Origin of the sequence: Geodermatophilus obscurus (assembly GCF_900143215.1) — a bacterium.
GTDB classification, from domain to species: domain Bacteria; phylum Actinomycetota; class Actinomycetes; order Mycobacteriales; family Geodermatophilaceae; genus Geodermatophilus; species Geodermatophilus obscurus_A.
Genome location: NZ_FRDM01000020.1, coordinates 1 through 56,393, shown reverse-complemented (window position 1 = coordinate 56,393; position 56,393 = coordinate 1). Strand labels below are relative to the sequence as shown.

General features: G+C 75.4%; 54 protein-coding genes and 4 tRNA genes (1 of these 58 running past the window's edge). 32 read left to right on the top strand and 26 right to left on the bottom strand.

What is annotated here, in order from left to right; all coding sequences use genetic code 11:
- Together BUB17_RS17005 and BUB17_RS17000 are read right to left on the bottom strand one after the other, a co-directional pair.
- Positions 1-908 carry the 5' portion of a sugar phosphate isomerase/epimerase family protein gene (locus tag BUB17_RS17005; RefSeq protein WP_072919867.1) on the bottom strand. The gene continues 91 nt to the left of window position 1, outside the view, so the window shows 908 of its 999 coding nt (coding positions 1-908); the start codon lies at positions 906-908; the stop codon falls past the left edge of the window.
- An 18-nt stretch (positions 909-926) separates the two neighbouring features.
- Positions 927-2,126, bottom strand: a complete 1,200-nt coding sequence (locus BUB17_RS17000; protein WP_072919866.1) for a Gfo/Idh/MocA family protein — start codon at positions 2,124-2,126, stop codon at positions 927-929.
- Between the two features lie 143 nt (positions 2,127-2,269).
- On the opposite strand from BUB17_RS17000, the gene BUB17_RS16995 reads away from it, so the two are divergent.
- Positions 2,270-3,298 carry a LacI family DNA-binding transcriptional regulator gene (locus BUB17_RS16995; protein WP_244277308.1) on the top strand — a complete coding sequence of 343 codons (1,029 nt, stop codon included), beginning with the start codon at positions 2,270-2,272 and terminating at the stop codon, positions 3,296-3,298.
- A gap of 156 nt (positions 3,299-3,454) precedes the next feature.
- Entirely contained in the window at positions 3,455-5,728 is a 2,274-nt protein-coding gene (locus BUB17_RS16990) for a cytochrome P450/oxidoreductase (protein WP_072919865.1), read from the top strand.
- 70 nt (positions 5,729-5,798) lie between these two features.
- Here BUB17_RS16990 and BUB17_RS16985 read toward each other — a convergent pair whose 3' ends face one another.
- Complete coding sequence (locus BUB17_RS16985; RefSeq protein WP_072919864.1) at positions 5,799-6,806, bottom strand: LacI family DNA-binding transcriptional regulator; 1,008 nt, start codon at positions 6,804-6,806, stop codon at positions 5,799-5,801.
- Between the two features lie 111 nt (positions 6,807-6,917).
- Here BUB17_RS16985 and BUB17_RS16980 point away from each other — a divergent pair, with 111 nt between their 5' ends.
- Positions 6,918-7,928: a Gfo/Idh/MocA family oxidoreductase gene (locus BUB17_RS16980; RefSeq protein WP_072919863.1), complete on the top strand. Its 1,011-nt coding sequence runs from the start codon at positions 6,918-6,920 to the stop codon at positions 7,926-7,928.
- Entirely contained in the window at positions 7,925-8,704 is a 780-nt protein-coding gene (locus BUB17_RS16975) for a TIM barrel protein (RefSeq protein ID WP_141243058.1), read from the top strand. The genes BUB17_RS16980 and BUB17_RS16975 overlap by 4 nt, the downstream gene beginning before the upstream one ends.
- A 230-nt stretch (positions 8,705-8,934) precedes the next feature.
- Here the strand turns inward: BUB17_RS16975 and BUB17_RS16970 are convergent, their stop codons facing one another.
- From BUB17_RS16970 to iolC, 8 genes are all read right to left on the bottom strand, one after another.
- Positions 8,935-10,428: a CoA-acylating methylmalonate-semialdehyde dehydrogenase gene (locus BUB17_RS16970; protein ID WP_072919862.1), complete on the bottom strand. Its 1,494-nt coding sequence runs from the start codon at positions 10,426-10,428 to the stop codon at positions 8,935-8,937.
- 9 nt (positions 10,429-10,437) lie between these two features.
- On the bottom strand, positions 10,438-11,394 hold the full coding sequence (locus BUB17_RS16965; RefSeq protein WP_072919861.1) for a sugar phosphate isomerase/epimerase family protein: 957 nt from the start codon (positions 11,392-11,394) through the stop codon (positions 10,438-10,440).
- Positions 11,391-12,464 (bottom strand): Gfo/Idh/MocA family protein, encoded by a 1,074-nt coding sequence (locus BUB17_RS16960; RefSeq protein WP_072919860.1) that lies wholly within the window; start codon positions 12,462-12,464, stop codon positions 11,391-11,393. The genes BUB17_RS16965 and BUB17_RS16960 overlap by 4 nt, the downstream gene beginning before the upstream one ends.
- Positions 12,461-13,465 carry a TIM barrel protein gene (locus tag BUB17_RS16955; RefSeq protein ID WP_083606389.1) on the bottom strand — a complete coding sequence of 335 codons (1,005 nt, stop codon included), beginning with the start codon at positions 13,463-13,465 and terminating at the stop codon, positions 12,461-12,463. Before BUB17_RS16955 ends, BUB17_RS16960 begins: the two co-directional genes overlap by 4 nt.
- Before the next feature lie 40 nt (positions 13,466-13,505).
- Positions 13,506-15,440, bottom strand: a complete 1,935-nt coding sequence (gene iolD, locus BUB17_RS16950; RefSeq protein ID WP_072919859.1) for a 3D-(3,5/4)-trihydroxycyclohexane-1,2-dione acylhydrolase (decyclizing) — start codon at positions 15,438-15,440, stop codon at positions 13,506-13,508.
- Complete coding sequence (gene iolB / locus BUB17_RS16945) at positions 15,437-16,348, bottom strand: 5-deoxy-glucuronate isomerase (protein ID WP_072919858.1); 912 nt, start codon at positions 16,346-16,348, stop codon at positions 15,437-15,439. The genes iolD and iolB overlap by 4 nt, the downstream gene beginning before the upstream one ends.
- A 110-nt stretch (positions 16,349-16,458) precedes the next feature.
- Positions 16,459-17,397, bottom strand: coding sequence for a class I fructose-bisphosphate aldolase (locus tag BUB17_RS16940; protein WP_208983424.1), 939 nt, complete (start codon positions 17,395-17,397; stop codon positions 16,459-16,461).
- Positions 17,390-18,352: a 5-dehydro-2-deoxygluconokinase gene (gene iolC / locus BUB17_RS16935; RefSeq protein ID WP_208983423.1), complete on the bottom strand. Its 963-nt coding sequence runs from the start codon at positions 18,350-18,352 to the stop codon at positions 17,390-17,392. Before iolC ends, BUB17_RS16940 begins: the two co-directional genes overlap by 8 nt.
- Positions 18,353-18,567: 215 nt before the next feature.
- On the opposite strand from iolC, the gene BUB17_RS16930 reads away from it, so the two are divergent.
- Positions 18,568-19,296 (top strand): GntR family transcriptional regulator, encoded by a 729-nt coding sequence (locus BUB17_RS16930; RefSeq protein WP_072919857.1) that lies wholly within the window; start codon positions 18,568-18,570, stop codon positions 19,294-19,296.
- Between the two features lie 235 nt (positions 19,297-19,531).
- Positions 19,532-20,908 (top strand): M23 family metallopeptidase, encoded by a 1,377-nt coding sequence (locus BUB17_RS16925; RefSeq protein WP_072919856.1) that lies wholly within the window; start codon positions 19,532-19,534, stop codon positions 20,906-20,908.
- Positions 20,909-21,024: 116 nt separating this feature from the next.
- On the opposite strand, the gene BUB17_RS16920 is transcribed toward BUB17_RS16925, so the two are convergent.
- Both BUB17_RS16920 and BUB17_RS16915 read right to left on the bottom strand, forming a co-directional pair.
- On the bottom strand, positions 21,025-21,405 hold the full coding sequence (locus BUB17_RS16920; protein WP_072919855.1) for a hypothetical protein: 381 nt from the start codon (positions 21,403-21,405) through the stop codon (positions 21,025-21,027).
- Between the two features lie 95 nt (positions 21,406-21,500).
- Positions 21,501-22,019 carry a hypothetical protein gene (locus BUB17_RS16915; RefSeq protein WP_072919854.1) on the bottom strand — a complete coding sequence of 173 codons (519 nt, stop codon included), beginning with the start codon at positions 22,017-22,019 and terminating at the stop codon, positions 21,501-21,503.
- A gap of 56 nt (positions 22,020-22,075) precedes the next feature.
- On the opposite strand from BUB17_RS16915, the gene BUB17_RS28275 reads away from it, so the two are divergent.
- From BUB17_RS28275 to BUB17_RS16905, 3 genes are read left to right on the top strand one after another with little or no spacing between them, the layout of a single operon-like run.
- On the top strand, positions 22,076-22,942 hold the full coding sequence (locus BUB17_RS28275) for an MBL fold metallo-hydrolase (RefSeq protein ID WP_083606388.1): 867 nt from the start codon (positions 22,076-22,078) through the stop codon (positions 22,940-22,942).
- Complete coding sequence (locus BUB17_RS28270; RefSeq protein ID WP_280173888.1) at positions 22,939-23,064, top strand: hypothetical protein; 126 nt, start codon at positions 22,939-22,941, stop codon at positions 23,062-23,064. Before BUB17_RS28275 ends, BUB17_RS28270 begins: the two co-directional genes overlap by 4 nt.
- A complete protein-coding gene (locus tag BUB17_RS16905; RefSeq protein WP_072919853.1) occupies positions 23,061-24,647 on the top strand; it encodes a GMC family oxidoreductase in 1,587 nt (528 codons plus the stop codon). Before BUB17_RS28270 ends, BUB17_RS16905 begins: the two co-directional genes overlap by 4 nt.
- A 3-nt stretch (positions 24,648-24,650) precedes the next feature.
- On the opposite strand, the gene BUB17_RS16900 is transcribed toward BUB17_RS16905, so the two are convergent.
- Both BUB17_RS16900 and BUB17_RS16895 read right to left on the bottom strand, forming a co-directional pair.
- A complete protein-coding gene (locus BUB17_RS16900; RefSeq protein WP_072919890.1) occupies positions 24,651-26,693 on the bottom strand; it encodes a transglycosylase domain-containing protein in 2,043 nt (680 codons plus the stop codon).
- A 161-nt stretch (positions 26,694-26,854) separates the two neighbouring features.
- Positions 26,855-27,049 (bottom strand): hypothetical protein, encoded by a 195-nt coding sequence (locus tag BUB17_RS16895; protein ID WP_072919852.1) that lies wholly within the window; start codon positions 27,047-27,049, stop codon positions 26,855-26,857.
- 186 nt (positions 27,050-27,235) lie between these two features.
- Here BUB17_RS16895 and BUB17_RS16890 point away from each other — a divergent pair, with 186 nt between their 5' ends.
- The 4 genes from BUB17_RS16890 to BUB17_RS16875 all read left to right on the top strand — a co-directional run bounded on the left by BUB17_RS16890 (position 27,236) and on the right by BUB17_RS16875 (position 29,979).
- Positions 27,236-27,934 (top strand): phosphodiesterase, encoded by a 699-nt coding sequence (locus tag BUB17_RS16890; protein ID WP_072919851.1) that lies wholly within the window; start codon positions 27,236-27,238, stop codon positions 27,932-27,934.
- Between the two features lie 9 nt (positions 27,935-27,943).
- A complete protein-coding gene (locus BUB17_RS16885; protein WP_072919850.1) occupies positions 27,944-28,417 on the top strand; it encodes a helix-turn-helix domain-containing protein in 474 nt (157 codons plus the stop codon).
- A complete protein-coding gene (locus BUB17_RS16880) occupies positions 28,414-28,842 on the top strand; it encodes a VOC family protein (protein ID WP_072919849.1) in 429 nt (142 codons plus the stop codon). Before BUB17_RS16885 ends, BUB17_RS16880 begins: the two co-directional genes overlap by 4 nt.
- A 138-nt stretch (positions 28,843-28,980) precedes the next feature.
- The gene (locus tag BUB17_RS16875) at positions 28,981-29,979 is read left to right on the top strand and encodes a glycosyltransferase family protein (RefSeq protein ID WP_072919848.1); all 999 of its coding nucleotides are present in this window, start codon (positions 28,981-28,983) and stop codon (positions 29,977-29,979) included.
- Positions 29,980-29,985: 6 nt separating this feature from the next.
- Here the strand turns inward: BUB17_RS16875 and BUB17_RS16870 are convergent, their stop codons facing one another.
- The 4 genes from BUB17_RS16870 to BUB17_RS16855 form a co-directional block, all read right to left on the bottom strand.
- A complete protein-coding gene (locus tag BUB17_RS16870; RefSeq protein ID WP_244277306.1) occupies positions 29,986-30,468 on the bottom strand; it encodes a GNAT family N-acetyltransferase in 483 nt (160 codons plus the stop codon).
- A 47-nt stretch (positions 30,469-30,515) separates the two neighbouring features.
- Positions 30,516-30,589, bottom strand: a tRNA-Phe gene (locus BUB17_RS16865).
- 23 nt (positions 30,590-30,612) lie between these two features.
- Positions 30,613-30,686, bottom strand: a tRNA-Asp gene (locus BUB17_RS16860).
- Positions 30,687-30,700: 14 nt separating this feature from the next.
- Positions 30,701-30,773, bottom strand: a tRNA-Glu gene (locus BUB17_RS16855).
- A 158-nt stretch (positions 30,774-30,931) separates the two neighbouring features.
- On the opposite strand from BUB17_RS16855, the gene BUB17_RS26185 reads away from it, so the two are divergent.
- Positions 30,932-31,555, top strand: coding sequence for an AMIN-like domain-containing (lipo)protein (locus tag BUB17_RS26185; RefSeq protein WP_141243057.1), 624 nt, complete (start codon positions 30,932-30,934; stop codon positions 31,553-31,555).
- A 55-nt stretch (positions 31,556-31,610) separates the two neighbouring features.
- Here BUB17_RS26185 and BUB17_RS16845 read toward each other — a convergent pair whose 3' ends face one another.
- From BUB17_RS16845 to BUB17_RS16835, 3 genes are all read right to left on the bottom strand, one after another.
- The gene (locus tag BUB17_RS16845; protein ID WP_072919847.1) at positions 31,611-31,946 is read right to left on the bottom strand and encodes a hypothetical protein; all 336 of its coding nucleotides are present in this window, start codon (positions 31,944-31,946) and stop codon (positions 31,611-31,613) included.
- 23 nt (positions 31,947-31,969) lie between these two features.
- On the bottom strand, positions 31,970-33,496 hold the full coding sequence (locus BUB17_RS16840) for a metallophosphoesterase (RefSeq protein ID WP_072919846.1): 1,527 nt from the start codon (positions 33,494-33,496) through the stop codon (positions 31,970-31,972).
- A 68-nt stretch (positions 33,497-33,564) separates the two neighbouring features.
- Entirely contained in the window at positions 33,565-34,044 is a 480-nt protein-coding gene (locus BUB17_RS16835) for a GtrA family protein (protein WP_072919845.1), read from the bottom strand.
- Between the two features lie 212 nt (positions 34,045-34,256).
- On the opposite strand from BUB17_RS16835, the gene BUB17_RS16830 reads away from it, so the two are divergent.
- The 14 genes from BUB17_RS16830 (at position 34,257) to BUB17_RS16760 (ending at position 50,903) form a co-directional block, all read left to right on the top strand.
- Complete coding sequence (locus tag BUB17_RS16830) at positions 34,257-35,138, top strand: Rieske (2Fe-2S) protein (RefSeq protein ID WP_072919844.1); 882 nt, start codon at positions 34,257-34,259, stop codon at positions 35,136-35,138.
- A gap of 38 nt (positions 35,139-35,176) precedes the next feature.
- Positions 35,177-36,007, top strand: coding sequence for a hypothetical protein (locus BUB17_RS16825; RefSeq protein WP_141243056.1), 831 nt, complete (start codon positions 35,177-35,179; stop codon positions 36,005-36,007).
- Positions 36,008-36,346: 339 nt separating this feature from the next.
- A tRNA-Lys gene (locus BUB17_RS16820) sits at positions 36,347-36,419 on the top strand.
- Positions 36,420-36,693: 274 nt separating this feature from the next.
- Positions 36,694-36,924 carry a hypothetical protein gene (locus BUB17_RS26180; RefSeq protein WP_072919842.1) on the top strand — a complete coding sequence of 77 codons (231 nt, stop codon included), beginning with the start codon at positions 36,694-36,696 and terminating at the stop codon, positions 36,922-36,924.
- A gap of 78 nt (positions 36,925-37,002) precedes the next feature.
- Complete coding sequence (locus BUB17_RS16810; protein ID WP_072919841.1) at positions 37,003-37,800, top strand: hypothetical protein; 798 nt, start codon at positions 37,003-37,005, stop codon at positions 37,798-37,800.
- Between the two features lie 366 nt (positions 37,801-38,166).
- On the top strand, positions 38,167-39,717 hold the full coding sequence (locus BUB17_RS16805) for a multicopper oxidase family protein (RefSeq protein ID WP_083606393.1): 1,551 nt from the start codon (positions 38,167-38,169) through the stop codon (positions 39,715-39,717).
- A 450-nt stretch (positions 39,718-40,167) separates the two neighbouring features.
- Positions 40,168-41,490, top strand: a complete 1,323-nt coding sequence (locus tag BUB17_RS16800) for an MFS transporter (RefSeq protein WP_072919840.1) — start codon at positions 40,168-40,170, stop codon at positions 41,488-41,490.
- Between the two features lie 102 nt (positions 41,491-41,592).
- Positions 41,593-43,038 carry a glycosyltransferase family 2 protein gene (locus BUB17_RS16795; protein ID WP_072919839.1) on the top strand — a complete coding sequence of 482 codons (1,446 nt, stop codon included), beginning with the start codon at positions 41,593-41,595 and terminating at the stop codon, positions 43,036-43,038.
- Positions 43,035-45,218 (top strand): ATP-grasp domain-containing protein, encoded by a 2,184-nt coding sequence (locus BUB17_RS25555; protein ID WP_083606386.1) that lies wholly within the window; start codon positions 43,035-43,037, stop codon positions 45,216-45,218. Before BUB17_RS16795 ends, BUB17_RS25555 begins: the two co-directional genes overlap by 4 nt.
- Positions 45,215-46,363: a non-hydrolyzing UDP-N-acetylglucosamine 2-epimerase gene (wecB, locus tag BUB17_RS16780; RefSeq protein ID WP_072919885.1), complete on the top strand. Its 1,149-nt coding sequence runs from the start codon at positions 45,215-45,217 to the stop codon at positions 46,361-46,363. The genes BUB17_RS25555 and wecB overlap by 4 nt, the downstream gene beginning before the upstream one ends.
- 26 nt (positions 46,364-46,389) lie before the next feature.
- On the top strand, positions 46,390-47,073 hold the full coding sequence (locus BUB17_RS16775; RefSeq protein ID WP_244277304.1) for an HAD family hydrolase: 684 nt from the start codon (positions 46,390-46,392) through the stop codon (positions 47,071-47,073).
- 111 nt (positions 47,074-47,184) lie between these two features.
- Entirely contained in the window at positions 47,185-47,727 is a 543-nt protein-coding gene (locus BUB17_RS16770) for a hypothetical protein (RefSeq protein WP_141243054.1), read from the top strand.
- Between the two features lie 279 nt (positions 47,728-48,006).
- Complete coding sequence (locus BUB17_RS16765; protein ID WP_072919837.1) at positions 48,007-48,708, top strand: PIG-L deacetylase family protein; 702 nt, start codon at positions 48,007-48,009, stop codon at positions 48,706-48,708.
- A 140-nt stretch (positions 48,709-48,848) separates the two neighbouring features.
- Positions 48,849-50,903 (top strand): HNH endonuclease signature motif containing protein, encoded by a 2,055-nt coding sequence (locus BUB17_RS16760; RefSeq protein WP_141243053.1) that lies wholly within the window; start codon positions 48,849-48,851, stop codon positions 50,901-50,903.
- 43 nt (positions 50,904-50,946) lie between these two features.
- Here the strand turns inward: BUB17_RS16760 and BUB17_RS26920 are convergent, their stop codons facing one another.
- A complete protein-coding gene (locus BUB17_RS26920; RefSeq protein ID WP_175561392.1) occupies positions 50,947-51,102 on the bottom strand; it encodes a hypothetical protein in 156 nt (51 codons plus the stop codon).
- Between the two features lie 44 nt (positions 51,103-51,146).
- Between BUB17_RS26920 and BUB17_RS26915 the strand changes: the two genes are divergently transcribed.
- From BUB17_RS26915 to BUB17_RS16745, 3 genes are read left to right on the top strand one after another with little or no spacing between them, the layout of a single operon-like run.
- Positions 51,147-51,542 (top strand): hypothetical protein, encoded by a 396-nt coding sequence (locus BUB17_RS26915; protein ID WP_175561391.1) that lies wholly within the window; start codon positions 51,147-51,149, stop codon positions 51,540-51,542.
- Positions 51,472-53,073: a sensor histidine kinase gene (locus tag BUB17_RS16750; RefSeq protein WP_244277302.1), complete on the top strand. Its 1,602-nt coding sequence runs from the start codon at positions 51,472-51,474 to the stop codon at positions 53,071-53,073. The genes BUB17_RS26915 and BUB17_RS16750 overlap by 71 nt, the downstream gene beginning before the upstream one ends.
- A complete protein-coding gene (locus BUB17_RS16745) occupies positions 53,070-53,732 on the top strand; it encodes a response regulator transcription factor (protein WP_072919834.1) in 663 nt (220 codons plus the stop codon). The genes BUB17_RS16750 and BUB17_RS16745 overlap by 4 nt, the downstream gene beginning before the upstream one ends.
- A gap of 69 nt (positions 53,733-53,801) precedes the next feature.
- On the opposite strand, the gene BUB17_RS16740 is transcribed toward BUB17_RS16745, so the two are convergent.
- Both BUB17_RS16740 and BUB17_RS16735 read right to left on the bottom strand, forming a co-directional pair.
- Entirely contained in the window at positions 53,802-54,131 is a 330-nt protein-coding gene (locus tag BUB17_RS16740; RefSeq protein ID WP_072919833.1) for a hypothetical protein, read from the bottom strand.
- A gap of 91 nt (positions 54,132-54,222) precedes the next feature.
- Positions 54,223-55,458 carry an aminoglycoside phosphotransferase family protein gene (locus BUB17_RS16735; RefSeq protein ID WP_208983422.1) on the bottom strand — a complete coding sequence of 412 codons (1,236 nt, stop codon included), beginning with the start codon at positions 55,456-55,458 and terminating at the stop codon, positions 54,223-54,225.
- 162 nt (positions 55,459-55,620) lie between these two features.
- On the opposite strand from BUB17_RS16735, the gene BUB17_RS16730 reads away from it, so the two are divergent.
- Positions 55,621-55,890 carry a hypothetical protein gene (locus tag BUB17_RS16730; protein WP_072919832.1) on the top strand — a complete coding sequence of 90 codons (270 nt, stop codon included), beginning with the start codon at positions 55,621-55,623 and terminating at the stop codon, positions 55,888-55,890.
- Positions 55,891-55,979: 89 nt separating this feature from the next.
- Here the strand turns inward: BUB17_RS16730 and BUB17_RS16725 are convergent.
- On the bottom strand, positions 55,980-56,393 hold a 414-nt coding region (locus BUB17_RS16725; protein ID WP_141243051.1), incomplete at its 5' end, for a YsnF/AvaK domain-containing protein.

Genomic DNA, 56,393 nt, shown 5'->3' with positions numbered 1-56,393 from the left:
ACCGCCATGTCCGGGTCGACCTCGGCCAGCGCGCGGAGGAACCCGGTCCACCAGTCGACGTCGTGGCCGACGCCGACGGCGACGAACCGCCACGCCGGGTTCTCCGGCCACGCGTTGCACCAGGAGCCGTAGCCGGTGGGGACCCTGCCCGGGGCGTCGGCGGGCACCCGGGTGAACGAGGTGTCCAGCACGCCCCGGATGTCGACGCCGGGGAAGATGGCCGCGTCCTTGGCCGCGGCGTGGAACACCAGCGGGCCGAGGTCGCGGATGCAGGCGACGACGTCCATGCCCTGCCACATCAGGTGCGAGGGGTCCATCTCGGCGCCGATGTTCGTGGCGCCGATGGTGTCGACCAGCCGGCGCAGGGTCACCGGGGAGAACACCAGGTTGTGCGGGTGCATCTCGATGGCCACCCGGACGTCGTTGGCGCGGGCGAGGGCGTCGATCCCGGTCCAGAACTCCGCCGCGACGCCCCACTGGTAGTCCAGGACGTCCAGGTAGACGCCGTCCCAGGGGTTGACCACCCAGGACGGATACCTGGCGTCGGGGTCGGAGCCGGGCGTGCCCGACATGGTCACGACGTTCCGGACGCCGAGCAGCCCGGCCAGCTCGATGGTGCGGCGCAGGTCGTCGGCGTGCTTGGGGCCGACGCCGGGCAGCGGGTTGAGCGGGTTGCCGTTGCAGTTGAGCCCGGTCAGCTCCATCCCGCGGGGGGTGAAGGTCTCCAGGTAGTCGCGCCGGGCCTGCTCGGAGGCGAGCAGCAGGTCGACGTGGCAGTGCGGGGAGGGGATGAAGCCGCCGGTGTTGACCTCGACGGAGGTCAGGCCGTCGGCCTGCAGCACGTCGAGGGCCTGCTCCAGCGGTCGGTCGTGCAGGCAGGCGGTGTAGGCGCCCAGCTTCAGGGACATCGGGGATGGGCCTTCCGGTCAGTGGGTGGGGACGGCGGTGGGGACCTCGGTGGCCGCGCCGTCGGACTGCGCGGACTCCACGACGGCCTGGACGATCTGCATGGTGTGGAAGGCGTCCGCGAAAGTGGCGTTGCGCGGCAGCGGGTCGGGAGTGCCGACGATCTGGTCCAGGAAGGCGCGGCACTGGTAGACGAACATCTCGGCGTTGCCGCCGCCCACGCCCGGCGCCTCCATGGGGTAGCCGCCGGCGAAGTAGGGCATCTGCGGGCCGACGATGACCTGCCGGACGCCGCGGGTGCGGGCCTCGGTCTGACGGTCGTCGACGAGGTATTCCGAGGGCCGGTGCCAGTCGAAGGAGGCGCGTCCGTCCAGCCCGTACACGTCGAAGGCCAGCCCGTTGGGCATGCCGAAGGCGGTGCGTGACACCGAGAACGACGCGGACAGTCCGGACTCGAACCGGGCCGTGAACACGGCGGTGTCCTCGTTCTCGACCTCGCCCATCTCCTCGCTCACCGGGGCGGCATGGTGGCCGACCACGGCGCCGAGCGGCAGCGGCCGCTCGGCGATCTGGGTGGACAGCACCGCTCCGGACACCGACACGACCGGCCCGCAGAGGAACTGGCCGACATCGATGACGTGGGCCCCGATGTCGCCGAGGGCACCGCTGCCGGGTCCGCCCCTGTACCGCCAGGTGAGCGGGCCGCGCGGGTCGCAGGCGTAGTCGCACCAGTAGCGGCCGTCGAACAGGGTCAGCTCACCCAGCTCGCGGTTCTGCACGTGGTCGCGGATGGCGGCGATCGCCGGGGAGCGGCGGTAGGTGTAGCCGACGGCGGTCACCACGTCCGCGGACTGCTCGGCGGCGACCATCGCCTGCGCGTCCTCCATCGAGCCGGCCAGTGGCTTCTCGCAGAGCACGTGCTTGCCGGCGGCGATGGCCGCCTCGGCGATCGGCCGGTGCAGGGAGTTGCCGACGACGATGCTGATCACGTCGATCGAGGGGTCCTCGACGACCTCCTCCCAGCTGGACACCGCCTTCTCGAACCCGTAGCGGCGGGCCGCGTCCCGGGCGAGCTGCTCGTTGGCGTCGGCGATCGCGGCCAGCCGGACGGGTGGCAGGCCCTCACCGAAGACGGTGTTCACCTGGCGGTAGCCGGAGGCGTGGCTGCGGCCGGCCATCCCGGCCCCGATGACCGCCACGGACAGTGGCTGGAGTGACATGGCTGTTCCCCTCCGGCGGTGGGGCGGGCGCGATCCCGCCGACGTGGCACGCTGCGCGCTGGGCGAGTCGCCCGGACGGCCTTAAAGCGCTTTAATGATGGCGCAGATCACAGCAGGGGGCCGCGGTCGTGTCAAGGGAGGAGGTGGACGACCTGAGCGCGGAGGAGTCGGCGCGTCGTCCCCGGCTGCAGGACGTCGCGGCCGAGGCGGGGGTCTCCCCGGCGACGGTGTCGCTCGTGCTGCGCGGCGCCCCGGGGCCGAGCAGCGCCACCCGCGAGCGCGTGCTGGACGCGGCGGGCCGGCTGGGATACCGGCCCGACCGCGCGGCCAGCCTGCTGGCCCGCCGGCGCAGTCGGCTCATCGGCGTCCTGATGGACGTCCGCAGCACCTTCCACGCCCAGCTCGTCGAGGACGTCCACGAGGCGGCCGAGGAGCACGGGTACGACCTGGTGCTGAGCACCGTGACCCGCACCCGGGACGAGGGGCGGGCGGTCGAGACGCTGCTCGACTCGCGTTGCGAGGCGCTGGTCCTGCTGGGGCCGGACGCGCCCGTCGCCCGGCTGAGCGCGCTGGCTCGGCAGCTGCCGGTGATCGCCGTCGGACGCCCGGTGTCGGCCGACGGCGTCGACGTCGTCCGGGCCGCGGACGACGACGGCGTCGCGCTTGCCGTGGACCACCTCGTCGGCCTCGGACACCGCCGCATCGCCCACGTCGACGGCGGGCCCGGGGTCATCGCGGCCGGCCGGCGGCGCGGCTACCAGCGGGCCATGCGCCGGCACCGGCTCGCGTCGCGCGTGCAGGTCGTGGAAGGGGACCACGGCGAGGCGGCCGGAGCGCGGGCGGCGCGGACGCTGCTCGCGTCGGACGCGCCCCCGACCGCGGTCGTGGCCTACAACGACGCCTCCGCGGTAGGGCTGCTCGACGCGTTGCTGCGCCGCGGGGTGGACGTCCCGGGCCGGGTATCGGTGGTGGGCTACGACGACAGCCCCCTCTCGCGGCTGGCGCACGTCGACCTCACCACGGTCAGCCAGGAGTCCCGGCAGCTGGTGCGGCACGCGGTCGCCGCGGTGGTCGAACGGCTGGACGGTGGCCGCACCGAGCGTCGCGAGGTCGTCGTCCCCCCGCGGCTGGTCGTGCGGGGGACGACCGGTCCGCCGCCGGGAGGGGACTGAGTCCCGCATCGGCAGGATGGGCGATCTCCTGCGGGGGTGCCCCATCCGACGCCGTGTCCGGAGGAGTTTGTCCTGACAAGCGGTTGACAGTGGCCTGGGTCACCCGCGAGTCTTCAAGCGCTTCAAGCCGAGCCGCTCCCGACCGCGGAGACCCACATGGCCGAGACCGCCACCACCCCGCTCAGCACCGCGCTGGACTACGACCCGTTCCGGCCGGACTTCTACACGTCCCACCCGTTCGAGGTGTACCGCCGGCTGCGCGACGAGGCGCCCGTCGCCTACAACGAGCGGTGGGGCTGGTGGGTCCTGACCCGCTTCGAGGACGTGCGGGCGGCGGCGCTCGACGCGGACACGTTCCGCAGCTTCGAAGGCATGGACATCGACGACAGCCGCCTGGAGCAGGTGCCGCCCGGCTCGATCGGCAGCATGGACAACCCCCGGCACGACCAGGTCCGCTCGGTGGTGCAGCCCTACTTCGTGCCGCGCCGGATCGCCGAGCTCGAGGACGGCATCCGCGCCGTGGTGCGCGACCTGGTCGGCTCCTGGCGGGACCGCGGCGCGGGGGGCCGCGCAACGGTGGACATCGCCCAGGAGCTGGCCTGGCCGATGCCCTTCGACGTCTTCTTCCACCTCATGGGCCTGCCGAGCCGGCACGCCGAGGACCCCGTCGAGCAGGCGCGGCGCCAGCAGCTGGAGCACTGGACGCACGAGCTCAAGGACCGCGTGCCCGGCACCCCGCACCTGACCCCGGTGGCGAAGGCGGCCACCGCGGCCGTCCAGCAGTACTTCATCGACCTGCTCGAGGACCGCCGCCGCCGCGCCCGCGAGGACCTGGTCACCCGGTTCGTGCAGGCCGACATCGGCGGGGTGCCGTTCGTCGACGCGCAGGTGACGCCGGCCTCCGAGGTCAGCGGTCTGATGATGATCCTCTTCCTCGGCGGCGTGGAGTCCACCGCCGGGCTGACCGGCACGCTGTTCGAGCTGCTCGCCGAGAACCCCGACCAGCGGGCGCTGCTGCAGGCCGACCCGTCGCTCATCCCGGCCGCGGTCGAGGAGGCGATGCGCCTCATCACGCCCCTGCAGCTCACCGCCCGGACCACGTCGCGCGAGGTCACCCTGCACGGGGTCACCATCCCGAAGGGCGGCCGGGTCGTGCTGGTGATGGGGGCGGCCAACCGGGACGAGCGCCAGTTCCCCGACCCGGCCCGCTTCGACATCACCCGGCCCCGCGGTCGGCACCTGGGGTTCGGTGAGGGCGTGCACGGGTGCTTGGGCGCGCCGTTGGCCCGCCTGGAGGCGCGGATCGCCCTCGAGGAGGCCCTGCCCGTGCTGGGCGACTACGAGCTGGCCGGTCCGCCGACCTTCTACCCGAGCTCGCCGAACATGTACGTCTGGAAGAACCTGCCGATCACCTTCGGCCGCTCGAGCCGCCGGCCGCACGTCGAGGCCGTCTCCCACCGGACGACGACCGTCACCCTCGCCACCTCGGAGTTCGAGGCCGGGGCGACGGTGGTCGCCAAGCAGGAGGCGGCCGACGGCGTCGTCGCCCTGACCCTGCGGGAGGCCGGCGGCCGGCCGCTGCCCGCCTGGGAGCCGGGCGCGCACGTCGACCTGGTCCTGGACGGGGCGCCCACCCGGCAGTACTCGCTGTGCGGCGACCCGGCCGACCACTCCGCCTACCGGCTGGGCATCCTGCGTGACCCGGAGGGACGCGGCGGCTCCCTCTTCGTCCACGACCGGCTGCAGGAAGGGAACGCCGTCCGCATCCGCGGCCCGCGCAACAACTTCCCGCTGGTGGCCTCGCCGCGGTACCTGTTCATCGCCGGTGGCATCGGCATCACCCCGGTCCTGGCCATGATCCGGGCCGCGGAGGCGGCGGGCGCCGACTGGGAGCTGGTCTACGGCGGCCGGCGCCGCGCGTCGATGGCCTTCCTCGACGAGCTCGCGCAGTACGGCGACCGGGTCTCGGTCCGCCCCCAGGACGAGACCGGGCTGCTCGACCTCGACGCCCTGCTCGGCACCCCCCGGCCGGACACCCTCGTCTACTGCTGCGGCCCCGAGCCGCTGCTGGCGGCGGTCGAGCGGCGCTGTGCCGGCTGGCCGCGCGGGGCGCTGCACGTGGAGCGGTTCGCGCCCCGGCCGCAGACCGAGCCGGTGCGGACCGAGGCCTTCGAGATCGAGCTGGCGCAGAGCGAACTGACCCTCACCGTCCCGCCCGACCGGTCGATCCTGTCGGTCGTCGAGGAGGCAGGCATCGGCGTCCTGTCCTCGTGCGCGGAGGGCACCTGCGGCACTTGCGAGACCGCCGTCCTCGGCGGCGTGCCGGACCACCGGGACTCCGTCCTGAGCCCGGAGGAGAGGGAGGCCGACGACTGCATGATGATCTGCGTGTCCCGTGCCCGTACGGATCGGCTGGTGCTGGACCTCTGAAGAAGGATCCTCCTGCCCCCACCGTTCACGAGCTCGCGGCGGGACCCTGGAGGAGGGCCGTTCCACGACGTCACCGGGAGCGGGGTGGGGCGGTGGTGCTCCGGACGACGAGCCGGGGCGGGACCACCAGCTCGCGCTGCTCGACGGGGACCCCGTCCAGCCGGTCGAGGGCCCGCCGCACGGCCAGCGTGCTCAGCTGCCCGACGTCCTGGGCGACGGAGGTGAGGTCGACCGAGGAGAGCCGGGCGATCCGGCTGTCGTCGTAGCCGACCACGCTGACGTCCCCGGGCACCGTGCGCCCCGCTCGGCGGAGGACGTCGAGCAGGCCCAGGGCGCACCGGTCGTTGAAGACCGTGACCGCACCGGGCAGGGGGCCGGCCAGGAGGGCGCGTGCCGCGACGGCGCCGTCGTCCTCGGTGAGCCCGCCGGGCAGGACGCGCGGGGTGAGCCCGTGCCGACGCACCGCCTCGCGGTAGCCCCGCCGGCGCTCGGCGGCGCCCGGTGCCCGCCCGCCGTCGACGTGCACCACGTCGCGGTGGCCGAGCGCCACCAGGTGGTCCAGCGCCAGGTGCATGCCCTCGTCGTCGGCGGTCCGGACGACGTCGACCGCGGTGGACCGCACGGAGCGGGCGACGACCACGACCGGCAGGCGGGTGGCCAGGTGGGTGAGGTGTGCGGTGGGCGACGCTGGGCCGAGCAGCACCAGCGCCTCGCAGCGGTCCCCCAGCAGGCTGTCGACCGCCCGTTGCTCCCCGCGTCCCGGCGTGACGGCGCTCAGTGCCAGCTCGTACCCGACCTTCCCGGCGGCGTCGTAGAGCCAGGTCAGCAGGTCGCCGTGGAAGGCGTGCTGGACCCCGAACACGACGCCGATCAGCCGGCTGCGGGAGCTGCGCAGCAGGCGGGCGCGGGTGTCGGCGCGGTAGCCGATCTCGTCGGCGGCGCGTCGTACCCGCTCGCGGGTCGCGCTGCTGGCGCCGGGGGCGTCGCGTATCACGATCGAGACGAGCGCCGTGGAGACCCCGGCGCGGGCCGCGACGTCGGCCAGGGTCGGCCGCCGGTCGGAACTCGGCGAGGGCACGGGGGGAGCGTAGTCCGACAACCTAGAACGTTCTAGCTCAGTGCCCTTGACGGGGGAGGTGGTCGGCGTCACGCTGACGGTGGCCTAGAACGTTCTAGCAGAGGAGTCGGGATGGCGACTGGGACCGTGGGTGTGGCCCTGATCGGATCGGGGCGGATGGGGGCCTTCCACGCCGAGACGCTCGCCCGGCGACTGCCGCACGCGCGGCTGGCCGCCGTCGTCGACCCCGCACCGGGGGCCGCGGAACGGCTTGCCGGCACGCTCGGGGCGGACCGGGCGTACACCACCGTCGACCAGGCCTGGGACGACCTCGCTGTGCAGGCCGTAGTGATCGCGGCGCCGGCCCGGTCGCACGCCGACCTGGTCGTCGCCGCCGCGGGTGCGGGCCGGCACGTGTTCTGCGAGAAGCCGATGGCGGTCACGCTCCCGGAGGCCGACCGGGCCATCGACGCCGCCCGTTCCGCGGGCGTCGTCCTGCAGGTGGGCTTCAACCGCCGCTTCGCCGCGGACTGGCGGGCCGCCCGGGCCCTGCTCGACGCCGGGACGCTCGGCACCCCGCGCCTGCTGCGCTCGCTGACCCGTGACCCCGGCGGCTTCGACCCATCCCGCGTGCTGCCGGACACGATCTTCCTCGAGACGCTGATCCACGACTTCGACACGCTGCGCTTCCTCAACCCCGGCGCCGAGGCCGTCGAGGTCTCCGCCGTCGGCGACGCGCTGGTGGAGCCGGACTGGCGGGACAGCGGCCTGCTGGACACCGCGGTGGTCACGGTGCGGTTCGACAACGGCGCGATGGCGTTGGCCGAGGCCTGCTTCGAGGCCGCCTACGGCTACGACGTCCGTGGCGAGGTGCTCGGCTCCGGCGGCATGGCCACCATGGGCGACGGCCGCCGCAGCGGGATGGCCTTCTCCGGGCCGGCCGGGCGGCTCGTCGAGACGGTCCGCGGGGACCAGGAGCTGTTCCCCGAGGCCTACACCGCCGAGCTGGCCGCCTTCGTCGAGGCGGTCCGGGTGGGGCGCCCGGCCCCTGTGACCGGCGAGGACGCGCGCGCGGCGCTGGCCATCGCGCTGGCCGCGGCGGAGTCGGTGCGCACCGGCGGCCCGGTGCGGGTCGATAAGTGACGCCGTTCCGACTCGCCGCCTCCGCCGAGATGCTCTTCCGCGACCTGCCGTTCGCCGAGCGGGTGCGGCGCATAGCCGACCTCGGGTTCGAGGTGGAAATCTGGGACTGGACGGCGAAGGACGTCGACGAGCTCGTCGCGACCGGCGCGACGTTCTCCTCGATGACCGGGTACGTCACCGGCACGCTCGCGGACCCCGACGGCGCCGAGGAGCTGCTGCGGACCGCCGAGCAGTCCCTCGCCGTCGCCGAGCGGCTGGACTGCCCGCGGCTCAACGTGCACGGGACCGGGCTGGACGGCCGCGGGCTGCCGGTGGTGCCGACCGAGGTCGTCACCCCGGCGATGTGGCTCACCGCGGCCCGCACGCTCGAGCGGCTGGCGGCGCTGGGTGAGCGGGCCGGCCGGGTCTTCACGCTGGAGAACCTCAACACCGCCGTCGACCACCCGGGGACTCCGTTCGCCCCTGCAGCGGACACCATCGCGCTGGTCGAGGCCGTGGGCAGCCCGCACCTGCGGCTCAACCTGGACCTCTACCACGCGCAGATCGGCGAGGGGAACCTCGTCCAGCTGGTGGAGCGGGCGCTGCCGCTGGTGGGCGAGATCCAGGTGGCCGACGTCCCCGGCCGGTGCGAGCCGGGCACCGGGGAGATCCACCACCCGGCGATCGCCGCCGCGCTCGACCGGCTCGGTTACGCGGGGGTCGTCGCCCTGGAGGGCTGGGCCGCCGGAGACCCGGCCGTGGCCCTCGACCGGTTCCGCGCCGCGTTCACGCTCTGACGACCCGGCAGGTCCTCCCGACGATCATGGACCTGGGGAGGCGACAAGCCCGCGGGCGTGTCGCCACCGCGGCTCCGTGATCGTCGCGGGGTTCGGATGACGCGAGCAGGGTCCGGGCGGTTGCGGCACTGTGCGAGCACAGCGATCAGCCCCGCGGTGGAGCACCGCGGGGCTGATCCGCGTGCGGGGCCGGCGCCGGCGGAGACGGGTCTCGCCGGCGCCGGCCGGTCTCAGGCGTTCTGGGGGAAGCCGAGGTTCAGGCCGCCGTGGCTGGGGTCCAGCCAGCGACTGGTGATGACCTTGCCGCGGGTGAAGAAGTGCACACCCTCGGCGCCGTGGGCGTGGGAGTCGCCGAAGAGGCTGCTCTTCCACCCGCCGAAGGAGTAATAGGCCATCGGGACCGGGATGGGCACGTTGATGCCGATCATCCCGACCTGCACCTCGTGCTGGAAGCGCCGGGCGGCGCCGCCGTCGTTGGTGAAGATGGCGGTGCCGTTGCCGTACTCGTTGCGGTTGATCAGCTCGACGGCGTGCTCGTAGGTGTCCACCCGCAGCACCGAGAGCACCGGCCCGAAGATCTCGTCGGTGTACACGCTCATCGGCGGCTCGACGTGGTCGACGAGGGTCGGGCCGAGCCAGAAGCCGTCCTCGCTGCCGTCGGGGGTCACCTGGCGACCGTCCACGACCAGCTTCGCGCCCTCCTTCTCGCCGGCCTCGACGTAGGAGGCCACCCGGTCGCGGTGCCGCTTGCTGATCAGCGGGCCCATGTCGCTGCCCTTGCGGCCGTCGCCGGTGCGCAGGGTCGCGGTGCGCTCGGCGATGCGGGCGACCAGGTCGTCGCCGATCCCGCCGACGGCGACCACCGCACTGATCGCCATGCACCGCTCGCCGGCCGACCCGAACCCGGAGTTCACCGCCGCGTCGGCGGCCAGGTCGAGGTCGGCGTCGGGCAGCACGACCATGTGGTTCTTCGCCCCGCCCAGGGCCTGCACCCGCTTGCCGTTGCGGGTGCCGGTCTCGTAGACGTAGCGGGCGATCGCGGTGGAGCCGACGAAGGACACCGACCGGATCTCGGGGTGCTCCAGCAGCCGGTCGACGGCGACCTTGTCGCCCTGGACGACGTTGAACACGCCGTCGGGCAGGCCGGCCTCCTTCCACAGCTCGGCCATCCACAGCGCGGCCGAGGGGTCCTGCTCGCTGGGCTTGAGGACGACGGTGTTGCCGGTCGCGATCGCGATCGGGAAGAACCACATCGGCACCATCGCCGGGAAGTTGAACGGGCTGATGATCACCACCGGGCCGAGCGGCTGGCGGATCGAGTACACGTCGACGTTGGTCGATGCGTTCTCGGTGAAGCCGCCCCGCACCAGCGAGGGCACGCCGCAGGCGTACTCGACGACCTCCTGGCCGCGGGAGACCTCGCCGAGTGCGTCGTCGAGGACCTTGCCGTGCTCGGCGGTGATGATCGCGGCCAGCTCGGGCTTGCGGGTGTTGAGCAACTCGCGGAAGCGGAAGAGCACCGCCGTCCGCTTGGCCAGCGACGTGTCGCGCCAGCCCGGGAACGCCGCGGTGGCGGCGGCGACGGCCGCGTCGACCTCGGAGGCATCGGCGAGCGCCACCTCGCCGATGACCTCGCCGGTCGCCGAGTCGGTCACCTCTCCGGTGCGGCCGCTGGCGCCGTTCCGGCGGGCGCCGTCGATCCAGTGCGGGATGTGCGTGGGCATGGCTACCTCTCAGGGAGCGGTGTCGTCGGGGAGCGGGGTCTGCGGGAAGTTCGGCCGGTTCGTGCCGCCCTCGGGCCGGGCGGCGTCGGCGTCGGGGAGCGACCCGGCGGGGAAGTGCTTGGCGACCAGCCGGCGGATCCCGTCGAGCATGCGGATGCCGGACTCGCGGGCCTGGTCGTCCCAGCCGAAGACGCACGTGGTCAGCACACCGTCGAAGCCGATCCCGGCCAGCGCGGCGAAGGCCTCGTCGAAGTCGACGTCCCCGCGGCCGATCTCCGCGTGCTGGTGCACGCGGGTGCTGTTGCCGGGCGGGTTGGTGATGTAGCGCAGCCCGTCGGAGGCCCGGTGGTCCATCGAGTCGGCGACGTGCACGTGGGTGAGCAGCTCGCCGGCGTGCGCGATGATCCCGGCCGCGTCGTCGCCCTGGTGGAACGTGTGCGGCAGGCAGTACAGGAAGGAGACGCACGGCGAGTCGATGCCGCGCACCATGTCGACCGCCGGGTGGCCGAGCTCGATGAAGTCGTCCGGGTGCGGCTCGAGCGCCAGCTTCACGCCCTCGCGCTCGAGGACCGGCAGCAGCTCCTCCATCGACCGCCAGAACATCGCCTCGGCGAGCTCCGGGGCCTCGGGGCGTCCGTTGAACTCGGAGTTCATCGTATGCACGCCGAGCTCGACGGCGATCTCGATCGCCCGCTTCCAGTAGCGGACGGCGGCCTGCCGCTCGACCTCGCCGGGTCCCGACCAGCGCATGACCGGAAGCAGCGAGGTGACGCCCACGCCGGCGTCGGCGAGCTTCGACCGCAACGCGCGCACCGTGGCGGTGTCGACCCGGGGGTGCTTGAAGAACGGGACGAAGTCCTCCCGGGGCGAGAGCTCGATCCACTCGTAGCCCATGCCGGCCACCACGTCCGGCAGCTCCAGCAGCGGCGTCGTCCGCAGCATCTGCGGGTCCAGGGCGATCCTCACCGCGGCTCCAGCCGGATCTCGGTGCGCTGACCGGTGCGGAGCGCCTCGACGCCGGCCGCGCAGACGGCCTGGGCGGCGTAGCCGTCCCACGCGCCCGGCCCGTCGATCTCCCCGCGGCGGGCGGCGTCGATCCAGCGCTGCAGCTCGATGTCGTAGGCCCGCCCGAACCGCTGGCGGAAGTCCGGCGCGATGCCGCTGGACCGGGCCGCGCCGGTCGGCCCACCGGAGGTGCGGACCAGGCCGGCGTCGAGGCCGATCATCGCGCTGCCGTCCTCGCCGACGACCTCGGTGCGCACCTCGTAGCCGACCCCGGTGCTCACGAAGCACTCGACGTCGACCATCCGGCCGCCCGTGGTCTCGAAGACCACCAGCAGCGGGTCGGACTGGCCGGCGACCGCGTGCCGGGTCGCCCGCGGCCGCAGCACGGTGACCGCGGCGATCTCCTCGTCGAGGAGGAACCGGGTCACGTCGACCTCGTGGACCACCGAGTCGTTGACCATCATCTCGCTGGTGAAGTGCGGGGGGACGGCGGCGTTGCGGTGCGCGCAGTGCACGACCAGCGGCTCGCCGAGCCCGCCGGAGTCGATCAGCGCCTTGAGCTCGGCGTACTCGGGGTCGAAGCGGCGCATGAACCCCACGGTGACCAGACGGCGGCCGGTGCGGGCGGTGTACGCATCCTCGGCCCGCACGATCCCCAGGGAGCTGGCGGCGTCCATGGTCAGCGGCTTCTCGCACAGCACCGGCTTCCCCTGCTCGATGCAGGCGAGCACCTGCTCCTCGTGGAACCGGCCGGGCGTGGCGATCAGGACGGCGTCGACGTCGTCGTCGTTGATCGCGGCCAGCGGGTCGCCGATCACCCGGCAGCCGGGCACCGCGGCCGCCACCTGCTCGGCCTTCTCCGGGAAAGCGTCGCTGACCGCCACCACGGAGCCCCCCGAGATGCGGCTGTAGAGGCGCGACACGTGGTCGGCACCCATCATCCCGACGCCGAGGACGGCGACCCGCAGGTCGCGCGCCGGGATGTCGGCGAGGTCGGGAAGCGCCCCGGCGCGGGTCTCGGCGGTCGTCACGCCCGGGCCTCCGATCCGGTCGCCGCGGTGCTCGGCGCGCCGATCTGCAGCGACGGGTGGCCGCAGCTGCCGATGTAGCGGTGGGTGCGCTGCGCAATGGGGAACGGCTGGTCGGGTGGGCACGGGTACATGTCGTGCTCGACGATCGCGAACACGTCGAGGCCGTGCTCCTCGATCGCCTCGAACAGTGGCGGGTAGGCGGGCACGCCGTTCGGCGGCTCGACCATGGCGCCCATCCGCACGGCCTCGGGCCAGACGACGTCCTTCTCCAGCACCTCGTCGATGACCGCCGGGTCGACCTGCTTGAGGTGCAGGTAGCCGATCCGCTCCGGGTAGGTGCGGATCAGGTGCAGGTTGTCGCCCCGGTAGTAGCTGACGTGCCCGGTGTCCAGGCACAGCGGCACGAACGCCGGGTCGGTGTCGGCGAGGAAGCGCTCGATATCCTCCTGGTACCCGACGTGGCTCTCCGCGTGCGGGTGGTAGGCGATGGACAGGCCGTACTCCTCCTGCATCGCGCGGCCCAGCCGCTCGACGCCCGTGGTCTTGGCCTGCCAGGCCTCGGGGGTCAGCCGCCGGGGCTCGATGTCGGCCCCGGTCTTCTCGTCGCGGAACATCCCGGGGATGACGACGACGTGGGTGCCGCCCATCGCCGCGGTCAGCGCGGCGACGTCCTTCACCTGGCTCCACACCGCGTCCCAGGAGTCCGGCCGGTGCAGGTGCTCGAACACCGTCCCGGCCGAGACCCGCAGCCCGCGCGCGCCGAGCTCGTCGGACAGCCGCGCCGGGTCGGTGGGGAGGTAGCCGTAGGGGCCGAGCTCGATCCACTCGTACCCGCAGGTGCTCACCTCGTCGAGGAACCGCTGCCAGGGGACCTGCTGCGGGTCGTCGGGGAACCAGACGCCCCACGAGTCGGGTGCCGACCCCACCCGGATCCGGCTGCGGCCCCGGCCGTCGCCGGCGTTCTCCTGCGGTGCGGGGGCCAGCTGGTTGTCCGCGCTCATGCGGTCCTCCTCCTGGGACGGGTGGATCAGTGGGTGTGGGTCAGGCTTGGGGCGGGGCGAGGTAGGGGCGCTGGACGGCCTTCCAGCGGTCGTAGACCGCGCGGGCCCGCTGGGTGCTCGACAGCGTCGAGACCTCGCTGACCGGGACGTCCCACCAGGACTCGCTGGACGGCGCGTCGATCAGCGGGTCGGTTTCCACGTGCACGACCGTCGTCCGGTCGCCGGCCTTGGCCTTGCGCAGGGCTGCCTCGAAGCTGGGGCCGTCCTGCGCGACCAGGACGTCGACGCCGAGGCTCGCGGCGTTGGCGGCGAGGTCGACCGGCAGCACGTCGCCGTCGAGTCGGCCGGAGGACGAGCGGTACCGGTAGCGGGTGCCGAACCGCTGGGAGCCGAGGGACTCCGAGAGGGCGCCGATCGAGGCGAAGCCGTGGTTCTGCACCAGGACGACGATGATCTTGACGCCCTCCTGCACGGCGGTGACCAGCTCGGTCGGCATCATCAGGTAGGAGCCGTCACCGACCATGACGAAGACGTCGCGGTCCGGGCTGGCCATCCGGATCCCGATGCCGCCGGGGATCTCGTAGCCCATGGTCGAGTAGCCGTACTCGACGTGGTAGCCCTTGGGGTCGCGCACCCGCCACATCTTGTGCAGGTCGCCGGGCATCGACCCCGCGGCGCAGACCACGACGTCCCGCGGACCGGACACCTCGTTGACCAGTCCGATGACCTCGTTCTGGGTCAGCCGGCCGCCCTCGCCGGCGCTCGGGGTCTGCGGGTGGTAGGCGGCCTGCACGGTGGCCTCCCACTCCGCGGCGAGCTCCGCGGTGCGGGCGCGGTAGGAGTCGTCGACCGACCATCCGGCCAGCGCGTCGGACAGGGCGGTGAGGGTCTCGCGGGCGTCGGCCTGCACGGTGACGCCGGCGTGCTTGGCGGCGTCCATCGCGGCGACGTTGACGTTCACGAAGCGCACGCCGGGGTCGTTGAAGGCGGTGTGCGAGGCCGTGGTGAAGTCCTGGTACCGCGTGCCGATCCCGATGACGACGTCGGCCTCGCGGGCCAGGGCGTTGGCCGCCGTCGTGCCGGTGGAGCCGATCGCGCCCACCGACTGCGGGTGGTCGTAGGGGAGTGCGCCCTTGCCGGCCTGGGTCTGCCCGACCGGGATGCCGGTCGCGGAGGCGAACGCGTCCAGCGCCTCGGTGGCCTGCGAGTAGACGACCCCGCCGCCGGCCACGACCAGCGGCCGCCGGGCGGAGCGGATCACCTCCACCGCGCGGGCCAGCGCGGCCGCCTCGGGCAGCGGCCGGCCGACGTGCCAGGTGCGCTCGGCGAACAGCTCCACGGGCCAGTCGAACGCCTCGGCCTGCACGTCCTGCGGGAAGCACAGGGTGACCGCGCCGGTCTCGGCGGGGTCGGTGAGCACCCGCATGGCGCCGAGCAGGGCGCCGGGCAGCTGCTCGGGCCGCCAGATGCGGTCGAAGTAGCGCGACACCGGCCGGAAGGCGTCGTTGACGGTCACGTCGCCGCTGTCCGGACGCTCGAGCTCCTGCAGCAGCGGCCCGGCCGAGCGGGTGGCGAAGGTGTCGGCCGGCAGCAGCAGCACCGGCAGCCGGTTGATCGTGGCCAGCGCGGCGCCGGTGAGCGTGTTGGTCGAGCCCGGCCCGACGCTGGTCGAGATCGCCCAGGTCTGCAGCCGGTCCTTGGCGCGGGCGTAGGCGACCGCGGTGTGCACGACGGCCTGCTCGTTGCGGCCGAGCACGTAGGGCAGCGCGCCGGGGGTGTCGATCTCGGCCTGCAGCAGCGCCTGGCCGAGGCCGGCGACGTTGCCGTGGCCGAAGATGCCGAAGCAGCCGGCGAACAGCCGCTGCCGCTGCCCGTCGCGCTCGGTGTGCTGCTGCGCCAGGAAGCGGACGACGGCCTGGGCGACGGTCAGCCGCACGGTCTCGGGAGCGGCCGGCGGCGGGAGGGGCTGGCTCACTGTCGGAACTCTCCGTTCTGAGCGGTGCCGACGGGGGCGTGCAGGGGCAGCCGGGGGTCGACCGGCTCGTCGGCCCAGGTGCCGCGGATCCAGGCGTGGTCGGGGTCGTCGACGATCCGCCAGTCCCGTTCCGGACCGGGGCCGGCCATGACGTTGAGGTAGTAGAGGTCGTGCCCGGGAGCGGCGATGGACGGGCCGTGCCAGCCGTGGGGGACCAGGACGACGTCGCGGTCGCGGACCTCGGCGAGGACGTCGATGGGGCGGTCGGCGGTGCCGTAGACGCGGTGGTAGGCCAGGCCGGGCCGGCCCTCCGGTCCGGGGGCGACCTCGAAGTAGTAGACCTCCTCGAGCTCGCTCTCCACCTCGGAGGTCTCGTCGTGCTTGTGCGGCGGGTACGACGACCAGTTGCCGCCCGGGGTCAGGACCTCACAGGCGATGACGGCGTCGGCCTCGAAGACCCCCGCGGTCGCGAAGTTGTTCACCTGGCGGCTGCACCGTCCGGCACCCCGGAGTTCGACCGGGACGTCCGCGGCCGGGCCGTAGCGCACCGGCAGCCGCCGGCGGGCCCGGGCGCCGCACAGGGCGAACCGCCCGCCGCCCCGGCTGGAGAGCGTCGCCGTCGCTCCGAGGGGCAGGTAGGCGAAGTCGGTCGGGCCGGCGAAGACGCCGCTGCGACCGGCGAGGGTCAGCACGGCGCCCTCGCACTCGACGATCAGGCCGCCCTCCAGCGGGACGACGACGACCTCGTCCGGGCCGGTGTCGAGGGTGTGGGCGCCTCCGGCGGAGAGCTCGAGCACCCGCAGGCTGGTGTGTCCCCAGCCTGCGGACTCGGGCGTCACCTCGAGGGCGTAGGGCTCGGCCGCGGCGCTGCCGGCGGGCAGGTGCAGCGACTTGGTGGTCGCGGTCATCGGCTGCTCCTCGACTATGGGGAGGACGGCGGCCCTCATGCAGGCCCCCGGCCCCGTCCCGGGTCCCGCCCTGAGCTCGCGAAGGGTGGGGAGGACGGGGTCCTTCTACTTCAGTGGACGAGGCCGACCGCGGTGTCCACGGCCTTGGCGACGTCGTCATCCGGCGGGTAGAGCAGGGTGCGGCCGATGACCAGGCCGCGCACAGAGGGGAGGTCCAGGGCGTCGCGCCAGCTGGCGTAGGTCTCCTCGGGCCGGCGGGAGGGGTCCCCGCCGAGCAGCAGGGTGGGCAGGGTGGTGGCGTCCACCACGCGCGCCATCTCGGCGACCACCGGCAGCTTCAGCCAGGTGTAGGCGGAGGTGGCGCCGAGGCCCTGCGCGATGTGCACCGACTTGATGACCGCGTCCGGGCTGAGGTCGTTCGTGACCCGGCCGTCGACCCGCCGCGAGAGGAACGGCTCGAGCATCGCCACGACGCCGGCGCGGGCCAGTTCGGTGACCGCCCGGCCCGAGGTCTCCAGCATCCGCACCGTGCCGGGGTCGTCCAGGTCGATCCGGTTGAGCATCTTGGCCGCGTCGAAGCGAGCCTCGACGACGCCGGCGACGTCGTACCCGGTCATCCGGTCGTCGAGCTCGAAGCTGGCCCCGGCGAGGCCGCCGCGGTTCATCGACGCGACGACGACCTTGTCCTCGAGCGCACCGAGCAGCAGCAGGTCTTCGGCGATGTCAGCGGAGGCCAGCAGGCCGTCCACGCCCGGGCGGGCCAGCGCAGCCCGCAGCCGGTCGAGCATGTCGGTGCGGCTGTTCATCGCCGTCGGCCGTCCCTGGGCCGCCAGCGCGCCCCGGGCGGGGTGGTCGGCTGCGACGAGCATCAGCCGCCCGTCCTCGGGGAGGAAGGCCGGCCGCCGGCGGCGCGCGGCCAGCGCCCGTCGGATGGCCTGCGGGTCCCGGCTGCGCACCTCGGTGACCTCGGCGTACGTGGCGCACACCGGCCGGGGGGTGCCGGTGTCGGGGGTGGGGGCCTCGGCGGGGGACAGTGCGGTGTCAGACACGGGTGCTCTCCAGGGACGTGGCGACGTGCTGCTCGATCTCGGCGGCGGTCGGCATGGCCGTGGAGCACTCGAGTCGCGAGGCGACGATCGCGCCGGCGGCGTTGGCGTTGCGCAGCAGTTGCTCGAGGGGGAGCCCGGTGAGCAGACCGTGGGCGAGCGAGCCGCCGAAGGCGTCGCCCGCCCCGAGCCCGTTGACCACCTCGACCGGCGTGGGCGGGACGACGACCCGCTCGGTCCGCGTCTTGCCGAGCACCCCGCGTGGGCCCTGCTTGACGACGGCGAGCTGGATCCCGGCGTCCAGCAGCGCGTCCGCGGCGCGGTCGGGGTCGGTCTCGCCCACCGCCACCTCGCACTCCTCGCGGTTGCCCACGGCGACGGTCACGTGGGGTAGGGCAGCTCGCACCTGCGTGGTCGCTTCCTCGCGGGACGACCAGAACATCGGCCGGTAGTCCAGGTCGAGCACGGTGTGCCGTCGGCGTCCCCGGGCCTCCCACGCAGCGTGGTGGGCCGACCGGCTGGGCTCCTCCGACAGGCCGGTGACCGTGGCCCAGAACAGCCCGGCGTCCCGGATCGCGGCCGGGTCCAGGTCCTCGGGCCGTAGCTGGAGGTCCGGGGCGGTGGGGCGGCGGTAGAAGTACAGGGGGAAGTCGTCAGGCGGGAAGATCTCGCAGAAGGTGACCGGCGTGGGGTGGGCCGGGTCGACGACCACGAGCCCGTCGTCGACGCCGAGGTCGCGCAGCGTACGCCGGACGAACCGGCCGAACGGGTCGTCCCCGACTCCGGTGACCAGTGCGGTCGAGTGGCCGAGCCGCGCGGCGGCGACCGCCACGTTCGCCGCGCTGCCACCGAGGAACTTGCCGAACGTCTCGACGTCCTCCAGCCCGACGCCGACCTGCAGGGGATAGAGGTCCACCCCGCTGCGTCCCATCACCAGCACGTCGAGGGCGTGTGCCACGGCTCTCCCGTCCCCTGGGTCGTCATCTCCGGCTCCCGACGACTGTGCTCCGGGACACACTTCCGTGTCAATACTTTGTAAAGACATTAGTGCATGGTGACGTGATGATGTCGGGTCACCCTCGACGGGATGAGGACATGACGGCACGACGAGGTGGGACCATGGCCGGGACGCAGGCTGGGCTCCGTGCGGCGCCCGCTCCCCAGGAGGCTCCCGTGCCCACCTTCGACATCGACCGATCCAGCCCGACCCCGCTGTACTTCCAGCTCGCCCAGGCGATCGAGGGGGCCATCGCGGGCGGCGCGCTGCCGTCCGGCTCCAAGCTCGAGAACGAGGTGCTGCTCGCCCAGCGCTACGGCCTGTCCCGGCCGACCGTCCGACGAGCGGTGCAGGAGCTGGTCGACAAGGGGCTGTTGGTCCGGAAGCGCGGCGTGGGCACCCAGGTGATCCAGCCGCACGTGCGTCGTTCGGTGGAGCTCACCAGCCTGTACGACGACCTCGCCCGGGCCGGCGAGGCACCGACCACCGAGGTCCTCTCGCTGGAACGGGTGCCGGCACCCGCGGACGTGGCCGAGGAACTCGACCTGCCCGAGGGGGACGAGATCGTCGTCGTCCGCCGGCTGCGGCGTTCACACGGCGAACCTCTGGCGCTCATGACCAACCACCTCCCGGGCCGGTTCCGCCCGACCGTGGAGGAGCTCTCCGAGCGGGGCCTCTACCAGTACCTGCGGACCCATGGCGTGCACCTGCGTGTCGCGCACCAGCGCATCGGCGCACGGCTGGCCCGGGCCGAGGAGGCCCGGCTGCTCGACGAGCCTCCGCGCTCGGCGCTGCTCACGATGCAGCGCACCGCCTTCGACGACCAGGGCATGGCCGTCGAGTACGGGCGCCATCTCTACCGGGCTTCGCGGTACGACTTCGAGACGACGCTCGTCGGCCGCTGAGTCCGTCCCGTCCGGCGCACGTCCATCGGGCTGCGTCGCCAGTGGGCGGTGTCACCGGAAAGGTCGCGGCCAGCCCTCAAGGTCACCCGTGCGGGTGACGAGAAGAGAAGGGACAGGAGTGGGGCGAGTGCCCCGTGTGCACGGCGAGACAGTCGTGCCGCGTGGGAACTTCCGAGCCTGGCGTGACCCTGTCACGCTGCGTCAGCCCCCCGCACCCACTTCCCCAGGGAGCGACATGCTGCAGAGCCGTCGTCGCCGGCGCACGACCGGGACCGCCGCGATCCCGGCGCACCGCTCGCGGACGCGCCCCGGCGTGGTGCGCAGCCTGCTGGCCGGCGTCGTCGCCGGGACGGTGGTGCTGACCGGGGCGGCTCCGGCGAGCGCCGCTCCCGAGCCGCCGCCCAACCCCACCGACGAGCAGATCGGGCAGGCGCAGTCGGCGCAGGACGCCGCCGCCGCCGAGGTCGGCCGGATCGCCGCCCTGGTCGCCCAGGCCGAGTCCCAGCTCGAGGGCTACGCCGTCCAGGCCGAGGCCGCCGGCGCGGCCTACCTCGCCGCGGAGGAGGCCCTCCTCCAGGCGCAGGCCGAGGCCGAGCGGACGGCGCTGGAGCTGGCAGCCGCCACCGCGGCCGTGGACGCGTCCCTCGCCCGCATCGCCGGCTTCTCCCGCGACAGCTACATGAGCGGCAACACCCTCTCCACCGCCGCGGCCCTGCTCGACGCCGACGGGCCGGCCGAGCTGATCGAGCGGGCCGCGATGCTCGACTACGTCTCGGCCAACCAGCTCGACGTCCTCGGCCAGCTGGAGGTCGCCCAGGTCAAGCAGGCCAACGCCGACTCCGCGGCCCGCGCCGCACGCGACAGGACCGCCGCGGCCGAGGCCGCCGCGGCCGCCGCCAAGGCCACCGCCGACCAGCAGCTGGCCGCCCAGCGCGCCGCCTACGACCGGGTCGCCGCGGAGAAGGCCGGCTACGACCAGCAGCTGCAGGCCGCCGAGATCGAGCTGCTGCGCCTGCAGGGCGCCCGCGACGCCTTCCAGGCCTGGCAGCAGCAGAAGGCCGCCGAGGAGGCCGCCGCCGCCGCGGCCGCCCGCCGGGCCGAGGAGGAGGCCGCCGCCGCGGCCGCCGCGGCCCGCGCCGCCGCCCGCAGCCAGGGCTCCGGGTCCAGCAGCAGCGGCTCCGTCAGCGCCGGCAGCTCCGGCGGCTCGGGCCCCTACGTCAAGCCGACCTCGGGTCGCACCTCCAGCTGCTACGGCTCGCGCTGGGGCGCCCTGCACGGTGGCGTGGACATCGCCGCTCCGATCGGGACGCCGATCTACGCCGTGCACTCGGGCGTCGTCGCGCGCGCCGGGACGGCCACCGGCTTCGGCTCCGCCGTCTACATCCGCGGCGACGACGGCGCGGTCACCGTCTACGGGCACGTCAACCAGTACTTCGTCCGCGCCGGCGAGCGGGTCGTCGCCGGCGAGCGGATCGCCGAGGTCGGCAACCGCGGCCAGTCCACCGGCCCGCACCTGCACTTCGAGGTGCACCCCGGCGGGGCCATGTACGGCGGCCAGGCCGACCCGGTGCCGTGGATGCGCGCCCGCGGCGTGTCCATCAGCGGCTGCTGAGCAGAGGACCAGCCTTCCCGCCACGCCCCGCTCGCTCGGCGCGGGACGCCGGAGGGTGGCCGCGGCGGCCCGTCACCCCTCCCCGGGGCGGCGGGCCGTCGTCGTCCCGCCGGTGCTCAGCGACGGGCGCCCAAGGCCAGCAGAGCCGTGAGGCCGGCGCAGGCCAGGGGCACACCGCCGACGAGCCACAGGTCCCCGGCGCCCGCCGGCCTCGCCGCTGCGACGAGGGCGGCGGCCAGCCCGCCCACCGCTCCGATGGCGCTGGCGACCAGCGACGACCGGCGCGGGTCCGCGGCATCCCGCCGGGTGCGGGCGGACGCGACGAGGCCGATGACGGCCACCCCCAGCAGCAGGCCCCCGGCGGTGCGCTCGTGCGGCCAGTCCGAGACGGCGAACAGCAGGTAGCCCAGGCCGCCGACCGCCGCGGCGGAGGCCAGCCAGCTCCAGGGGAGCAGAGCACGGGGCCAGCGCGCTGACGTCGTGGTCGTGGCGGTCATGGGACCTCGCTCTCGGCCGGGTGTCGCGGTCGTGCCGCCATGGTCCCGACATGGTCCCGAGCCGGCGCCCGGCCGTCACCGGCCTCGCGCGCCGGTCAGCCGGTCGGGGACGCCGCGGTGAGGCCGCAGTTGGCGACGACGTACTCCGAGAGCGCGGACTGCGCCGGGCCCAGACCCTGGCCGATCTCGGCCTCGGCCGCGGTGTAGGCCTGCTGGCCCTCCGGGGTGCCGAGGTCGAGGGTGGCCGCGGTCTCGGCGAGCCGGCGCAGCCCGTCGACGAGCGCGCCCCAGTCGCCGGAGATCTCGGCCGGGGCCTGCACCTGGTCCAGCCGGGTGACCACCTCGGGCAGTCGGGCGGCCATCTCCTCGGGGCCGGTCGCGCCCAGCGTGGTCTCCAGCTCGGTGAACGCGGTGGTGATCTGGCCGCAGAACTCCTGGGCGGCCGGGTCGGGTGCCGCCGTCCCGCCCGACGGGGCGGACGACGAGGCCGCCGGGGCCGACGTGCTCGGCGCGGCCGCGGGCTCCTCGCCCCCGGCCCCGCCGCAGGCGGTGAGCAGGACCACGGCGGCGGCACCGGCGAGGGCCGAGCGGAGCAGCGGAGCGGGGGAGCGCATGGCCCGACGGTAGTTGCCGCGCGCCGCGGCGCCCGGGCGCGGCTACCGTGCCGGACGTGAGAACCCCGGTCGACCCCCGCGCCACCTGGGACCTCCCGGCTCCGGGGGCCATGCCGCGGACCGCGGACCTCGAGCCGCTGGTCACCCGGGTGCTGGCGCCCAACCCCTCGCCGATGACGCTGGACGGCACCAACACCTACCTGGTCGGCGCCCCGGGCAGCGGGCAGGCCGTGCTGGTCGACCCGGGGCCGGACGACCCGGCGCACCTGGCCGCGGTCGAGGCGGCGCTGGCCGCGCGGGACGCCCGCTGCGTCGCCGTGCTGGTCACCCACCACCACGGCGACCACGCGGAGGCGGCGCTGCCGTGGGGGATGCGGTTCGCCGCTCAGGTGGCGGCCGCCGACGCCCGCGTCGCCGGGCCGGCCGGCCGGGTGCTGGAGCCGGGGGATCGCCTGGCGCTGGCCGGGACGGCGCTCCACGTCGTCCCCACGCCCGGGCACACCGCCGACCACCTGGCCTTCCGGCTGGAGTCCGGCGCGGTGCTCGTCGGCGACCACGTGCTGGGTCGCGGCACCTCGGTGGTGACCCACCCGGAGGGCGACGTGCGGGCCTACCTGGCGTCGCTGCGCCGGGTGCACGACCTGGGCCCCAGCGCGCTGTACTGCGGGCACGGCCCGGAGCTGACCGAGGACCCGGGCGCGGTGCTGGACTTCTACCTGGCCCACCGGGCGTTCCGGGAGCAGCAGCTGCTCGCGGCGATGGTGCGGGGCGCCGGGACGGTGGACGAGCTGGTGTCCGACGTCTACGCCGAGGTACCGCGGGAGGTGTGGCCGGCGGCGGCCCAGTCGACGCGGGCGACGCTGGACAAGCTCGCCGCGGAGGGGCACGTGGTGCTCGAGAGCGACCGGGTGAGCCTGCCGTGACGGTCCGCGAGCGGCGGGCCCGGGCCGAGCGGCCCGAGAGCCTGCACCCGGCGGGCGAGCTGCCGCGCAACCCGACCGGCGAGGTGCGCCGGCCGGGCCCGCCGGAGGCGCTCGGCCGGTGATCCCCGAGTTCGACGTCGTCGTGGTGGGGGCCGGCACGTCCGGCGCCCCGCTGGCGGCGCGGCTGGCCGATGCCGGACGGCGGGTGCTGCTGCTGGAGGCCGGCGCGGACCACGTGGAGTTCCCGGCCGACCTGCGGGACGCCGCCCGCATGGCCGCCGCCGTCCCCGGGCACCCGGCGAACTGGGACCTCACCGGGGTGCTGACCGAGGAGGTGACCTTCCCGGTGCCGCGGGGGCGGGTGGTCGGCGGGTCGAGCGCGCTCAACGGCGGCTACTTCGTCCGGGGTACCCGCGCGGACCTCGACGGCTGGGCCGCCGCGGGCAACGACCTGTGGTCCTACGACGCCGTCCTGCCGTCGTTCGTCCGGCTGGAGGCCGACCGCGAGTACGGCGACCGGCCGGGCCACGGCGCCGACGGGCCGGTGCCGGTGCGGCGCCCCCGGCACGGGCACCCGCTGGCCGACGCGCTCGCCGCCGCCGCCGCGGAGCTCGGTGCCCCCGACGAGCCGGACAAGAACGCCGACGGGGCGCCCGGCTGGGGGCCGGTACCGCTCAACGTGGCCGGCGGGGTGCGGGTGAACACCGCCATGGCCTACCTCTCCCCGCGCCGCGGCCACCCCGGGCTGACCGTGCGCGGCGGCGTGCACGTGCGCCGGGTGCTGGTCGAGGGCGGGCGCGCGGTGGGCGTCGAGACGGCCGACGGCGTCGTCCGCGCGCACGAGGTGGTGCTGTCCGCCGGCGCCGTCGGGTCACCGCAGCTGCTGCTGCTCTCGGGCATCGGACCGGCCGACGACCTGCGCGCGCTGGGCGTCGAGGTGGTGGTCGACGTCCCCGGCGTGGGCGCGGACTACACCGACCACCCCGACGTCTACGTTCCCTGGTGGCCGGCCCGGCGGCTGCCGATGCCGCGCGACCTGCACCCGCTGTCCGGCGTCCTGAACACCCCGGACGACCTCGAGGTGCTGCCCTGGCTCAAGCCGTTCAGCCGGGTCGTGGTGCCCCGGACGTCGGTGGGCGTGGCCCGGGTGCTGCGCCGGCCCCGCGCCACGGCGAGGGCGCTGCGCGGCGCCTCGCTGCACCGGCTGCTCGACACCGCCCGGCGCCGCGACGACCTGTTCCTGGGCGTCGCGCTGCAGCGGGAGGACAGCCGCGGCCGGCTCACCCTGACCAGTTCCGACCCGGGCGTGCAGCCGCGGCTGGAGTACCGCTACCTGTCCACCGACTCCGACCGGCGGCGGATGCGGCAGGGGGTGCGGCTGGCGGCCGAGCTGCTGCGGACGGCGGCGATGGCCCCGCTGGTCGCCGGGCGGACCGGGCTGCCCGACGACGTCCTGGCCTCCGACCGGGAGCTCGACCGCTGGATCCGGCGCTCTCTGGCCACCGCCGTCCACCTGGCCGGAACGGCGCGGATGGGACCGGACTCGGATCCCGGCGCCGTGGTCGACCAGCACCTGCGGGTCCGCGGGGTCGAGGGGCTGCGGGTGGTCGACACCTCGGTGATGCCCACGGTCACCTCGCGCGGACCGGCGGCGACGGCGGTGGCGATCGGCGAGCGCGCCGCGGAACTGCTGCTCTCGGAGTGAGGGTCACCCGCCCGGCAGCGGCGGGAGCGGGATGCCCGGCGGCGGGAAGAAGACCGGTTCCTCGGCCGACAGGACCGGCAGGAACGCGTCGTGCCAGATCTGGCCGCCGCGGCTGCCGCCGAACCCGCCGACGTCCACGTTCGCCGTCGGGTTGAACAGCATGACGCTGGCGGTGTACCGCGGCGTGGAGCCGACGAAGGACACCGACGCGCGGTCCTGGGCGGTGCCGGTCTTGGTGGCGATCTGGTGGCCGGGGATCGCGGCCCGCCGGCCCGTGCCGTACGGCAGCGAGGAGCCGCCGACCATCATCTGGGTCACCGTCGTGGCGATCTGCGGCGACACCACCTCCGGCGTGCAGGCAGCGCCGGTGCCCAGCGGGCTGCCGTCCTCGCGGGTCAGCGGTCGCCCGTCCCGGTCGAGCACCTCCACGACCGGGACCGGGGTGCACCGGGTGCCGTCGGCGGCCAGCGTCGAGTAGGCGCTGGCGAGCGCGAGCGGGCTGGTCGCCTCCGGACCGAGGGTGAACGAGCCGCGGTTCTGCGCGATCACGGTGTCGGCCACCGGGTCGAGCGAGGTCAGGCCCAGCCGCTGCGCCACCCGCACCGGCCCCTCCACGCTGCCCAGGTCGTCCTCCAGGGCCACGAAGTAGGTGTTGGAGGAGCGGACCAGCGCCTCGTACATGGTGAGCCTCGGCGGGAACCCGCCGTCCCCGACGTTGCTGACCGTGTAGGGATCGAGCCCGTTGCGGTACACCCGCGAGGTGTAGGGGTCGCTCGTGGTGATCGTGTGCGAGGGCGGGAGGCCGCGCTCCAGGGCCGCGGTGGCCACGAAGACCTTGTACGTGGAGCCGGAGCCCTTGCTGGCGACCACGTTGAGGTTGACCGACGACTGGGCCGGGTCCTCGGCGTCGAAGCCGAAGACCCGGTTCGCGCTCATCGCGAGCACGTTGCCCGTGCCCGGCTCGACCGCGGTGAACATCGCGGCCACCGGGTCGCCCATCGGCTGGGTCGCCAGCACGGCGGCGTCCGCGGAGCGCTGCAGGTCGGCGCGCAGCGTGGTGCGGATGGTCAGCCCGCCGTCCTCGAGCTGTTCCTGGGTCATGCCGAGGGTGCCGAGGAGGTGCTGCTGCAGGAAGTCGCAGAAGAACCCACCGAGGACGCCTTCGCCGGCGCAGCCGTTGGGCGGGGCCGGCGCCGGGTTCGTCTCCACCGGGCCCGCGGCGGCCTCGGCGCGCTCGTCCTCGCTGATGTACCCGACTGCCTGCATCCGCTCGAGCACCACGTTGCGCCGCTCCCGGGCGCGCTCGGGGTCGACCAGCGGGCTGTCCGACGTCGGTGTCTGCACCAGGCCGGCCAGCATCGCCGCCTGCGGCAGGGTGAGGTCGGCGGCGTCGGCGCCGAAGTAGGCCTGCGCGGCGGCCTGGACGCCGTACGCGCCCTCGCCGAAGTACACGGTGTTCAGGTACCGGGTGAGGATCTCCTCCTTGGGGTGGGTCTCCTCCAGCGCCAGGGCCAGCCGCGCCTCCCGCAGCTTGCGGCCCACCGTCTGCTCCGTGGCCGCCTGCCGGTCCTCGGGGGTGACGGCGGTCTGCAGCAGCGTCTGCTTGACCAGCTGCTGGGTGATCGTCGACCCGCCCTCCTCGACGTCCCCGGAGCTCACGTTGCGCGCCAGGGCCCGCAGCGTGCCCTGCACGTCGAGGCCGTTGTGCTCGTAGAAGCGCTCGTCCTCGATGGCGACGAGCGCCTGTTCCATGACGTCGGCGATCCGGTCCGCGCCCACCGGCGTCCGGTTGTTCCGGTAGTAGTACGTGATCACCGATCCGTCCGAGGCCAGGACGACGGTGTTGCCGGGGGGCGTCGCGTCGGTCAGCTCGACCGGCAGCGGGGCGAGCAGCGTGGCCGAGGTGCGGGCGGCCAGACCCGGCCCGACGACCCAGGGCACCAGCAGCGCGGCGAGCAGCGCCCCGCTCAGCGGGAGGGCCAGCAGGAGCCCGCCGGCCGCGCGCAGCCGGGGGTTGCGGTGGCCTGACCTGTGCGACCGTGCCATGTCGTCCTCGCCGCGCTCGGGCTCCGGCGTGCGGGGGAGCACCACGCCGTGCCGAGAGCATTGCGCACGGGGACGATCCGGAACACCCGGAAGGGCGCGGTCAGCGGCGCGTCCCGGCGGCGCGCCGTGCGCAGCCGCCGGGACGGCGGTCGAGGGGTGCCTCAGCGGGCGGTCGGCAGCTCCGAGGTCGCGGGGTTCCCCGGCGCGGACCAGGCGTCGGGGTGCCGGCGGCCGGTGTCGGCGACCCACCCGCTGCTGGGGCGGGTGGCCGGGCGGGCGCTGAGGCTCACGATGAGGGCGAGCAGGCCGACGAGTCCGAGGAGGACACCAGCGATCACCATCAGCGTCGTGAGCATGTACAGAACGTAGGCAGAGGACCGGTCCGTGTCACGTGGCGGAAGTGCACCGAGGTCCGACGCGAACTCGGACAGGTTCTGCCGAGTCGATCGCTCCCGTCACACCCGTCACGGGCGGATCGCCACAGCTGGACGTGGTCCCGCCGCACGGGGTATGGGGCCGGCACCCGTCGAAGGAGGCTCCCCGTGACCGATCTCCCCCGGACGGCCGGCCGTGCCGTCGCCGTCCCGCTGGGGGCACTGGCCCGCCGGCGCCGCGGCAAGCCGATGCACCCCCGCGGTGTGGTGCTCGACGCCGTGCTGGAGCGCACCGGCGGCCCGGCCGGGTGGGGCGTGCCCTGGCTGGCAGGCGCCGGTGAGCAGCCGGCGCTGGTCCGGCTGTCCCGCGGAGCGGGGCTGCCCCGGCCGCTGCCGGACCTGCTCGGCCTCGCCGTCCGCCTGCCGGGGACCGCGGAGGCGGAGGGCCCGGTGGACCTGCTGCTGTCGACCACCGGGCGAGGCCGGCTCACCCGCTGGGTGCTGACCCTCCGGTGGGACGCCGGGGCCACGTACTCCTCGCTCATGGGCTACCGCACGGTCGCCGGGCCGGTGTTCCTGGCGGCGCTGCCCGACCCCGGCGCCCCGCCGGTGACCGCGGAACCCGGACCGATCGCCGCGGCGGCCCGGGCCGGCCGGCTGGCCTTCACCCTGGCCGCCGCCCGCGGACCGGGCGAGTGGCAGCCGTTCGCCCGGCTGCGGCTGCTCGCCCCGGTGCCCGAGGTCGACCCCGACCTGCGCTTCGACGCCGTCCGCAACCCCCCGCCGGGCCTGGTCCCCGACGGGCCGATGGCCCGCTTCCGGGCGCCGGCCTACGCGGCGGCGCAGCAGGCGCGGGACGCCTCGTAGGGTCGGCCGGTGCCTCCGGTGTCCCCCGACCTGGTGGTGCACCTGCGCCGGGCGCGGGACCACGTGGACCGGCACTTCGCCGACGACCTCGACCTCGACCGGCTGGCCCGGGTGGCTGGCGTGTCGAGGTACCACTTCGTGCGCTGCTTCGAGGCCGCCTACGGCGAGACGCCGATCCGGTACCTCACCCGGCGGCGGATCGAGCGGGCGCAGGACCTGCTGCGCTCGGCGAACCTCACCGCGACCGAGGTGTGCATGGCCGTGGGGTACGCCAGCCTCGGTTCGTTCTCCACGCGCTTCCGCGCCCTGACCGGCGAGTCGCCGGTCGCCTACCGGGACCGCTGGGCGGCGCGCGGTGCGGCGCACGTGCCGGGCTGCTTCCTGTTCATGCGCGGCGTGGTGGACCTCGGGGGGACGACGGGGCGCGGTGCGCAACCGCGGAGAAGCCCGCCGCGGCCGCCGTCCCTAGGGTCGGCGCCATGATCACCGACATCTCGCTGGTCACCGTCTACTGCCTCGACCAGGACCGGGCGAAGGAGTTCTACGTCGACGTCCTCGGTTTCGAGGCCCGGACCGACATCACCATGGGGGAGGGCTTCCGCTGGGTCACCCTGTCCCACCCCAGCCAGCCCGAGCTCGAGATCACGCTCATGACCCCCGGCCCGCCGCTGGACGAGGACGCCGCCGCCTTCGTCCGCGGGCAGCTGGAGAAGGGCTCGATGGGTGGGCTCGGACTGGCCGTCGACGACTGCCGGCAGACCTACGAGGAGCTGTCGGCCAAGGGGGTCGCCTTCCTGCAGGAGCCGGCGGAGCGCCCCTACGGTGTCGAGGCCGTGATGCGCGACGTGTCCGGGAACTGGCTGGTGCTGGTCGAGCGCCGGGACTTCACGCCCGCCGACTTCGGCTGACCCCTCACCCCGGTGCTGCGCACCGCCGCTCGGAATGATCGGGGTGCCGGTGGGTAGAGCCACCGGTACCAGTCAGTTCTGATCGGAGTTCCGCCCCTGCCGTCGCAGTGCGTGCGGCCGCAGGAGGAGCAGCACCACGTGAACGCCGCCGAGCCCCCGGCAGCTCCCGGGATCCGGGTGGGAACGGTGCCGTACGTCGACCCCTACGTCGACGCCGTCCTACCGGAGGACGTCGTCCGGGTCGGCCCGGTCCAGCGCGCCAGCCCCTGGCTGGACCCGGCCTACCTCGCCGCCAACGCCGGCGGCGTCGACGTGGTGCACCTGCACTCCGGCTACGGGCACCTGCCCGAGGACGAGGTGGTCAGCTGGGCCGAGACGGTCCGCCGGACCGGCGTCCCCCTGGTGCTGACCGTGCACCAGCTGCGGGATCCGCAGCAGGCGACCCCGCGCCGCCACGACGCCCACCTGAGGGCGTTGCTGGCGACCGCCGAGGTGGTGCTGACGCTGACCCCCGGGGCGGCCGACGAGATCGCCGAGCGCTTCGGCCGGACGGCGATCGTGGCGGCCCACCCCTCGATCGCCGAGCCGGTGCCCGGGCTGGGCGCCGAGCGCGGCCTGGTGGGCCTGGCCCTGCGGGCGCAGCGTGCCGCCGTGCCCGACCCCGCGGGGCTGGTCCGCGCCGCGCTGTCGGGCGCGGTCAACGGCGGCGGGCGGCTGCGGGTGTTCCTCGATGACGGCGTCGAGGCGCCGCCGGTCTTCGCTGCCGGGGACAGCCTGGAGTACCTGCCGCGCAAGGCCGACTCGTGGGCCGCGCAGCTGCAGGAGCTGCACGCCGTCGTCCTGCCCGAGAGCTGGGGCACCCACTCGCCGGAGCTGGAGGTCTGCCGCGACGTCGGCACGCGGGTCGTGGCGCCCAGCTGCGGGTGGTTCGCCGACCAGTGGTCCGACGTCGTCACCTACGGCAACGACGAGGAGCGCGGCCTGGACCCGGTGTCGCTGGACGGCGCCGTCGCCGCCGCGCTCACCCGCCCGGCGCCGCGGCCGGCGGACCGGGGCTGGCGAGCGGAGCAGAAGGCCGCCGTCCGGGCCGTGCACGCCCAGGTCTACGCCCAGGTGGTCGCCGACCGCGCCGGCTGAGGCCGCTCAGAGCTGCAGCTTGAACCCCACGTGCGAGGCGGTGAAGCCGAGCCGCTCGTAGAAGCGGTGCGCCTCCGGGCGCCGGGTGTCCGTGGTGAGCTGCACGAGCCCGCAGCCGCGCCGGGGGGCCTCGTCGACGGCCCACCCGAACAGCGCCGCGCCGACGCCCTGCCCGCGCAGGTCGGCCCGCACCCGCACGGCCTCGATCTGCAGCCGCGTCGTGCCACCGCGGGACAGGCCGGGGATCTCGGTGAGCTGAGCCGTGCCGACGACGTCCGGACCCTGCGTGACGGCGAGCAGCAGCTGGGCGGGGTCGGCGTCGACGGCGGCGAAGGCCCGGCGGTAGGGCGCCAGGTCGGGGCTCTCCCGATGCCGGCCGAGCGGGTCGTCGGTCAGCAGCGCCACGAGCGCGGGGACGTCGTCCGCGGTCGCGCGGCGCAGGCCGACGGTGGTGTCGCCGGCGGTCAGCGTGGTGGGGAGTGGGGTCACCGCGGCAGTCTGCCCGGCCGGTGCGGCGGGCCTGCAGGACGATGGTGTGGGCAGGGGCGGGGTCGAACCGCCGACCTCTCGCTTTTCAGGCGAGCGCTCGTACCGACTGAGCTACCTGCCCCTCCCGGTGTCTCCACCGGAGAGCGACCCTGACGGGACTCGAACCCGCGACCTCCGCCGTGACAGGGCGGCGCGCTAACCAACTGCGCTACAGGGCCTTGCTGTGGTGCCGTGCCCCCAACGGGGTTCGAACCCGTGCTACCGCCTTGAAAGGGCGGCGTCCTGGACCGCTAGACGATGGGGGCTCGTGTTCGCCGGGGGCAGCGAGAACTCTACATGGTCGGCGGAGTGCTCCTGACGCAGGGGGCGGTGTCCCTCGCCACGCGGTCCGAGTCCGGTCGACGGGCGCGACACGGCCGGCGTGCTCGCGGGTGGAGCGGCTCCCGGCTGTCACCCTCAGCGGGTGATCCGCCGCGCCGCCCGCTGCCCGTCCCTGCTGCTCACCGCCGCGCTGCTCGCCGCCTGCGGGAGCGGCGACCCGGCCACCTCGCCGTCCGCCAGCACGGGGGAGGTCTCGTCGACGGCTCCGGAGTCCGCCGCGCCGAGCTCCGCGGCGGCGACCTCGGGGACCGACGCACCGCCGTTCGAGGGCGACACGCAGCCGGCGACCCAGGAGGCCTCGGCCGACGCCCTGGTGACCGTCTCGGACGTCCGGACCGGCCGACAGGACGGCTACGACCGCGTGGTCCTCGAGACGGGCGGCACCGGCACGCCGGGCTGGGACGTCCGGTACGTGGACGAGGCGTACGCGCAGGGCACCGGCGCGCCGGTCGAGGTCGCGGGTGACGCCGTCCTGCAGGTGACGATCACCGGCGCCGGCTACCCGTTCGACACCGGCGTCGAGGAGTGGTCCGGCCCCGACCCGCTGCCCGGCAACGGCACCCAGACGGTCACCGAGGTCGCCTGGGACGCGACTTTCGAGGGCACCTCGGTGGCCTTCGTCGGGACGACGGGCGAGGCACCCTTCCGCGTCTACGCCCTCGAGGGCCCCACCCGCGTCGTCATCGAGGTGGCCGACCTGGGCTGAGGACCGGCCCTCCTGCAGGGGGTCCTTCCATGGTGGGGGGCAGGAGGGTCCTGCATCAGCCCAGGGAGGCGGTCAGCTCCACCGAGTCGGACTGGACGGTGGTGCAGGTCAGCGTCAGCGGGCCGGCGCTCACGGTCTCACCCTGCGCGCACGAGACGCCGACGTTGCCCACGCTGAGGGAGGCCCGCCCGTCCTGCACACCGCCGAAGGCCAGCGACGTCCCGAGGATCTCCACCTCCGCCCCGTTGCCGGACAGCGTCACCGAGCACTCGCTGCCGCTGCAGGAGAGGGTGTCCGAGCTGAACGAGCAGGCGGTCAGCGGCAGCAGGGCGAGGCTCCCGGCGAGGAGCCCGGCCGCTCGCCGGGAGGCACGCGACGTCGTCGTGGGCATGAGCCGAGGGTAGGTGGGCGGGGTCAGCCCGTCGGGGAGGCGGGTGCAGGGGGCGCCGCCGGAGCGGGCACGGTCGGCGCCGGGCCCGGAACGGCGCCGTCCCCACCGGCGCCGTCCCCACCGGTGGGGACGGTCGGGGCGACGAGCTGCCGGTCGATGGTCACCTCGGTGCGCCCGAGGCCGCCGAGGGTGATCTGGTCGTAGGCGGTGAGCGCACCGGTCCCCGGATCGAGGTAGAGCACCGTGCAGGTCAGCGGCTCGGGGAACTCGCCCTGCAGGGCGCGCAGCCCGGCCCCGCCGGTCGAGCCCTGGACCATGAGCAGGGTGCCCCCGTCGAGCCGGGTGACCTCCCGCTCGTGCGTGTGCCCGGCCAGCACCAGCGGGACGACGCCGTCCAGCGGCGGCGCCTGCTCCGGGTCGTGCACCATCGCGATCGCCGGCGGCTCGGGCAGCGCCCGGGCGAACGCGGCGAGGCCCGCGCCGGTCTCCTCCAGCGACTCCGGGCCGTCGTCGGCGTCCGGGTCGGGGGTGAAGCGGGGGTCCGGCGTCCCGACGACCTCGATCCCGGCCACCGTCACGGCCGAGTCGTCGAGCACGGTCGCGTTCGGCTGTGCGGCGACCAGTTGGACGGTGACGGTGGAGTCGTGGTTGCCGCGGGTGAAGACGTACGGGACGCCGAGCGTGCCCACCCGGCTCACCAGGGCGTTCTCCGGCTGGCTGCCCCAGTCGGTGAGGTCCCCGGTGTCGAGGACGCCGTCCACGTCGAACTGGGTGACCACCTGCTGCACCAGGTCGAAGCCGGCGGGGTTGAGGTGGACGTCGGAGACGTGCAGCAGGGCCACGCTGCCGTCGGCGTCGCCCGTCGGGGGCAGCGTGGACAGCGTCGAGTACAGGGTGCTCACGTTGGCGACCAGGTCCTCCAACGAGGCGCGGTAGGCGTCGAACCTGGCCACGATGTCCTGCGCGCTGCCGATGAGGTTGTTGGCGTTGACCAGCAGCCCGGTGTACGTCGGCTGGGACAGCGCCGCGGGGCGCCAGGTGGCCGCGGCGACGCCGCCGGTCGTGGCGACGAGCGCGGTGGACAGGCCCAGGGCGATCAGTGGTTCCCGGCGGCGGCGCAGCACCAGCAGGGACGTCGCCGTCGCCCCGCCGACGGCGGCCAGCGCGGTCAGCCACGCCACCCGCTCGACGGCGTTCCGCAGGTCGGCGCTGACCTGGTCGACGACGCCGTCCAGCCGGGTCGGGTCGGTGGCCAGCTGCGTCGCCCGGATCTCGTCGACCCGGCTGAGCTGGATCTCCAGCCGCAGCGGCCCGTCGTAGGCGTCGACCTGCAGCGCGCCCAGCGGGGGGATGTCCAGGGCGGCGCCGCCGCCGAACGGGCGGAACGCCACCGTGGCGTCGAACGGGCCGATCGGCGCGGACACGCGGCCGAGCAGCAGGATCCCGAGCCAGGCGCCGGCCAGGACGACGGCCAGCCGGACCACCCAGCGGCCCACCTCGCGGGCGACCGCGTGCAGGTCCGCTCGCGTGGCGGTGGTCGGCTCGGTCACCCGCGCCAACCTAGCCGCGGGCGGGGCCGGTGCCGGTGTCACACGACGAGCCCAGCGGCGCGACGCCGTCAGGCGGTCGAGACCGTCCGCGGGCGGAACAGCCAGCGCAGCGCGATGAAGCGCATGAGGCCGACCAGGCCGGTCACCGTGACGACGAGGGCGACCTGGGTGACGACGCTCGCGTCGGCGACCGTCGAGTTCAGCACGCCGAGGGAGGCGCTGGTGAGCAGCAGGCCGATGACCGAGACGCCGCCGGCCTCGAGCTGGGCGGTGAGCCAGTTCACCCGCTCACCGGCGTGGAAGGTGAGCCGGCGGTGCATCTCGTTCGCGAGCAGGGTCGAGACCGCGGTGGCCACGACGTGCGCGGGCAGGTAGCCCAGGCCCTCCAGGGTGGCGAAGAAGGCGGCGTACACGAGCGTCGTGGAGGCGCCGACGAGCACGAAGCGGGCGAACTGGCCGAGCGTGTCCTCCGCGCGGACCCGGGCCGCGAGGCTGCCCACGGCGTCGCCGACCGCCGGACGGCGGGTCAACAGAGACGGGCAGGTCACGACGCCTCCTCTGCTGGCCACCAGGTCTTTCTGCACGTTGCACCTGGGCATCGGCTGGACACCAGTGGTTATTCCCCTGGGAACCGACGGAACCGCTGTGCGGTCGATCACCACGGACGGGGTGTCCGGCGTGGCCGTCACTCTCGGACCCGCTCTCGTCACCGCTGATGGGAGTCGGCATCGCCACCGATCAGCGGGGGTAGGACGCCGCCATGAGCCTCTTGGGGATCCTCGACCGGGTCGCAGACAAGGCGACCTTCGACAAGGCGATCGGGCCGGCCCAGCGCGCCGTGCAGGCCGCTCTCAGGCCGCAGGCCCTCAGGGACCTGCTGCACGGGACCTGGCTGGGGCACCCGCTGCACCCGATCCTGGTGCAGGTACCGGTCGGCGGCTGGATATCGGCCGGCCTGCTCGACGCCATCCCCCCGCTGCGGCCGGCCGCCACCGTCCTCATCGGCACGGGCGTCGCCGTCGCCGTCCCGGCGGCGATGTCCGGCGCGGCCGACTGGTCGGAGCAGGGCATCGGGGTCCGGCGGCTGGGCCTGCTGCACGCCGCGGGCAACACCGTCGCGCTCGGCCTGTACGTGGGCTCGCTGGTCGCTCGCGCCCAGGGCCGCGGCGGGCTGGGCCGGGTGCTGTCCTACGCGGGCCTGGGCGTCGCGAGCGGATCGGCGGCCATCGGCGGGCACATGTCCTACGCCCAGTCCTCCGGCGCCTCCCACGCCGCGACGGCGGCCCGCGCGCTCAGCTCGGAGTGGATCGACCTCGGCCCGCTGGACGACCTGCCCGAGGGCCGGGCGGCGCTGCGGACCGGCAAGGGCGGCAGCGCCGACGTCCCGCTGGCCGTCGTCCGCCGTGGGACGAAGGTGGACGCCTTCATCGGTGTCTGCTCGCACCTCTCGGGCCCGCTGTACGAGGGCTCGGTGGAGCAGGTGCGCGGCACCGACTGCCTGGTCTGCCCGTGGCACGGCTCGGCGTTCAACCTGGACGACGGCCAGCCGCGGCGTGGTCCGGCGGCCAACCCGCAGGACAAGCTCGAGATCCGCATGCAGGCCGGCCGCGTCATGGCCCGGCTGCCCGGGCGCGACCGGTAGGGCTCCCGGGCGGCGCCGCCGTCCCTACCCTGCGGGCCATGCGGCGGACGGTGCTGGCTCTCGCGCTGCTGTGCGCCGCGTGCTCCGGCGGGGACGGCGCTGCCGGCGCGGCCCCGTCGACCACCTCGGCGGCGCTGCCCCCCGTGCCCGGGATCGAGGCCGAGGTGGTGCGTCACCGCACCGACGTGCCCGTCGCCGGGCGGGTGCACGTCCGGGTCACCGGCACCGGCGACCAGCCGTTCACGGTGACGGCCGTGGCGATCGACTCGCCGGGGTTCGCACCGCTGCCGTCGACCGCGCTGACCGCCGCCTTCGAGCCCGGCCGGACGATCGACCTGCGCACCGCCTTCGGCGAGCCGGACTGCGCCGCCCAGCCCGGCCCCCTGGCGGCGCGGCTGACCGTGGCCCGGCCGGACGGCACGGTCGAGGAGCTGCGGGTGCCGCTGGCCGGTGACGACCTGGACGTCGTCCACCGCGAGGCGTGCGCGGTCGCCGGGGTGCTCGCCGTCGCCGGCGTCGGGTTGACCGACCTCGCGGCGGCGGGGGACTCGGTCACCGGCACCGTCGTCCTCACCCGGACCGGGGACGACGACCGCGCGGTCACGGTGGTCGACGCCCGGCGCAGCGTCGTCCTGGACCTCGCCGTGGACGGGCTGCCGCTGGAGCTGCGGCCGGGGGAGGAGCGGGCGACGGCGGGGGTCTCCTTCACCCCGGCGTCCTGCGAGCCGCACGTGCTGGCCGACACCAAGCAGCCGTTCGTCTTCCCGGTGTGGATCGAGGTGGGGGACGCCGAGCCGGTACCGGTGCCGCTGTCGGTCGACCCCGCCCAGCAGGCGCTGCTGTGGGACCTGCTCGGCCGGGTGTGCTGAGGCGGAACGCAGTCCGGCCCGGCCGCCGCGGGGGGAACGCGAGGGCCGGGCCGGAGCCTCGGGCCCGGGGCTTCACCGGGCAGGAGTGACGGTAGGTGACGTGAGGCCCTCCAACGATCACCTGACCAGGTGACATGTCCGGAGCCTCCGCCACGCAACGTGACACCGCGGTTCGGAGTCGGCCCCGCGGGGCACCCGGCGTCCGTGTTCTTCCTCTTCTCCAGCCGGCTCGGCTGCCTGGGCTCGCTGGCCGTCTCCGCGCTGCTGACCCTGCTGCTCCTGCTCGTCTTCGACGTCATCTGAGCGGCCGCCCGCCCGAGTAGCCTCGCGGCTGGTACCGGGCCTCTAGCTCAACTGGCAGAGCAGCGGACTTTTAATCCGCGGGTTGTGGGTTCGATCCCCACGGGGCCCACCTCGACATCCTGCGACACGCGCTCGGGGGCGCGCCGCGCGGCGTGACCGAGCGGCGCCGGCAGCGGTCCCACGCTGGGATCCGGGGATCTTGTCGACAAGGCGGCGTCCGCAGGACCGGGTCACCGGCCGTCGGGGAGGGCCTCCACAACGATGCGGTGACGAGGCCGTCCGCGTGGCTGCCGACGGCGCGGATCGGGCCTGGTGGAGCCCTACTTTTCGGGCTGTCCGCGGCACTTCCCCAGCCGCGACGGGACCGCCTGAGGAGAACCTGCGTGAGCGCGCCCACCGTCACCCCCACCCGCACGTCCACCGACGTCCAGCAGATCCCGGCGGACGACGGGCTGGCCGTGCTGCTGGGCCTGTTCGTGCTCGAGCCCGCGGAGGAGCCGCTGTGCCCGGCGGGCGGCCGGCACCGGGCCGGCCCCTGGGCGCGCGTGCAGCTCTGGACGCGTCGCGCGGCCCTCTGGGGCGCCGGTCCACGGGGGGCCTGGCGTGCCTGGTGAGCGCGGGCTCGGGCCGGAGTCGATGACGCGGTCCGCAGCCTCCGTGGCGGTCGGACCCCGGTGCGGAGAGGTGGAGTCGTGATCGTGTCGCCCGCGATGGCCGTGCTGGGCTTCGTCGCGCTGACCGGGCTGGTCATCGCGCTGGGCAGGAGCTCGACGGCGCGGTACGAACGCGAGCGCGCACGGGAGGCGCAGCGGTCGGCGCAGTCCGCCGTCGCCCCGGCGCCCTCGGTGGAGCAGGGGCGACCCGACCGTGAGGCCGGGCCCCACCCGGCCGGGTGGGGGACGTCGGCGTGGTGGCTCGTCGACGAGCCCGGGGACGAGCCGGGCCCGGTGGTCCTGGCCGGCCCGTTCCCCGACCGGATCGAGGCGGCCTGGGCCGCGGCCACCGGCGACCTGCCCGCCTCGGCGCAGGTGGTCTACGGCGCCCGCCGGGCCGACGGCGTGCTGGTCCGGCGGCAGTCGCCGCTGGAGCGGGCCTGGCTCGCCGAGCTCGGCGATCAGCTGGATCGGCTGGCCGACGACTGGGACGAGCTGCTGTCGGACGCCGACGCGCTCACCACTCTCCTCGTGGAGGTCAGTGCGGCGCTCGTCGAGGCCGGGCTCACCCTGCACGACGCCGCCGGCGACAGCCCGGCCGGCGGGGTGTGCCTGACCCCCGACCCGGCCCGCCACGGCATCCTCGTCACCTGGCGCCAGCACGACCGCATGAGCCTGGAGCGCGTCCGGGGCGCCGCGGTGGAGGCGGCGGTCGAGCGCACGATGAACGCCGCGATCGCCGACGTCCTGACCGAGCTGGGCTTCCCCGTCACGCCCGTCGGGGCGAGCGGGTGCCACCTGGTCGCCGCCGACCAGCAGTCGGCGTCTGCGGCCTGACGCCGGAGCGACGGGGCCCGACCTGTCGGGGGGCGGGCGCTGCGTGGACGTGCAGCTCGGACGCCCGGGGCGGCCCCGGGCGAAGACGTCGCAGCGTCACCGCAAGTGGCCGTTGCGTGGTGGCTGCGCACGCACCGTGGTTAGGCTGCCGCTGCACGTCACGCGAACGGCGCCCGGCCCAGCACCTGGGAGCCCGGGCCGCCGACTCCTCGCTGAGCACACAGCGAGCCGTCCGCCCTCCCCGATGGGCGATGACCTCCCGCGACCTCCCGCGCCGCTCCGCGTTCCCCTCCCGCGTCACAGGCGACCTCGACGCCGGGTCCCGTACCGGTGCGGCTCCCCGCCGAGGTCAGGAAGGACGCGGTCATGACTGGTCCCGACTCACCCCGAACCGGTCCGGTGCGGACCCCGGCTCCGGTCCCTCCTCCGGACGACGTCGCCGGCAGGCGCCTCGTCCCCGGGCTCAGCCGCCGCCGGGCACTGCAGCTGGGTGGGCTGGGCCTGCTCGGGGTCGCGATCGGCGCTCCGGGGTGGAGGCCGTCCGCCGGGCTGGCCCTCGCCGCAGCCGAGTTCCTCTCCGAGCCCGAGACGCTGCACAGCGAGAACGGCCTGCTGCGGGTCCGGCTCGAGGTCGCCGAGACCTCCGTGACCCTCGGTGGCCGGCCGGCGCACATGCTGACCTACAACGGCACCGTGCCCGGGCCCACGCTGCGGCTGCGTCCCGGTGACCGGCTGCAGGTCGAGCTGGTCAACCGGCTCTCCGACCCGACGAACCTGCACACGCACGGGCTGCACGTCTCCCCGAAGGGCAACGCCGACAACACCCTCGACGTCCACGTGCAGCCGGGGGAGTCCTTCCAGTACGACATCCAGCTGCCCGACGACCACCCGCCCGGGCCGTTCTGGTACCACCCGCACGAGCACCACCTGACGGCCGACCAGATCTGGAGCGGTCTCTACGGCGGCATCGTGGTGGAGGACGCCGGCCCGGAGGTCCCGGTCACCCGGGACCGCGTCCTGGTCGTCTCGGACACCACCCTGGACGACGCCGGCCACCCGGTGCACGTCTCCGAGCGGGAGCGGATGAAGGGCCGCGAGGGCCGGCTGGTCCTGGTGAACGGGCAGCTGACGCCCACGATCGAGGCCCGCCCGGGGGAGCGGGAGCGGTGGCGGATCATCAACACCTGCACGTCCCGGTTCCTCAAGCTGCGGCTCGACGGGCACCAGCTGGACCTGCTGGCCACCGACATCGGCCGGCTCGCCGAGCCCCGCCGGGTGGAGGAGGTCGAGGTCCTCAACAGCGGCCGGGTCGACGTCCTGGTGACCGTGGGAGAGCAGACCGGCGAGCTGCAGGGGTTGGCCAACCCGCGCACGCGGGGCGACGACGGCCCCTCCGGGGCCCCGGGTGCGCTCGCGACGTTGCAGGTGAGCGGCAGCCCCGTCCCCGCCCTGCCACCGGTGCCGGCGTACCCGCAGCTCCCGGACCTGCGCGGGGTCGAGCCCGCCGCCCGACGCACCATGGTCCTCGGCCTGGACCGGTCCGGCGGAGGGCACGAGGACCACGCCGGCGGGCACGGCACGGGCGGGATGGTCATGACCATCGACGGCCGGCCCTTCGACCACGCCCGCACCGACGTGGTCACCCGGCTGGGGACGGTCGAGGAGTGGACCTACGTCAACCACACCGGGATGGACCACCCGATGCACCTGCACGTGTGGCCGATGCAGGTCGTCGCCGTCGACGGCCGGCCGGTCGAGGGCGTCGTCTACCAGGACGTCGTCCGGGTGTCGGCCGGGGGTGAGACGACGGTGCGCATCCCCTTCGAGGACTTCGACGGCCGCACCGTCCACCACTGCCACATCAACGACCACGAGGACGCCGGGATGATGGCCGTGGTCGAGGCCCGGACCGGCTGACCCCCGCGGCGCTCCGCGCAGAGGGCGCGCGCCGAGCGTCGCCCGCCGCCCGGATGGTGGCCGACCGGCCGGCGCTGCTGCAGCTGTGCACGCCGCAGGCGGGCGGGTCCACGGTCCACCTCTCGACGGCTCCGGACGTCGGGCCCGCCGGCTGGTCGGTCGGCCCGGGCCGGGCGCCACGTCCCGCTGGGCCAGCAGCCGGGTCGAGCTCGGCCTCGCTGCGCTGCCCCCCGGAGCCGGGGAACCAGCCCGACGGTGGCCGTCACTGGGGCGCGACGTGACCACCGTGACGTTTGAGCCGGTGCTGTGGTGACCTGCACACCCGTGCGGACGGCGGGCGGCGGCACGAGCTGCAACCGTGGAGACGGGTGCCCGAGGTCGTGTGCTCTCCCCGCCCCTCGAGCGGCCACCCTGCGCGGTGGCCCGTGTCTCCCCCCTTGCGAGGTCCCCGTGCCCACTTCTCCGCTGCTCGCGCGTGCCCGGACGACGGTGTCGCCACCGGTGCCGCCGTCGCTGTCCCGGCAGCAGGCCGCCGTCGCCGCCGTCTTCGCCCTGGACGGCGCCGTCTTCGGCAGCTGGGCCGCCCGCGTGCCCGACGTCGCCGCCGTGGTGGGCGCCGGGCACAGCGCCCTCGGCGTCGCCCTGCTCTGCCTGTCCATCGGCGCGCTGGCGGCCATGCAGGTCACCGGCGCGCTGTGCGCCCGGCTCGGCGCCGGGGTGGTGACCACCCTCGGGGCGTTCCTGCTCAGCGTGTCGGTGGTGCTGCCCGGCCTGGCGACGTCGATGCCCGGGCTGTGCGCCGCCCTGCTCGTCTTCGGCGCGGCCACCGGCACGGTCAACGTGGCGGCCAACGCCGTCGGCGTCACCGTCGAGGGCCGGCTCGGCAGGCCGCTGCTGTCCGGCCTGCACGCCGGTTTCAGCTTCGGCGGCCTGGCCGGCGCGCTGCTCGGCGGGCTGCTGGCCACGGTCGCGGGTGTCGCCGCCCACCTGGTGCTCGTCGGCGCCCTCGGCCTGCTGGTCACCGCCTGGGTCGCGCGGGCCCTCGCCGGCGCGGACGGCCCCCGCTCCGCGACGCCCGGCCGCCCCCGGGAGGCGGATCGGTCGCGGCCGACCGCGGTGCTCGTCGTCCTCGGCGCCGTCGCCGGCTGCACCGCCTTCGGCGAGGGCGCGCTCTCGGACTGGGGGGCGCTGCACCTGCGCGAGCAGCTCGGGGCTCCGACGGCGCTGGCCGCCGCCGGGTACGCCGGGTTCTCCCTGGCCATGGCCTGCGGCCGCCTCGCCGGGGCCCGGCTGGTGGCGGCCCTGGGGGAGCGGCGGCTGCTCGCCGGCGGCACCGTGCTGGCCGCGGCCGGGGGCGTCGCGGCGCTGACGGCGACCACGGTGCCGACGGCCCTGGGCGGGTTCGTGCTGGTGGGCCTCGGGTTGGCCAACGTCTTCCCGCTGGCCATCTCGCGGGCCGGCCTCCTCGGCGGCGCCCGCGGCATCGCGCTGGCGACCACCGTCGGCTACACCGGCCTGCTGGGCGGGCCGCCGCTGATCGGCCTGCTGGCCGAGCACGCCGGGCTGCCCGCGGCGCTGGCGACGGTCCCGCTGCTCGCGCTGGTCGCCACCGTGCTGGCGCTGTCGGTCGCCGGGGACGCGCTGCGGGTGCCGGTGACCCCGCGCGGCCTGGTTGCGGCCGTCGCGCCCCGCGTCCAGCCGCTGGTGTCGGGCTTCGGCCACGGCACCGCGGTCTACGTCCGCGAGCTGCGCGTGCTGGACCCGGCGGCCTGACCTGCGCGGCTTCGGCTTCAGGACGGACTCCCCGGTGCCGATGCACCAGCACGGTGGAGTCCGCGCTCCGCCGCAGGTCGCGGACGGCGGGGAGGTGGGGCGGTGGTCAGCGGGGCGACCACGCCCGGCACCGGGTTCCCGCCGGCCGGCGTCCCTACGGCCGCCGTCGCACCCGCCGGCGATCCCCACGACAGCCGGCCCGAGGGCCGGCCCCTGGTGCTGCTGGCCTACGTCTGCGGCTTCACGATGGTGGCGCTCTTCTCCGGCCTCGACGAAATCCTCGGCGTGGTCGCCGGCGTGCTCAACGTCGTCTTCGGCGTCTACTTCTGCCGGCACCTCGCCTTCGCCGTCGCCGCGGCACGCTGGGCCGAGAACGACATGCTCGCCGCCGACGTCGGGCTGTCCGGCTACACGCCCTCGGTCGCGGTCTTCGTCGGCTGCAAGAACGAGGAGCTCGTCGTCGACGGGATGGTCACCGCGCTGCTCGCGCTGGACTACCCGGCCGACCGGCTCACCCTGGTCGTGGTCGACGACGGCTCCGACGACAGCACCGGCGCCCGGCTGGACGCCTGGGCGGTCCGCGAGCGGCGGCTGCGCGTGCTGCACCGCCCGCCGGGTTCCGGCGGCGGCAAGTCCGGTGCGCTGAACGACGCCCTGCACCTGGTCGACGCCGAGATCGCCGTCGTCTTCGACGCCGACCACGAGCCGGACCCCACGGCGCTGCGGCGGCTGGTCCGGCACTTCCGCGACCCGGTCGTCGGCGCGGTGATGGGCCGCTGCGTCATCCGCAACGGCCGCGACTCGCCGATGGCCTCGACCGTCTTCGTCGACTTCCTCTCCGGCTACCTGGTCAACGAGTACGGCCGGCAGGCGCTGTTCGAGCTGCCCGCGTACGGCGGGGCCAACTGCGCGGTCCGCATGTCCACGCTGCGCGGCCTCGGTGGGTGGAACCCGCACACCGTCACCGAGGACACCGACCTCACCCTCCGCGTGCTCATGGCCGGCCAGCGCGTGCGCTACGACCTCTCCGCCGTCGACTTCGAGGAGGCGGTGGTCAGCGCCCAGCGGTTCTGGAAGCAGCGGTACCGGTGGGCCCGCGGCCACCAGAAGTGCTTCCGCGACTACTGGCGCCCGCTCATGCGCTCGCCGCACCTGAGCCCGGTCGAGAAGGTCGAGACGACGCTCTTCCTGCTCGTCTACCACGTGCCCCTGCTCAGCGGGCTGGGCCTGGTGCTGACCGTGCTGCGCGCCTTCGGCATCGGCGACCTGCCGGTCGTCGCGCTGCTGCCGCTGTCGATGCTGCTGTTCGTCGGCCCGCTGGCCGAGCTCTCCGTCGGCCTGCTCATCGGCCGGGTGGAGCGGCGGTCGGCGTGGCGGCTGCTGGGCTTCCTGCCCGCCTTCGCGCTGTCCATCTGGATCACCACGCGCGCCTACGTCGACGGCATGCTCGGCCGCCCCTACACCTGGGTGAAGACCTCGCGGTCGGGGGCCACCTCGACGGTGCGGGTCGACCCGCCCGTGGTCGCGCCCGCGGGGGTGGGGTCGTGACGGTCGGCGCGGCCGTGCTGCTCGGGGGGAGCCCGTACCGGCGGGCCCGGCGCCCCCTGCGCAGCGGTCGCCGGCTGGTCCCGGTGCTGCTGGACCTGCTGCTGGCGGTGGTCATCTGCGCCGTCGGCTTCCGCTACGGCGCCGGCTTCCTGCAGGTGCACGAGGCCCGCTGGGTCGCCCACGTGCTGGACCTGGTCGGCGTCGACTCGGTCTCGTGGTCCCTGGAACGGCACATCCTGGTCTTCCGCCCCGACGGCGAGGTCATCCTGGCCGAGGTCACCGAGTCCTGCTCCTCGATCCTGTCGGTCCTCGGCCTCACCGCGCTGACCGCCGTCGTCCTGCGCGGCCGGCGCCAGCACGCGGTGGCCGGGCTCGTCGTCGCCGTCGCCGCGCTGCTCGTGCTCAACCACCTGCGGCTGGCCGCTTCCACGGTCGCCGGCCTGGTGTGGGGGACGCCGGCGCTGGTGCTCTTCCACGACTGGGTCGGCACGGTGTGGAACCTCGCCGCCACGCTCGGCGGCTTCCTGCTCATGGTCTGCATCACGCTGCCGACCGCCGAGCGTGCCGAGCAGGACGTCGCCGGCCGGCACACCGCCCGCCGGCCCGACAGCTGGGCGCGCCCGGGCCTGGGTTACCGGCCGGCGGACGACGACCCGCGCGCCCCTTCCCGCCGGCTGAACCTGACCGGCCTCGTGTACCGCTACGTGCTGCCGGACCGGGTCGCCCGATGGATGGGCGCGCGCCGCGAGGCGGAGCGCATCGACTACCGGATCGGGCACCTGCCCTCCGCCGAGCGGGCCGCACGGGTGCGCGCGCTGGCCGGCGACGGCCTGGGGGCGCACGCTGCCTCGCTGGTCGCGGTGGCGACCTACGACGACGACCCGGCCGTCCTCGACGCGCTCGCCGAGTCCATCGCCGCGCGGCAGTGGGAACCGGTGACCAACCACCGGGTCGCCGCGCTGCGGCTGTGGGCGCGCGGCTGGCTGCTGCAGCACCCCGAGCGGGAGCCCGCCTCCGGGGCCCGGCCCGACGAGCGCGAGCCGCCCACCCAGCGGCTGTGGCCTCCCGCCGACCGCCCGGTCCCCCGACCGCCGGTGCCCGTGCCGCCGCGGTCCCGACCCCGGGCCCGCCCCGACGACCCAGGACGACCGATGCCCTCCTCGCTGCCCCAGCCCCGCCCGCCCGCGGCCGACGGCCCCGCCGTCCTCGTCACCGGAGCCGGTGGCCCCGCCGGCGTGGCCGTGGTCCGCCGGCTGGTCGCCCTCGGCCACCGGGTCGTGGCCGGCGACGCCGACGTGGCCGCCGCCGGAGGCGCGCTGGCGCACACGGCCGTCGTCCTGCCGCGCGGCGACCACCCCCGGTTCGTGGAGGCGCTGCTCGGCGTCTGCGCCGTCTACGGCGTCGACGCGCTGGTCAGCACGGTCGCCGAGGAGCTGCCGCACCTGGCCGCCGGCGCCGCCCGCCTGGCCGCGGCCGGGATCGCCACCTGGCTGCCCGACGCCGCTGCGGTGGACGGGTGCTGCGACAAGGCGGCCTTCGCCCGGGCCATGGCCGCCGCGGGCGTGCCGCACCCGGCGACCGCCACGTCGGCCGACGAGGTGGCCGGCGTCCCGGGACCGTGGGTGGTCAAGCCGGTGGCCGGCCGCGGCAGCCGCGGCGTCCGGCTGCTCGACGAGCGCGCTCCCGTGGTGCAGGCGCTCCGCGAGGACGACGGGCTCATCGCCCAGACCCGCCTGACCGGCCGGGAGTTCACCGCCGACGCCCTGGTCGACCGGAACGGCGGCCTGCGCGTGGTCGTGCCGCGCTGGCGCGAGGAGACCAAGGCCGGCATCTCGGTCAAGGGCCGCACCTTCGCCTCCGAGGCGGTGACCGAGGTCGTCGCCGCGGCGCTGGCGGCGGTCGGGCTCACCGGTCCGGCCAACGTGCAGGGCTTCGTCGCCGACGACGGCACCGCGACGGTCGTGGAGATCAACCCGCGCTTCTCCGGCGGGTTGCCGCTGACGCTCGCCGCCGGTGCCGACGTGGTCAGCGCCTACCTGGCCGGCGTCCGCGGCGCCCCGCTGCCGGAGCTGTCCTTCCGGCCGGGTGTGGCGATGAGCCGCTACTTCGCCGAGACCTACAGCAGCGCGGACGGCAGCCCCGTCGCCGATCCGTGCGCGCCGGTGGCGGTGACGGCGTGAGCCGCAGCCGGCACGTGCTGGTGCCGTTCGGCACCCGGCCGGAGGTGGTCAAGCTCGCCCCCGTCGTCACCGCCCTGACCGCCGCCGGCCACCGGGTCAGCGTGGTCGACACCGGCCAGCACACCGACCCGCAGATGGGCTCGCAGCTGCAGGCGGCGCTCGGGCTGACCCCCGGGCACCGCTTCGCGCTGCCGACCGACCCGGCCGAGCGGACCGGCGCGCTGCACGCCGACGCGTTCCGGGCGCTGCGCCTGCTCGACCCCGACCTGGTGCTCGCGCTCGGCGACACCAACACCGTGCCGGCCTACGCGCTGGCCGCCCGCGCCGCCGGGGTGCCGTTCGCCCACCTCGAGGCAGGGCTGCGCAGCCTCAACCCGCGCAGCGTCGAGGAGGTCAACCGGCGGGTCGCCGCGGCCACCGCCCAGCTGCACCTCGCGCCGACCGAGCGGGCGGCGGCCTTCCTCGCCGACGAGGGCGTCGCCGCCGAGCGGGTGTTCGTCGTCGGCAACCCCGTCATCGACACCCTCGTCGCCCGCGGTGTGCAGCGGGTGCCGGTCGCCGAGCGCGCCGGCGTGCTGGTCACCGCGCACCGGCCGACCAACGTCGACGACCTGGTCCGCCTGGCCCGCCTGGTCGGCGTGGTGCGGGCGCTGGCCGACCAGGTCGGGCCGGTCACCTTCCCGGTGCACCCCCGCACCGCCGCGCGCCTCGCGGAGACCGGGCTGGGAGCGCGGCTGGAGCACCCGGGCGTTCGGCTGACCGGTCCCGTCGACCACTCCGTCCTCGTGGGCGCGCTGGCCTCGGCCCGGCTGGCGGTCACCGACTCCGGCGGCATCCAGGAGGAGGCGGCGTACCTCGGCGTCCCGGTGGTGGTGCTCCGCGGCTCGACGCCGCGCTGGGAGGGCGTGGAGGCCGGGACGACGACGCTCGCCGGTCTGGCCGACGACCGCGCGGCCGCCGCCGTGCTGTCCGCCGCGGCCAGGCACACCAGCCCGGAGGGGCAGGAGCGCGCCGCGACGGTGCCCTGCCCGTACGGCGACGGGACGACGGGGCCGCGGGTGGCCGCCGTCCTCGCCGACGAGCGGACCGACGCCCTGCTGGCCCTCGACGAGCCCGACTTCACCGGCGGGCGGCTGCCGTGGTGAGCCGGCCTGCGCCGCTGGGTGTGGTCGTGGATCTCGACGACACCCTCTACCCCCAGGCCGACTACCTGGCCTCCGCCGCCGCGGCGGTCGGGGTCGCGGCCGGGCTCGCGGGGCTGCAGGGCGCCGCGGTGCACGCCGCGCTGCGGTCCGAGCTGGCCGCCGGCTCCGATGCGGGCGGGACGATCGACCGGGCACTGCTCGCGGTCGGCGTCCCGGGATCGTCGCTGGCCGAGCTGGTGCCACCGCTCGTGGCGGCGTTCACGCAGCACACACCGCCGCGGCTGTCGCCGTACCCGGGCGCCGAGGACGCCCTGCGCGCGCTGGCCGCGGCCGCCCCGCTGGCCTGCCTGACCGACGGCAACCCGGCCATCCAGGCGGCGAAGGTGGCCGCGACCGGGCTCGGGCCGCTGCTGCCGGTCGTCGTCGTCACCGACGCCCTCGGCGGCCGCGCCGTCCGCAAGCCGCACCCGGCCGGCCTGGTCGCCGTCGCCGCACGGCTCGGTGTGCCGCCGGAGCGGTTGCTGGTGATCGGCGACCGGCCCGGCAAGGACGTCGCGGTGGCGGCGGCCGTGGGTGCGCGGGCGATCCGCGTCCGGCAGGGCGAGTACGCCACTGCCCCCGACCAGCCGCGCGCCTGGGCCGTCGTCGACACCTTTCCGGCGGCCGCCGAGCTGGCCCTGTCCCTGCTGGGGGCGCCGGTCCGGGCCTGACGTCCCTCTTTCGGGCGGTTCCGGTCCTGGAGCGCTGTGGTCCCGGCCGGGACCTGCCGATGCGTTCCCGACGGGCGGGACAGCCGCCCCGGACGCGAGGACGCAGGGCTCATGAACGGCAGGTCATCGGCGGTGCGGCGCGCCCGCATCCGTGTCACCCGTGCCGCGCTGGTCGCGCTCATCGCCGTGGGCGGGCTGCTCGCCCTGCCCGGCACGGCCTCGGCGAAGGGCACCGTGGTGCCGCTGCTGGACTGCGTCGTGCTCAACCGCGACGGCTCCTGGACCGCCGTGTTCGGCTACGAGAACACCTCGCCCTCCACGGTGACGATCCCGACGGGCGCGCGGAACAAGGTCACCCCCGTTCCCTACGGCACTCCGCAGCCGACCACCTTCCGGCCGGGGACCCACCACGGAGCCTTCACGGTTCCCGTGACCCGTGGTGCGGGCCCGATGTGGCACCTGGACGGCACCAACCTCGCCGCGCGCCGCGGCACCGCGACGGCCTGTCCCCCGGCCACGGAGCTGCCGGAGGAGGGCAACGGGACCGGCCCGGCCATCGGGCTCGCGGCCGCCGGCGTCGTCGGTGCCGTCCTGGTCCACCGTGCCAACCGGCGCGCCCGCGCCCTGGCGACCGCGGCGCAGGACGGTGCGTAGGCCCCCGTCCCACCTCTTGGGGGGAGACGTGGCCGATGGGGCTACGGGAACGGCCGGGACGTGCCGATGGGACCTCGTCGGGCGGGTCGGCCGCCCCGGACACGAGGACTGACGTCATGCACGGCCCCACGAGGTCTTCGACGGCACGGCGCCTGCGCGCACGTGCCTCCCGCGGCGCCCTGGTCGCGGTCATCGCCCCGGTGGCGCTGCTCGCGGCGCCGGGTACGGCCTCGGCCGCCGACCGGCGCGCACGCGCCCGGGCCGCTGCGAGCCGCGACGATGCGTAGGGTCCTCGCGGTCGGGGCGCACCCCGACGACATCGAACTCGGCTGCGGCGCCACCCTGCTGGCCCACTCCGCCGCCGGCGACGCCGTCACCATGCTGGTCATGACCGGTGGCGAGAACGGCCCCGGGGACGACGAGGTGGTCATCGGCCGGCGTCTCGAGCAGGAGCAGGCCGCCCGCACCCTGGGCGCCCGGCTGCAGTGGGGCGGCCAGGTCGACTGCACCGTCGTGCCCGACGCTGCCACGGTCGCGATCGTCGAGCGGGCGATCGAGGAGACCGACGCCGACATCGTCTACGTGCACGCCCCCGACGACAGCCACCAGGACCACCGCGCCGTCGCCGCCGCGACCCTGTCCGCGGCCCGCCGGCTCTCCCGGGTCATGCACTACCAGAGCCCGTCCACGCTGTCGTTCTCCCCGACGACCTTCGTCGACGTGACCGCCTACCTCTCCGGCAAGCTCGCCGCTCTCGGCGCGCACGTCTCCCAGGTGGAGATGTCGGCGATGGTGGAGCCCGACGCCGTGGTGGCCTCGGCCCGGCACTGGGGCGCCCAGGCCCGCATCGGCTACGCGGAGGCCTTCGCGCCGACCCGCCTGGTCATCGACCTCGTGCCCACCCCGCGGCGTGCCGCGGACGAGGTCCCCGAGACCCTCCGGCTCACCCTGTCCGCCTCGCTGGCGGCCAACACGCGCTGACGCCCAGCCCCGGGCACGAGCCCGGTGGCCATCCTGCTCGGGTTCGGTGCGCGTCTCGTGTGGACGGCTGAATCGCATTGCCGCGTTGAGCTGCGGTTTCCTCTTGCATCACCTCGTCATTCGAACGTATGATCGAACGCGTGGGCGGTGAGGCGTGGACCGGGGCTGTGGGTGCTGCTGCGCCGTCGGTGGGCTGGGCGGAGGGGCCGTTGGGTGCGGTGCAGGCCGCGGCCCGGGAGATGAGCCGGCAGGCGGCGTTGCGGGTGCGGGCGGTGGCGGCGTTCGCGGCCAGCCGGCCGGCGGCCGCCGATCGGGTGCAGGGGGAGCGCGGAGCGATGTCGGCGCAGCGGTGGGCGGCGCGGGCGGCGGTGCTGTGGCCGGTGAGTGAGTGGGCCGCCCAGGAGCTGTCGATCGCGCTGAACCTCACCGTGCCGGCCGCGGAGGCGGAGTTGGCGCGGTCGCTGACGCTGGTGTCCCGGCTGCCGCGGGTGCTGGACGCGCTGCAGAGCGGGCTGCTGCACGAGCGGCACCTGTGGTGCCTGCTGGAGCACGTGGCGCCGATCGCCGACGATGCGCTGCGCGCCCGGGTGGAGGCCGAGCTGCTGGCCTGGCTGGCCGCGCGGCGCCGGGTGACCACGCCGGCGGCGCTGGCCGATCGGGTGCGCCGGGTGGTGGCCGGGTTGAACGCGCGGAACGCGGCGCGGGAGCTGGCCCGGGCGCTGCAGCGGCGCGGCATCTCGCTGCGGGAGGACCGCACGCTGGGCCTGTCGGTGGTGACGGTGGTGTGCAGCACGCCGGAGGCGCAGGCGTTCTACCGGGCGCTGTGCGGCTACGTGGACGCGCTGGAGACCGGGCTGGGGGAGGAGCGCAGCCGGGGGCAGCAGCTGGTGGACTGCCTGCTGGATCTGGTGCTGCGCCCGGGAGAGGCCGAGCTGCCGCCGGTGCAGGCGCTGCTGACGATCGTGGCCTCGGTGCACACCGCGCTGGGTGGGGACGCCGTGGGTGAGGTCGACGGCCGGCCGGTGCCGGCGGAGATGGCCCGCCAGCTGGCCCGCGCCTTCGCCGGCCTGGACCCCGTCGCCGCCGACGACCCCACCCCCGACGACCCCACCCCCGGCGATCCCGCCCCCGGCGATCCCGTCCCCGGCGACACCGCCACGTCGGCCGGTGACGCCGCGACCTCGGCCGGGGACGCCGACGCCGCAGATGCCAGGTGCTCCGTCGGCGGCGCTCTCGAGCCGGTCGACGTCGCGGGCGGCCCGGTCGAGCGGGCCGCGGCCGAGCTGAACGCCGCCGACTTCGACCGGTGGCTGGACGAGCTGGTGCGCGACGGCTTCGGCGACGCCCCTGCACCCGGGGAGCCGGGCTGGGAGCCCGGCGGACCGCCCGAGCCGGGCGGCTGGGACGCCGGCCCCTGGCACGACCCCTGCCAGTGGCTCGACGACCACGACTACGGCTACGGCTACGGCTACGGCTACGGCCACGACCACGGCTACGGCTACGGCTACGGCTACGACTCCGGTTACGGCTCCGGTGCCGACCTGCTCGGACCCGATGCCGAGGTCCCGCCCCGGTCGCGCGCCGACGCCGCCGACGAGGCCGCCTGGCAGACCGGCACCGCCGGGCGGGTGACCGCCGCCGAGGACGCGCTGGCCGCGCTGGCCGCCGCGGCCGACACCCAGCGCGACGAGCTGGCCGCCCTGCTCATGGCCACCGCCGAGGGCGGGCTGGCCGACCGGCCGCGGATCGCGGTCACCGACGCGGTCAGCGGCGCGCTGCTGGCGCTGACCGACCTGCCCGCCCTGCGCCGGGCCGGCAGCTGCGGAGCTCCGGCGTGCCGGCGGCGACCGCAGACCTGCGGCCACGACCTGACCGGCCGCCCCGGCCTGGGCGCTCCGGCATCCACGCCGGGGTACCGGCCCGCCGCGGCGCTGGACCGCTTCACCCGGGCCCGCGACCGGCACTGCCGCTTTCCCGGCTGCCGCCGCCGCATTCCCGCCGCCGGCGAACTGGACCACGTCACCGCCCATCCGCACGGGCCCACCGCCGCGGCCAACCTGGCCGGCTTCTGCACGACCGACCACCGCGGCAAACACCAGGCCCCCGGCTGGACCTACACCATGACCCCCGACGGCACCCTCGCCGTCACCACACCCACCGGCCTGACCGCCGTCACCGAACCACCCCCGTACTGATTCTCTGAGGGGCGTCCCCTGTCGCGGCGGTGCCGAGGGCGGATCAGGCAGACGCAGCGAGCACCAGCGGCAGCAGCGAGTGGTCGGCGAAGACGGTGGCGAGCGGGGCGTCCTCCGCGGACGCCACGACACCGGTGCGCTCGGGCAGGGACGCGGACGTGCTCGCCGCGAGGGGGTCCGGGCATGAGAGGCCTCTCATGCGCCTCTCACCGAGAACTGCGGCCGGACGGGGAGCGTGCGGGTGTGGGATCTCGACTGCGCCGGCACGCGGCTCTCGTGGTGATCGTCGCGGCGGCGGTCCTGGTGGCCGCCGTCGTGGCGGGCTGGACGGCGCTGCGCCCGGCCGCGAGCGAGCGCGACCCCCTGCCCGAGCCCATCCGGATCGGGACGAGCTCGGCACCCGGTGCCGTGCCCGGCCCCGGGCCGGACCCGCAACCGCCCTCGGCGCCCGACCCCGCGGCGCCAGGGTCCGGCGCCGGCGACGTCCCCGCACCACCCGCCGCGCCTCCCAGCAGCGCGGACGCCCCCGGGCTCGCGGATGTCGTGCCGCCGCCGCCCTTGCCGGACGATGACGCGGACGACGACGCGGACGACGATCGAGACGACGACGGTGGGGACGACGATGGCGGGGACGGCTGATGCGGGTGCGCGGCGCCGGAGCTGGGTCCCCCGTGCCGCCCGCACCCGGATCATCGGCTGGGTCCTGCTGCTCGTCCTCCTGGCCCTGGGAATCGTCACCCTCGTGACCTGGCGGCTGCTCATCGCCGCCACCGACGAGCGGATCGACATCACCCTCGAGGCCGAGATCGAGGAGTTCCGGCGGATCCTCGAGGGCGACGTCGACCCTCGCACCGGCGAGCAGTTCGGCTCGGTCGAGGACGTGCTGCAGACCCTGATCACCTACAACCTGGCCCGGCCGAACGAGAAGTTCCTCGGCTACGTCGACGGCGAGTACCGCTACCAGAGCCGGATCGAGGCCCCGGTGCTGCTCAGCCGGGACGCGGAGTTCACCCGGCAGGTCGGCGCGGTCGCCGAACCGACGTGGGGCCGCTACGACAGCGGCGCCGGGGAGGTCCGCTACCTCGCCGTCCCGGTGATCCTGGACGGCGACCCGTCCCGCGGCGTCGCCGTCGTCGCCTTCTTCGCCGACCAGGAACGGCAGGCCGCCGACGACGCCGCCCGGCTCATGCTCGCCGTCGGCGCCGGCACCGTGCTGCTCGCGGCCGGCGGCGCCTGGGTGGTGGCCGGCCGGATCCTGCGACCGGTCCGCGACGTGGCCGCCACCGCCCACAGCATCACCGAGACCGACCTGTCCCGGCGCATCCCCCTCGACGGCCGCCCGGCCGACGAGCTCACCGACCTCGCCGCCTCGGTCAACGAGATGCTCGACCGGCTCGAGGCCGGCGCCGCCGCGCAGCGCCGCTTCCTCGACGACGCCGGGCACGAGCTGCGGACGCCGATCACCATCGTCCGCGGCCACCTGGAGGTGGTCGACGCGACCGACCCCGGCGACGTCCGGGACACGGTGGCACTGGTCGACGACGAGTTGGACCGGATGAACCGGATCGTGTCCGACCTGCTGCTGCTCGCCCGCGCCGAGCAGCCGCAGTTCGTCCGTCCCCAGCCGGTGGACGTCGCCGCGCTGACCGCCGCGGTGTTCGACAAGGTCCGGCGGCTGGGCGACCGGGAGTGGCTGCTGGAGACCGCCGCCGACGTGGACGCGGAGCTGGACACCCAGCGGGTCACCCAGGCGCTGGTCGCCCTCGCCGACAACGCCGTCCGCTACACCGGCCCCGGCGACCGGATCTCCCTCGGCAGCCAGCTCAGCGGCGGTGAGCTGCGCTTCTGGGTCTCCGACACCGGACCGGGTGTCCCGGAGTCCGAGCAGGCGCGGGTCTTCGACCGCTTCGCCCGTGGCACGTCCGGTGCCCGGCGCTCCGACGGCGCCGGCCTCGGGCTCTCCGTCGTCCGGGCCATCGCCGTCGCCCACGGCGGGCGCGCGGTGCTCGACAGCGTGCCGGGCCGGGGGACGACGGTCGGCCTGGTCCTGCCCGCCCGGCTGGCGCCGCCACTGGCCGAGGACGCGACGACGGTGGACGACGACGCCACCCCGGAACTCGACCCCGCAGCCGGCCGGCTGCCCAGCGGAACCCGAGGAGGTCCGTCGTGAGCCGCGTGCTCATCGCCGAGGACGAGGCCCGCATCGCTGCCTTCGTGGAGAAGGGGCTGCGGGCCAACGGCTTCGCCACGGCCGTCGTCGCCGACGGTCGCGCTGCCCGGGACGCCGCGACCAGCGGCGACTTCGACCTGATGATCCTCGACATCGGACTGCCCGGGATGGACGGCTTCGAGGTGCTGCGGGCGCTGCGGGCCGACCGGGTGACCATCCCGGTCGTCATCCTCACCGCGCGGGACAGCGTCCAGGACACGGTGGCCGCGCTGGAGGGTGGCGCCGACGACTACATGCCCAAGCCGTTCCGCTTCGAGGAGCTGTTGGCCCGCGTGCGGCTGCGGCTCTCCGGCGGCCGGCAGACCGAGACCACCGTGCTCGCCTGTGGCGACCTGTCGCTGGACCTGCGGACCCGGCGCGCCCAGGCGGGCAGCCGCACCGTCGACCTGTCCGCCCGCGAGTTCGCGCTGGCCGAGACCTTCCTGCGCCACCCCGGTCAGGTGCTGGCCCGGGAGCAGCTGCTCAGCCACGTGTGGGGCTACGACTTCGACCCCGGCTCCAACGTCGTCGACGTCTACGTCCGCTACCTGCGCCGCAAGCTCGGCGCCGCCCGGATCGAGACGGTCCGGGGGATGGGCTACCGCCTCGTCGCGGACTGAGCCGGCCCGCGCAACAGCAGGCCCCGGACGCACACCGCGTCCGGGGGCCGCCTGCCGTCGCCGGGGGGATCAGTCGTCATCGGGGGTGGCGTCGGCGGGGGTGGCGTCGACCCCGGGGGTGTCCTCCGGGGAGTCGGCGACGCTCTCGTTCGGCGAGTCCGCGCTCTCGGGCGAGGCGTCGGCGGGCGAGGCGTCGGCGGGCGAGGCGTCGGCGGGCGAGGCGTCGGCGGGGGTGGCGGTCGCGTCCCCCTCGGCGGCGTCGACGACGACGCTGTCCGGCTGCTGGTTGCGCGGCTCGTCGTCGGCGACGGCGTCGGCGACGCCGGCACCGGCGACACCGAGTCCGGCCAGCGCGGCGCCGAGGGTGACGACCTTCCAGGTGGCGGGGCGGTTGCTCATGGGGGTGCTCCCTCTCGATCGGTCTCTCTCCGACGTCATCGAGGGCGTCCCCCGGGCGTGAGGACCCGAGGAGTCCGCGGTGAGGGCGCTCTCACGTGGCCCACGCCTCGGCGAGGTCGAGCCGCTCGTCGGTCCGCGACGGCCACTCCACCTGCTGCACGCGGAAGGGGCCGGTGGCCAGCCCGAGCAGCACCGCTGCGACCCGCGGCCGCAGCTGCCCGGCCGGCCAGCGGCGCAGCAGCGCGGCCTCGACGTCCCGCCGGTAGCGCACGACGGTGCCGGGGCGGGGCAGCACGCGCTCGAGCAGCACCAGGTGGGCGAGCAGCGTCGCCCAGTCGTCGATCCGCGCGCCGCGGCCCGCGGTGTCGACGTCGAGCAGCCCGATCACCGCGCCGGCGTCCACCAGCAGCTGGGACTCGTAGAAGTCGCCGTGCACGGGGACCTGCTCGTGCTCCCCGGGGTCGACCGCGGCCAGGACGGCGGTGAGCGCCTCCAGCCGCGGGCGCAGCGGGGCGACGGCGGCGGCGAGCACGCGGGCGTGGCCGCCGGCGCGGGCCAGCGCGTCGCCGGGTGCCCGCCGGCCCCCCGGGAGGCCGGCGACCGCCGGGGGCAGCGCGTCGAGCAGGGCGTCGAGGTGCGCGGGGTCGGGCAGGCCGGCGCCGTCCCTGGCCAGCAGCGTGCGCATCGGCGTCCCGCGGAGTCCGGGCAGCACCAGCACGCCATCGGGCGTCGCGGCGAGCACCGGCGGCACGGGGACGGCGCCCGCCAGGGCTGCGTGCCGCTCCGCCAGGCGGGTCACGGCCGAGGGCGCGACCACCTTGAGGAACAGCCGGCCGGCCGTCGTCGTCGCCTCCACCACCGCGCGGCGGCCCGGCCGGTAGGCGCGCAGCCGCAGCCGGGGGCGTCCGCCGGGCAGGCCCAGCTCGGCCAGCCGCCCGGCCACGTCGGCGGAGGAGCTCGCCCACGCCAGGCCGGGCAGGGCCGGGTCCAGCGGCCAGCGCCACAGACCGACGCGGACGACCTCGCCGTCGGCCTCGCCCTCCAGCACGGCCGCGCCCGGGGGGATCCGCGCGCCGGTGGCGGCCGCCAGCACCTCCCGGGTGGTGTGGCCGTCGGCCCACCCGACCTCGGCGGCGTACTGCACGACCGCCGCGCCGTCGGACTGCAGCGCGGTCGAGGTGGCGCGCAGGCCGCGCAGCCGGCCGCCGGTGGCGTCCAGCACCGTCGTCCAGATGTCGCCCGCCGCCTCGCCCAGCAGCAGCTGGAGGGACGGCGGCCAGTCGTGCCGCAGCGCCGGGACCGGGGACGACAGCAGCGGGGTGGGCACCGCACCATGCTGCGCCCGGCCGGTGACGACGTCGTGAGGGACGGATGAGGGCGCTCTCACCTGGGCGGGACACGCCGGATGACGGGGGTGCCGACCGTGGCAGCGGGTAGGTGCAGGTCGAGCGGCCGCGCAGTTCCGCGCGGCCCGACGAAGGGAGATGCCGTGCCCGAGGTACCGCAGCCGGTCACCGACAACAGCGTCAAGGTCCGCCAGCTCAGCCACTACCAGTTCAGCTGGGTGGCCGGTGAGCCCGGGAAGCCGGGCACCTACACCCTGCAGCTGGTGCTCGACCAGGGGGCCTGGGAGGAGGTCCTGACCCTCGACCCCGACGACGCGGACAACCTGCAGGACCTGCTGGCCAACACCGCGACGGTGCACTACGACGTCGAGCGCCGGGTCCTGATGTTCGGCGTCACCCCCACCGGCAGCTGACCGGCCCGGCACACGACGAGGCCCCGCCGGCGCAGATGCGCCGGCGGGGCCTCGTCGTGGTGTGGGTGACCCTGCAGCAGGGTCCTCCCTCAGATGCGACGGTCGGTGGTACCCGGCCCGTCGACCTCGATCTCCTCCTTGCGGACGTCCTCCGACACCCGCTCCTGGTCGGTGACGGTCTCCTTGTCCAGGCGCACCCGCTCGACCGGCACGGCCTCCTTGTCCACCACCGGACGCTCGGCGTGCAGGGTGACCTCGTGCTCCTCCTCGGAGATCGCCGGCCCGTCCAGCGCGTTGCCCACGTTGGCGTCGGTGATCGGCTCGCGCTCGACCCGGACCTCCTCGCGGGAGACCGGCACCGTCTCGGTCACGTTCTCGGTGACCACGTACTTGCGCAGCCGGGCCCGGCCGGTCTCCTCGGTGCGGGTGCCCACGTTGAGCCGCTCCTCCGAGCGGGTCATCGCCTCGTCGGTGGTCGGCCCGGAGACGTCCCGGCCGACGAC

What these genes read in the sequence shown, in the direction of transcription:
- BUB17_RS16920 (WP_072919855.1), bottom strand. Translation starts at nt 21,405, where the DNA reads ATGACCGCCACGACCACGACGTCAGCGCGCTGGCCCCGTGCTCTGCTC.
- BUB17_RS16990 (WP_072919865.1), top strand. Translation starts at nt 3,455, where the DNA reads ATGGCCGAGACCGCCACCACCCCGCTCAGCACCGCGCTGGACTACGAC.
- BUB17_RS16980 (WP_072919863.1), top strand. Translation starts at nt 6,918, where the DNA reads ATGGCGACTGGGACCGTGGGTGTGGCCCTGATCGGATCGGGGCGGATG.
- BUB17_RS16915 (WP_072919854.1), bottom strand. Translation starts at nt 22,019, where the DNA reads ATGCGCTCCCCCGCTCCGCTGCTCCGCTCGGCCCTCGCCGGTGCCGCC.
- BUB17_RS16765 (WP_072919837.1), top strand. Translation starts at nt 48,007, where the DNA reads ATGCGTAGGGTCCTCGCGGTCGGGGCGCACCCCGACGACATCGAACTC.
- BUB17_RS16900 (WP_072919890.1), bottom strand. Translation starts at nt 26,693, where the DNA reads ATGGCACGGTCGCACAGGTCAGGCCACCGCAACCCCCGGCTGCGCGCG.
- BUB17_RS16955 (WP_083606389.1), bottom strand. Translation starts at nt 13,465, where the DNA reads ATGAGCGCGGACAACCAGCTGGCCCCCGCACCGCAGGAGAACGCCGGC.
- BUB17_RS16925 (WP_072919856.1), top strand. Translation starts at nt 19,532, where the DNA reads ATGCTGCAGAGCCGTCGTCGCCGGCGCACGACCGGGACCGCCGCGATC.
- BUB17_RS16845 (WP_072919847.1), bottom strand. Translation starts at nt 31,946, where the DNA reads ATGCCCACGACGACGTCGCGTGCCTCCCGGCGAGCGGCCGGGCTCCTC.
- BUB17_RS26920 (WP_175561392.1), bottom strand. Translation starts at nt 51,102, where the DNA reads ATGAGAGGCCTCTCATGCCCGGACCCCCTCGCGGCGAGCACGTCCGCG.
- iolB (WP_072919858.1), bottom strand. Translation starts at nt 16,348, where the DNA reads ATGACCGCGACCACCAAGTCGCTGCACCTGCCCGCCGGCAGCGCCGCG.
- BUB17_RS16895 (WP_072919852.1), bottom strand. Translation starts at nt 27,049, where the DNA reads ATGCTCACGACGCTGATGGTGATCGCTGGTGTCCTCCTCGGACTCGTC.
- BUB17_RS16805 (WP_083606393.1), top strand. Translation starts at nt 38,167, where the DNA reads ATGACTGGTCCCGACTCACCCCGAACCGGTCCGGTGCGGACCCCGGCT.
- BUB17_RS16750 (WP_244277302.1), top strand. Translation starts at nt 51,472, where the DNA reads ATGACGCGGACGACGACGCGGACGACGATCGAGACGACGACGGTGGGG.
- BUB17_RS16740 (WP_072919833.1), bottom strand. Translation starts at nt 54,131, where the DNA reads ATGAGCAACCGCCCCGCCACCTGGAAGGTCGTCACCCTCGGCGCCGCG.
- BUB17_RS16825 (WP_141243056.1), top strand. Translation starts at nt 35,177, where the DNA reads ATGCGGCGGACGGTGCTGGCTCTCGCGCTGCTGTGCGCCGCGTGCTCC.
- BUB17_RS16770 (WP_141243054.1), top strand. Translation starts at nt 47,185, where the DNA reads ATGAACGGCAGGTCATCGGCGGTGCGGCGCGCCCGCATCCGTGTCACC.
- BUB17_RS16830 (WP_072919844.1), top strand. Translation starts at nt 34,257, where the DNA reads ATGAGCCTCTTGGGGATCCTCGACCGGGTCGCAGACAAGGCGACCTTC.
- BUB17_RS16970 (WP_072919862.1), bottom strand. Translation starts at nt 10,428, where the DNA reads ATGCCCACGCACATCCCGCACTGGATCGACGGCGCCCGCCGGAACGGC.
- BUB17_RS17000 (WP_072919866.1), bottom strand. Translation starts at nt 2,126, where the DNA reads ATGTCACTCCAGCCACTGTCCGTGGCGGTCATCGGGGCCGGGATGGCC.
- BUB17_RS16880 (WP_072919849.1), top strand. Translation starts at nt 28,414, where the DNA reads ATGATCACCGACATCTCGCTGGTCACCGTCTACTGCCTCGACCAGGAC.